The sequence below is a fragment of the Desulfovibrio sp. X2 genome (assembly GCF_000422205.1).
GTDB lineage: Bacteria > Desulfobacterota > Desulfovibrionia > Desulfovibrionales > Desulfovibrionaceae > Alkalidesulfovibrio.
On the sequence record NZ_ATHV01000018.1, the window covers coordinates 55609 to 104400 of the forward strand.

The following is a 48792-nucleotide window of genomic DNA, read 5'->3' on the forward strand; positions in this document are numbered from 1 at the left end:
TGCTCGGCCGCCTGGCCTCCACCTACGGCGTGGCCTCGGTGGAGCAGCAGTTCTCCATCGACCCGACCGTCGCCCAGCGCCTTACGGACAAGATCGTCGAGCAGGCCACCTTCCTGCCCAAGATCAACGTCATTCAGGTGGACGAGCTGAAGGGCCAGAACATCCTGGGCTACGCCAACGCGCCCGTCACCGGCCGCACCGACACCACCCAGGCCGGAAAGGAGCGCACCCCGCGCAACGTCGTGGGGCTCGGCAGCTACGGCTACGAGCTGCTCCAGACCAACGCCGACGTGGCCATGCCCTATCGCCTCATGGACGCCTGGGCGAAGTTCGCTGACTTCATGGAGCGCTACGCCCGCTACGTGCAGCAGCGCATGGGCAGCGACATGGAGCTGATCGGCTGGTACGGCACCTCGGCCTCCGCCGACACCGACCCCGCCACCTACCCGCTCCTGCAGGACGTGAACAAGGGCTGGCTGCAGTACCTGCGCGACAACCTGTCCGGGAACGTCCTGTCCGAGGGCGCGACCCCCGGCGAGATCCGCATCGGCGCGACCGGCGACTGGGCCAACCTGGACGTGGCCGTGCTCGACCTGCAGCAGGGCATCCCGCAGTACATGCGCCAGGGCCTGGTCGCCCTCATCGGAAGCGACCTGATCGCCAAGGAAAAGTCCGCCCTGTACGCCGCCATCGGCGACAAGCCCACGGAGAAGGCCCTCGTGGCCGCGGGCATGACCACCTTCGGCGGCCTGCCCTGGGAGACGCCCAGCAACTTCCCCGCTCGCGGCATCGTCGTCACCTCCTACGACAACCTCTCCATCTACCAGCAGTCCGGCTCCTGGCGCCGCCAGGTCGTGGACAACCCGAAGAAGGACCAGGTCGAGGACTACAACTGCCGCAACGAGGGCTACGTGGTCGAGACTCCGGAGAAGATGGTCGCCCTCGAGTTCGCCAACGTCCGCCTGCCCGACGGCGCGGGCGGCTGGGAGTAAGCCATGAGCTTGATGCGCAAACACCAGCAGAAGGTGGCCGCCGCTGCCGCCGCGCCCGCCGGGCAGGCCATCGCCCCGGGGGCGCGGGTGCTCGGCACCATGCCCCAGGGCCTCATGGGCGGCAGCAAGCTCGCGGCCATGGTCACGGCCTCGCTTCGCGAGGACCTGGACCAGTTGCACGGCCTGGCCTCTGTGGAACGCAAGGCCGACCTCAAGCGCGACGTGCTCCTGCCCAAGTACCGCGACTACGTCGCCCGCCTCATGGCGGACGGCAAGCCGCACGAGCTGCTCGGCTGGTACCTCGTCTGGTGCTTCGACGCCGGGCGGATCGAGGAGGCCCTGCAGGTCGCCTCGTGGTGCATGGCGCACGGCCAGGGCCTGCCCGAGAAGTTCAAGTCCTCGCTGCCGCTCTTCGTGGCCAGCCAGACGCTGGCCTGGGCCGAGGGCGAATACAACGCCGCGCGGACCTTCTCGCCCTACCTGGGCCAGATCCTCGCGGACATGGAGGGCGACGACGCCTCCGCCTGGGACGTTCCCGACCAGGTCAAGGCCGGGTTCTACCGCCTGATCGGCCTCCAGGCCGAGAAGGACGGCGACCTCCAGGCCGCGTCCGGCGCCCTGGAACGAGCCATGGACCTCGGGGCCAAGGTCAAGACGGCCCTGGAGGGCGTGCGCAAGCGCCTGTCCCGTACCGACACCACCACGCCCGCACCCGCCGCGTCGGCTCCGGAGGATTCCGGGGCCGACAAGGCGGACGAGGCGAACGGATAGAACCTCCTCGTACCGGCCGGGGCTGCCCGGGCCGAGGCACCGCGCGGGGCGCGGATGACCGAAGGCCACGGGCAGCCCCCAATCCGGGGGACGCATGAGCTTCAACGCCCTGCCAGACACGGCCTCCACGGCCACCATCACCGGAGACGGCTGGTATCCCGACCTTGCCGTCGCTGAATTTCAGAGCGTCTACCGCCTGCCAGCGGAGTTCGCGGAAGCCCTCGTCATCGACCACCTGACCCTGGCCATGATGTGGGCTGCAAGGCAGCTCGCGTCCTGGCGCGCGGAGCGCGAGGCCGAGGGCATGGCCGCGCTGGCCGACATCCCCTATGCCGGACTCTCCGGCGGTGCGGTCCTGGTCTGGAAGCGCGCCGTGTACTGCCATGCCAAGGCCCTGCTGCTCGGCCAGTTCGCCACCATGGACCGCCGCGAGGCGGCCAGGAACGAGGCCAAGGAAGCGCCCGAGACGGCGGACAGGTATCTGGCCTGGGCGCACGACGCCATCGCCGACCTGCTCGGCAACGGGCGCATCGCCGTGGAGCTGGTCTGATGCGCAAGATAGCCGCCCTTGTCGCCCACCTGGAGGCTGCCACCGGGATCAAGCGCGAGCAGATCCACGCCTACGCGGACAAGGGCAACCTTTCCCCCTCCGGCCGTCACCTCGGGTTCGGGGGGCCTGACGGCACCATCGAACAGATCGAAATCGGCGTCTGGAAGTACGACGCCGTTATCCAGATCGAGCGCTACGCCGGGGACGGCCCGGCGCTCCTGGCCATTATCCTCGGCTGGCTCGAGGACAACGACGCCGACCGGGAGGGCCTGCTCGACCCGGAAGTCGACGTCGAGCTCAACGACAACCTGACCTGCGACTTCGAGCTGGCCTGCGAGTTCGAGGAGTTCATTTCGGTCGTGGCCGACGAGGCCGGACCCGGCCCCATCGCCTTCAACGGCAAACGCTGGCGCGTCGCCGAGCCTGACATCACGGCGGCCGATTCCCTGGCGGGCATGGAGGGGCACCGTGGCTGACGCGCCGATGCTCACCGACTGGTGGGATTCCTCCCGCTCCGCCCGCCTGGACGAGCAGCTCGCAGCCCTCGGCGGCGAGATCCGCGACCGCATGAAGTACGCCCGCAGACTCGCGGGCTACGTGCGCACCCAAGCGCGCCGCAACATCCGCCGCCAGGAGACGGTGGATGGAGGCCCCTTCTCCCCGCGCAAGCAGGCGCGGGCCGACCGCGCCATGCTGGCAGGATTGGCGAAGGGCATGGAAGTCGTCTCCCGCTCCGAGGCTGGCGGCGCCCTCGTGACCTGGAAGTCGGGGTTCACCGCGAAGATCGCCTTCCGCCACCAGCGTGGCGTGGGCGAGGACTGGACCCCGGAGAAGGCGGAGAAGGTCTACGGCCGCCCCAACTACGACAAGCCGTGCACCCGCAGGCAGGCCCAGGCCCTCGTCCGAGAGGGCTACCGCCTCATGGTGCCCATGAAGGGCGGCGGCAGACGCCCCAAGCGCGTCACCGTCACCTGGCTGGAGAAGCATTTCACCCTCGGCCATGCCGGTATCGTCCTGCGACTCATGCGCACCCAGAAGGCGCAGGGAAAGCAGTCCTGGCGCGACACCGTTCCGGCCAGAACCTTCCTCGGCGTCACCTCGGCAGAGGCCGACAAGATGTGCGAGCGCCTCGCTAAAACCGTGCTGGGCAGCGTGCCCAGGTAGGAGAGACCCACATGCTCGGAAAGGTACAGATCAACAATTTGAACCTCGTCCAGGGGGCTCTGCCCGCGGTCGAGGGCTACTTCCTGTTCATCGGGCGCGGGGCCGGGGTGAACGAGGGCGCGCTCGTGACCATGAACAGCGAGACGGACCTGGACGGCGTCCTCGGCGCCGACGACTCGGACCTGAAAGCCAACATCTCGGCCGCGCGCCTCAACGCCGGGCAGAACTGGAACGGCTGCGTCATCCCCCTGGCCGAGGGAGCCGCCTGGGCCGATGCCGTGGACTTCGCCATGGAGCGCACCTCGGTGGAAGCCGTCGTCATCGTGGACCCCGTGACCGCGGTCGAGGAGATCGAGGACATGCAGGCCAAGGCCGAAAGCATCATGGCCCGCTACATGCGCCCGCTGTTCTTCATCGCCCGGAGCCGCGCACCGCTGCCCACGGAGACCTGGGAGCAGTTCCTGGACGCCGTGCGGCCCCTGACCCTGAACGTGGCCGCCGACCAGGTCAGCCCCGTGGCCACGGTGTGGGGGCCGGAGATCGGCACCTACGCCGGACGCCTGGCCAACAGCTCCGTGACCGTGGCCGATTCGCCCATGCGCGTGGCCACCGGCGCCCTGGTGGGCGAGTGGACCACGCGCCCGGTCGATTCCTCCGGCCGCGTCCTGGACATGTCCGTGCTCGACGCCCTGGACAAGGCCCGCTTCTCCGTGCCGCAGTGGTACCCGGACTACCCCGGTATGTACTGGGGCGACGGCAACGTGCTCGACGTGCCCGGCGGCGACTTCGAGGTCATCGAGAACCTGCGCACCGTGCAGAAGGTCATGCGCCGCATCTACCCCCTGGCCGTGGCCAGGGTGGCCGACCGCCGCATCAACAACACCCCGGCCAGCACGGCCGCCGCGCAGACCTACTTCATGCGGCCCCTGCGCGAGATGTCCAAGAGCCGCAAGATCCTCGGCGAGATCTTCCCCGGCGAGGTGGAGCCGCCCAAGGACGGCGACATCGTCATCTCCTGGCCCACCAAATACCAGGTGGAGATCTACATCGCGGTCAGGCCCTACAACTGCCCCAAGACCATTACCTGCAACATTCTCCTCGATCTTACGAACTACGGGTAGGTGAACCATGCAGCGCATTTCCGGAAAAAACTTCGACGTCCAGGTCGGCGACCTCGCCGTCCATGTGAACAAATGCAGCCTGACCATCGAGGATTCCACCGAGGTGGCGCAGGACAACGGCGTGCCCAACGGCTGGGTGGACGGCGACGTCAAGGCCGACGGCGAGCTGGAGCTTGACGCCCTCGGCATCGGCCTGCTTTCCGACGCGGCCAAGGCCGCGGGCAGCTTCCGCCAGCTCCCGGAGTTCGACATCCTCTTCTACGCCAAGACCGGGGCCAGCGAAGAGCTGAAGGTCGAGGCCTTCGGCTGCAAGCTGAAGGTCGAATCGCTCCTCGACATCGACAAGAAGGGCGGGGAGAAGCACGTCTCCAAGGTCAAATTCATGGTGACGTCCCCGGACTTCGTCCACATCAACGGCGTTCCCTACCTCTCCTCCGCCGACATCGCGGGCCTGCTCGACAATACGAGCAGCAGCTCGAGCAGCCTGACCGGGAGCGAGTAGCCCATGGACGCCGCCGACATCGCCGGGGAGCGCGAATACATCCACCGGGAAGAATCCCTGGCCAGGATGCGCGCCGCGCGCCCCAGCGGCCCGAGCCGCGAGACCTGCGAGGAGTGCGGCGGGAAAATCCCCCTTGCCAGGCGCGAGGCCGTGCCCGGCGTGCGCCTGTGCATCAACTGCCAGACGAAGCATGAGGAAGACGCATGAACACCCCGCGCGGCATCCGCAACAACAACCCCGGGAACATCCGCAAGAGCGCCGCCGACTGGCGCGGCGAGGTCGAGGGCGAGGATACCGCCTTCGAGACGTTCGACACGCCGGAGGACGGCCTGCGCGCCCTGGGCAAGATCCTGCTCCGGTACGAGCGCGACTACGGCCTCAACACCGTGCGCGGCATCCTGACCCGCTACGCGCCCGCCTGCGAGAACGACACGGCCGGATACATCGCCCACGTGGCCGAACGCATGGGCGTCTCCCCGGACGAGCCCGTCGACGTGGCCGCCAACCTGCCGCAGCTCATGCGGGCCATCGTGGCCCACGAATGCGGCAGCGGCTGGGACGCCCACTACTCCGACGCCACCTACGACAAGGCCTCCGACATGGCCCTGGGGCTGGCGTAATGGGCAACCTCACCACCTGGGGGCTGGCGGGGACAGGCCTCATCATCCTCGCCCTGGCCGCCGCCTGCTGGTGGCAGGGCCACACCATCAAGGGCCTGCGGGCGGACCTGACGGCGGCGGAAGTGGACGTCGCCGTGCTCAAGGCCGCGGGCAAGACCAAGGACGCGGCCATCGCCGCGCTGCATGCCGAAGTCGCGGCGCGCGACGCGGCCATCGCCAAGCGCGACGAACAGGTCGCGCGGATCTCGACGCGGCGGCGCAGCGAACAGACGTCCTTGAAGGAGGCTACCCGCAATGACCCGGAGACTCGCCCTTGGGCTCTTGAGCCTGTGCCTGCTGCTGTGCGCCGCGTGCTCCGGCAGGCAGACGGTGGTGACGGTGCCGGTGGTGGAGCGCCTGACGCCGCCGCCGGAGCTGCTCCGCGAGACGGCGCGGCCCCGCTGGACCGGTAGGACGAACGCCGACCTGGTCGAATACGCCCTGGACCTCGCCGCCGCCCTGGACGCCTGCAACGCTGACAAGGCCGCGCTCCGGTCCTGGGCGGACGGCGACGGCACGCAGGAGAAGAAGGACATGGGGACAGGCAGATGATTGAAAGCGCGCGTGAATGGGTGGGCAGCATGTGGCTGACCATCATGCTTTCCGTGCTCGGCGGCATGGCCCGCGCGGCGAAGTGCCGGGAACGGTCCATGTGGGTATGGGCCTGCTCCTGCCTCGTGGCCCTGTTCTCCGGCGTCGTGACGCACATGCTGCTGCAGGACCTCACGGGAATACCCGAGACGGTCAAGGTCGCCTGCGCGAGCGTCTCCGCCTACTCGGGCGGCAGCATCCTGGACGCCATGCAGGGCCGCATCGCTGACCTGTGCGCGGTCATTTTCGGCGGGGCGCGCAGACCGTAGCCCCGAAACCTCAAGGAGAAGGACGATGAAGAAGCGAATCACCCTGAAGATCAACGGCAAAGACGTCGCCTTCGACGTGGATACGCCGACCTACGACGCCTATCTGAACGCCCTCCAGCCGACCAACAAGACCGGCCCGGCGCGCAACTTCCTCATGCGCACGGTCTGCGCCGAAAGCCGTGATGACATCAAGGCCATCCTGGAGCTGCCCGGCGCTGGCGTGCAGATCGCGGCCAAGCTGCTCGAGGAGTTCACCCCCGACCTCGAGATCGAGCTGGGGGAATAGAGGCGCGGGCGGCAGCCATCGGGGAAAGCGCCGTGGGGCAATACGCGGCGCTCTCTCGCAGGTGGTTCCCGTCCCGCGCGGTGGACTCCGAAAGCATGGCAGAGGCGCTGTTCCTGGAAAAGGACCACTGGGAGAAGATGGCGGTCGCCGTGGCCAACGGCATCGCCAAGGCGTTCAGGGGATAGGACATGGCCAGCAGGCTCGAACGGCTCGAATTTGCCATCGGGATGCGCGACGAGGCGTCGAAAAAAGTAGGCGCCCTGCGCAAATCCCTCTCCGGCATGGCGAACACGGTGCACAACCAGATGCTCAAGATCGGCACCGGCTGGCTGGGGGCGAAGGGCCTGGGCTCGTCCATCGAGGGGATGGTGAGCCCGGCCATAGACCTGAACCGCGCCCTGGGAGAGGTGGGCAGCCTGGACGTGGGCAAGGAGGCCCTGGCCGACCTCCAGTCCGCCGCCGAGAATTTCGCCATGGAGTACGGCGGCACGGCCGCGCAGGTGGTCAGCTCCTCCTACGACATCCAGTCCGCCATTTCCGGCCTCTCCGGCAAGGAGCTGGCCACGTTCACGGCGGCCGGCGGCACCCTGGCCAAGGCCACCAAGGCCGACGTGGGCACGATCACCTCCTACATGGGCACCATGTACGGCATTTTCAAGAACCAGGCCGAGCGCATGGGCAAGGCCACCTGGGTTGAGCAGCTCGCCGGGCAGACCGCCACGGCCGTGCAGATGTTCAAGACCACGGGCACGGAGCTGAGCGCGGCCTTCACGGCCGTGGGGGCGAACGCCACGTCCGCGGGCATCGCGGCGTCGGAACAGATGGCCGTCCTGGGCACGCTGCAGAGCACCATGAGCGGCAGCGAGGCGGGCACCAAGTACAAGGCGTTCCTCGCTGGCGTGGGTAACGCGCAGAAGACCCTCGGCATGCAGTTCACGGACAGCCAGGGCAACATGCTCGGCATGGTCGAGATCCTGGGCAAGCTCAAGGCCAGGTTCGGCGACACGTTCAGCGTCGCCGAGGGCGACGTGCTCAAGAAGGCCTTCGGCTCCGACGAGGCCGTTTCGCTCATCAAGCAGCTCATGGCCGACACGGGCGGACTGGCATCGTCCATAGACGCCCTCGGACAGGTCCAGGGCATGAACAAGGCCCGGCAGATGGCCGCGCGCATGACCGACATATGGGCGCAGCTCGGGGGGGCGCTTTCCACCGTGTCCGCGTCCTTCGGGCAGAAGCTGCTGCCGCCCCTGGCCATGGTCGGCCGCAAATTCCTCGACGTGCTGAAGACCCTCAACCGCTGGATAAACATAGCGCCCAACGTGGCCAGGTGGATAGGCTACGGCGCCATCGCCGCCATGTCCCTGGCCGCCGCCATGGGCGTGCTCGCCGCGGCCACGGCCGTGAGCAAGCTGGCCCTGCTCGGCATAGGCGGCCCGCTGCGCATCGTGGGCGCGGCCATCGGCTTCCTGACGAAGGTCACGGGCATGCAGACTGCGGCGCAGTGGCTGCTCAACGGAGCCCTGTGGGCCAACCCTACGACCTGGGTCGTGGTCGGCATCATCGCCCTGATCGCGGCCGTGGGGGCGCTCATCTACTGGTGGGACGACCTGAAGGCGGCGTTCCTGGACACGTCGTGGGGACAGGCCATCATGGCCACCATCGAGGCCCTGCTCGCACCCATCAAGGCCCTGGGGGGCGCCTGGGACTGGCTGAAATCGAAGTTCGGCGCGGACGCCGCGGTCAACGCCAGCATCACGAAGACCACGAGCACCGTTGCCGCCGCGGTCGAAGCCCCCGCTCAGCAGTCGTCTTCCCCCATGCTCGAGGCACCGCGCACGGCGGCCGTACCCGCCGGAGGGCTCATGCGGTCCTACGCCAACACCGTGAACCGCAACAGCGCGAAGCAGACCACCATCGGGCAGGTGCACATAAACAGCCAGACCCCCATGACTCCGGCCGAGCTGGACGAGTGGGCCGCCCTGGGAGCCGGATAATGGCCGACTACATCGACCTGCGCATCACCGACGACGACCTGACCCTGGACGCGGGGGGCAACCCCACCATGCTCGACGGCCGCGCCTCCATCGCCCAGGACATCTCGCACATGATCCGGGAATCCGGCCTGCTGGTGGAGATCATCGCCAACCGCGACGCCCGCAAGCGAGCGACCAACATCGTCAAGATCACCATCGCCGTTGACGACGACGAGCGCATCGTGCCCGGCACGACGCGCGTCGAGGAATCTTCGCCCGGCGAATACTGGCTCACCGCGCAAACGGTGAAATACGGCAGCATAGGGCTGCAACTGGAGGCGTGATGGCCGACACGAGCGCCAACGAGCTTTTCACCGGGATGCTCCGCGAGGCGGGCATGCCGGTGACACAGGACGAAATGCAGCAGGCCTGGGACGCGATCAACACCGCCCAGGGCAGCCAGATCACCAACAACAGCGCCTGGTCCCCGTTCTGGCGACTCATTTCCGCCATCGTCACGGCTCCGGCGCAGTGGCTGGTCTCCCTGCTCGTGCAGCACGCCCTGCCCAACGTCTTCCTGCGCTACGCCTCGGGGACGTGGCTCGACATCTACGCCTGGGGCGTGGACGTGACGCGCAAGGCGGCAACTTCGGCCGAGGGCACCGTGACGTTCACCCGGGCTTCTGCTGTGGGCGAGCTGGTCATTCCGGCGGCCACGGCGGTTGAATCCCCGGACCTGGCCGGGATGACCTACAGGGTGCTGACGACGGCGGAGGCCGTTATTCCCGAAGGCCAGACGAGCCTGGACGTGGCCGTGCAGGCGGAGAAGCCGGGAACGGCCTACAACCTTGGGCCGGGCTACTACTCCATCCTCCCCAAGCCGGTGCCCGGCGTCACGACCGTGGCCAACTCCGCCGACTGGCTGACCCAGGCCGGGACGGACGAGGAGGACGACGAGGCCTTGCGCCTGCGGTGCCGGAACCAGTTCGCGGCCGTGGGGCAGTACCACCAGGACGCCGCCTACAAGGCGCTCATCGTCGAGAATTTCCCCCTGCGCATCGACTACCTCTTCTTCGAGAAGGACGGCCCGCGCGGCCCCGGCACGGCCAACTGCCATGTCATGGTGGAGAGCGGCATCCCGCCCCAGGCGCTCATCGACTCCATCAACGACTTCATCCGCGATTCCGGAAACCACGGCCATGGCGACGACATGCTCTGCATGCCCATTGCGCCCCTGCCGGTGACGCTCGGGGTCACGGTCTACCCCGTGATTTCCGCGAGCCAGGAGCGCGCGGAGGCTCTGCGGCTGGAGGTCGAGAACCGCGTGCGCTGTGCATTCCGCGAGAACACGGACTACACCGTGACCAAGGTTCTCCCGTACTCCCGCTTCTCCTTCAGCCGTCTGTCCGAGGAGCTGCACGCCGGTCTGCCCGACCTGCGCTCCGTGGTCTTCGACCGCGAGGACATCGTCGCCCTGCTCGAGCTGCCCCAACTGGACGTCCTGACCGTATCGCTCGGGGTCGAGGCATGAGCGACGCGCCGGAACTGGACGCCCCGTCTCTGCCCTTCTGGATGGCGGGGGCCGAGGCCGACAAGCTCGCCGCAGCCGCAAAGGAGTGGTTCGCCAGGCTCGGCGAGGCTGCGGCCCTGCCCGCCAAGCAGCTCGACCCGCTCTCCTGCTCCGCGTCCATCCTGGACCTGCTGGCGTGGCAGCGCGGGATAAGCGCCTACAAGGGCGAGCCCGAGCGCTCCTACCGTCTGCGCGTGGCCTATGCCTACGCCAACGCCCGCGACGCCGGGAGCGTGAACGGCTGGGCGCGGATCTTCCAGCGGCTCGAGGTCGGCGACGTGGAGCTCCAGGAGCGCATCGCCGGGCAGGATTGGGACATCATCGGCATCGTGCTCGACGACGAGCGCCTGGCCGCCTGCCAGGGCCTGGTCGAGATCATCGTCAAGGACTACGGCCGTACCTGCCGCCGCTACCACCTCGTCTCCCGAATCACCGCGACCGCTACCTGCGGGCACGGGACGTTCGACCTCGACCACTCGACGGTCTGCGCGTCCGTGCCGCCCCTGGCGGTACGCGCGCGGCTCGGGACCTTCGACAACCAGTACAGCACCGTGGAGGCTCGCGCATGAGCAGCAGCATCACCTATGCCGGGGAGGCGCTCATAGCGCGCCTGCAAGCCGAGGGCACCCCGCTCGTCATCGACAAGATCATCTTCGCCGACGTCCAGGGACTGGACCCCACGCAGGCCGTCGACCGCTCCCAGCCGCTGCCGCAGGCGGACGTCGTCTTCAGCTACGACATCCCGCCGGAGTTCAAGGCCTTCGTGAGCCCGAACATGGTGGTCTACTCCGCCCTGCTCGGCTCCGACGTGGGCGACTTCGACTTCAACTGGCAGGGGCTCTATTGCAGCGAGCACGACACCCTCGTGGCCGCGGCCTGGCTACCGACCCTCTCGAAACGGCGCACGGACCAGGCGACCGGGCAGGCGGGCAACAACCTCAGCCGAAACTTCATGCTCCAGTTCTCCGGAGCTGCCGACCTCACCGGCATCACCGTCGAGGCCGCCACCTGGCAGATCGACTTCACCGTGCGCCTCAAGGGGATCGACGAGCGCGAACGCCTCTCCAACAGGGATATTTACGGGCGCGCCGCGTTCCCCGACGACGGCTGGCTGCTGGTGAACGACGCGGGCAACTACAGCTTCCAGGCCGGGCACGGCTATGTGGAGGGCATCCGCGCGGCCCTGCCCGCCCTGCTGCCCGTGGTGCCCCCGCAGCTTCCCTGCGACGTCTGGCTGGACGTGTGCATGGAGCCCCAGGGCTCCGACGTCGTGGCCACGGCCACGCCCGTCTTCGTCGCGCCCGGCGCGGACGTGCCCGACTACACCGAGGACGCGCCCTTCAACACCCCGCACTCCTGCGTCCAGGTGGCCTCCGTGGCCGAAGACGGCACGGTGACTGACCTCCGACCGAAGACCATCGCGCTCTCTGCCGAACAGGTCGGGGCGGTGACACAGGAACAGCTTGCGGCCGCGCTGGCAGCCATGGACACGACCAAGAGCATGCGTGACATGCTCGGCGGCTCCATCGTCGAGTGGGAGGCGGAGGCGATTCCCACACTCTCCGACGGCCTGCCCCTCGGCCTCGAACTCAACGGCGATGTTGTGGACCTGAACATGTTTCCGCGCCTTCTGCGGAAATGGCCCGGCCAGGAGGCCAACTCCACGTGTCCGGCCTGGTACCGCTGCACATCGGGAGGCACTCGCGACCCGGCTGGCGGATACATCCGGCTGCAGGACAGGCGAGGCCAATTCCCGCGCGGATGGGATCACGGGCGAGGCGTGGACTCCGGCCGAGTGCTCGGTAGCGCCCAGGCGGATGATCTGAAATCGCATACCCACTCTGTCCGCGTACCGGCGGCAGGTGGCAGCGCGGCGGGCGGCAATGTCTCTGGCTCTTACGGCATCTTTGTCGATTCCAGCGCGACCGGAGGGTCGGAGACCCGCCCCCGCAACTGCGCGACGATGTACCTCATCTACGTCTAGGAGGTCTTCATGCTGATCTACATCATTGATTCCAAGACCAGAGAGTATATGCGCTCCGAGGAGTGGACGCCGCCCGCGCCGTGGGTCGCCCTGCCGTCCGCTGCGTCCACCATGGCCCCGCCCGCTCCGCAGGCCGGGTATGCCAGCGTGCTGAACGCCGCCGGAGACGCGTGGAGGCAGGTGGAAGACCACCGAGGCGCGGCGGGCTTTATCAACGGCGAGCCGTACACCATCACCGAACTGGGGGCGTTGCCGCAGGACTGGAGCGACGAAGCTCCGCTCGTTCCCCTCGACGAGATCCGCGCGGCCAAGCAGAGCGAGATCCGCGACCAGGCCGAGGCCATCCTCGCTCCCCTCAAGCGGGAGTACTGCGAGACAGAAATCGCCACCTGGGACCAGCAGGCCGCCCAGGCCGATGCCCTGGTCGCCGACCCCGATGCCGCAGCTCCCATGGTGCGGGCCATCGCCTCGAATCGAGGCATGGACCCGGTCGAGCTGGCGCAGCGCATCATCGCCAACAAGGCGGCCTGGGAAGTCGTCTCCGGAACCGTCATCGGCCAGCGCCTGGCGTATCAGGACCGGCTCGACGCCACCGAAGACATCACGGACGAGGACGAGGCCCGCGCGGCCGTCGCGGCCATCGTGGTTTCCTACACCCTGCCGGAGGGCGCGTGATGCTGCCCCCCGGCTGCAACGGCTGCGGCGGGGCGGGGGAGATCACCGCCCTGTGGGTCCGGCTCTCCGGCCACATGCCGCCGTGGGAGGGATGCTGCGACGCGCACGACCTCGCCTACACCCAGGGCGGCCCGGCCGAGTGGCGCGCCTGGGCCGACCGCCTGCTGCGGGACTGCATGATTCAGCGCGGCTATCCTGTTCGCGCCTGGGCCTACTGGCTGGCCGTGCGCCTGTTCGGAGCCTCGCATTGGGGGCGTGCGTGAGCGTCGGCATGAGTATCGAGGACCTGGTGGAGATCCACTACCAGCGTCTCGTCGAGATCCACGGCCAGCCGGACCAGCCCGGCGCCGACTGGCCGGAGGACCGACTGCGCCACGCAGCCGAAGCCCGTGCCAGGCGCTCCTTCAAGGTGTGGGGCGTGTAGCATGTGGTCGCCGGTCTCCTTCACGCCACCTCCGGCCGTGGCCACCATCGGCCAGGGCCTGGCAGGTCCGCTCGCCGACATCGGCGCGTCCATGGCCTCCGGCTCCGCCGGGCTCGGTGGGCTTGGGCTTCCAGACTCGCAGCCTGACCCGGAAAGCGGGCAGGCCGTTGCCGACATGCGGGGGAAGACCTCCGGCATGTTCGCGGATTCCGCGCGCTACATTGCGGTCACCCCCTACCAGCACGGGATAGGACAACGGAAAGGGGACCAGGCCTACCTTACGCCGCAGGCGGCCGTGTCCGCCGTGGCCACGAGCCTGGGCAGCCTCGCGCAGGACAAAAACGGCCTGCCGACCACGGACACGGCCCTCGTGCTGCTGCTCATCGCGGCGCCGGAGCCCGGCAGGCTGGCCGACTCCCTCGACGCCTTCGGCCGCGTGATGCCCATCACGGAATTGCAGCAGGCCGGGCGCAGGGCGCGCGCCCTTTCCGGCCTGGAGACGCAGAAATTCACCATACCTGAGGCCCCAGGCTATCCGGCGTGGGGCAAGGCCTCCCCGCAGAAGGGCGCCACGGGGCTGGCCACGTCGCGCGCCATGGGCGCGCAGCTCGCTATGGCAGAAGGCGGCGCGGCGGCGCAGACGCCTCCCGCGGCGCGCTTGGCGGCCTTCGCCGCCAAGCGCGCCGCGGCCATGGCCGGACACCAGGAGGATCTCGCCGCGCTCGAGCGCGGCATGTCCGGGGCCGATCCCTGCTGGTTCGGCGTCTACCTGGAGGGGCTCGCGGTGCCCATAGCCCGCCTGCTCGCCTCGGTCGCGCCGCCCCTGGACGCCGCGAGCAAATGCTGCGCCGCGGTCTGCTGGTACGGCACAGTGGCCCAGGTCGCCTATTACAAGGAGGCCTTCGGGCTGCAGAACCTTTTGGAGGGCCTGTGAGCTTCCTGCGTCTCAACGACTTCACCGTTCCCGGCTACGGCCTGCAGGTGTCCCTCGGCCTCAAGTTCAAGGACGAGGACGCGAGCGGCGACACGTCTGCCGCCGCCAAGGCAGGAAAGGGCACCAAGGGCAAGCAGCTCGAGTGCAAGATCTTCATCCGCTTCATCGACGAAAGCGACCTGCGCGACCTCACCCGCGTGGCCGAGGCGAGGAGCGGCGGCAGCAACACGGTCTACACCGTCACCAACCGCACGGCCAACGCGGCGGGAATGCGCCAGGGCTACTTTTCCGGCGACTTCAAGGCGGACGAGCAGGAGGGCAAGCGCTGCTGGCTCGTCTCCTTCACCCTGGCCGAGCACATTTCCGTGCCGGAACGGGCCGAGGCCAGGGAGACGCCGAAACCGACCACCACCCAGCAGAACGCCGGGCAGAGCGTGACCCCGTCCTCGGCAGACGCCTCGAGCACTGAGGATCTTTCGCCCTTCGAGAAATGGCTCAAGTCGCAGAATGCCGCCATCGGCGACTTCGAGGAAACGCAGCAGTGAGGCTCATCAAGCGCCTGCTCGTGTCCGGCGAGGACGTCCCCCTGGCGGCAGAGGACATCCGCCTGGACATAGACCGCCCAGGGCGCGCCGTGTTTCAGGTGCGCGCTACCCAGGCGCTTTCCGGCCCCGTCACCTTCGCCCTGGGGTGGAACTTCGACGACGCCATGACGCTCTTCTTCTCCGGGGATGTGGAGCGGTGCACGCCGGTGGACGCCTCGCAGCAACGCCTCTTCTGCCGCGAGGTCACGGCCCGGCTCGACGCATCCATTCCTCTGGCCCTGCGCCACCCGACACTGCGCGACGTGGTGGCGGCCTACGCGGACGCAACGGGCCTCTCCTTCATCGTGCCGGACAAGGCCTACGCCTCGACCAAGGTCCCGGCATTCTACGGCCTGGGCTCCGGGTTCCACGGCATGGCCACCCTGGGCGATGTCTTCGGCATCACGGACTACCTGTGGCAGGCGCAGGGGGACGGGCAAGTCTTCGTCGGCTCCTGGGGCGACTCGCGCTGGGCGAAGGCGGGCGTCACCATTCCGGCGACCTATTTCGCCAAGGCGACGGCAACGTCCAGGAGCATCGCCGCCATTCCCGGGCTGCGCCCCGGCGTGCTCCTGAACGGCGAGCGCGTCGCCTCGGTCCGCATGTCGGGCCACCAAATGGAGGTCGTGTGCAAGACGCAATAAGGGCCGCGGTTCTCCGCGCCTTCCCCGAGCTTTCCGGCGGCCTGCACCTGGACCGCTATGCGCGCGTCACGGCCGTGGCCGATCAGCCCGGCGAGGGGGCGACGTGCGAGCGATTCCGCCCGCGCTACGCGGTGGACATCCAGATCCTCACGCCAGACCTCGAGCCGGACGAGGCCTTCCCGACCTACACGGCCGTGCCCCTGCCTGTTCCTGCCGGAGCAGGGCAGGAGCGCGGCACCTACTCCTTCCCCGAGCCAGGCGCGCTGGCCGTGGTCGGCTTCGCCTACGGGCGGCCCGACCATCCCATCATCCGGCAGATCTACCCCATGGGCGTCTCGCTGCCGGAGATCGCGCCCGGGGAGTGGCTGGCGCAGCAGTCGCCGACCGTGTTCCAGCGGGCAGACGCCGAAGGAAACTGGACCAGAAGCACGGACGCGGCCATTACGGACGATTCCATCACCCGCCTGGTCAAGGCCGTGGAGGCCACGACCGAGGTCGCGCGGGAGGTGCGGCGGATCTCCGAGCACTCGACCGTCGAAGTCGAGGGCATGCGCACGCTCGAGGTCGGAACCGTCCTGGCCATGCTGGCCGGGGTGCGGGCCGACCTGGGGACACTCGGCGACCTTCATCTCACGGCCGGGGGCAATTCCAGCCACTCCACGGCGGGCGCGGCCACGGAGACTGTAGGCGGCGACCACGCGAGCACGGTCAAAGGCAACCGGGCCATAGACGTGGCCGGAAGCCGGACGGAAACGGTCCAGGGCGGCCAGACCACGCATGTTGGCGGCGCGCGCTCGGAGGAAATCGGAGCCGACCAGGTCCTCGCCGTCTCGGGCGACAGCACCGAGACAGCCGGGGGAAGCAAGACCCTCCGGGCCGAGAACATCCTCCTGAGCGCCGCAGGCACGATCACCTTCCTGTCGGACAACGGCGGAGGCCTGAGCCTCTTCGCCGAGCTGCTCGCCTGCCTCGACGAGATCCGCGCGGCGTTGCAGGTCTTGGCCACGCACACCCACCCGCTCACGGAGGTCATCGACCAGGGCGGGGCCGTCTCTTCGCACGCCGCCAGCCTCGGCGCCCATCGAAACAACATCGGCGGCATCACGGGATAATGGGGATGACGGACGAACGCGAGATCCGCTGCGGCCACTGCGGCAAGCTCCTGGCGCGCGGCGAGGTCATAACCCTGCACATTCGCTGCCCGCGCTGCCGGGCGGACAATCACGTGAGGGCCATGAGCCCCAGACAGGAAGGCCGCGAGCCTCTTGCTGGAGGATCTCATGCCCATTCTCGACACTGACCGCGCGACCCTGCACCACGGCGATTCCCTCGCCATCCTGCGCACCCTTCCCGACTGCTCGGTAGACACCGTCCTCACCGACCCGCCCTACTCGAGCGGCGGCATGACCATGGGCGCGCGCCAGGCCGACCCGGCGAAGAAGTACCAGCAGACCAGGACCAAGCGCAGCTATCCGGCCATGATCGGCGACAACCGCGACCAGCGGAGTTTCACCCTGTGGGCTTCGCTTTGGCTGGCCGAGTGCTGGCGCGTCGCCGTGCCCGGGGCGCGGCTCATGGTCTTCACCGACTGGCGGCAGCTTCCGGCCATGACCGATGCCGTGCAGGCCGCGGGCTGGATGTGGCGGGGCCTGGTCGTCTGGCACAAGCCGAGCGCCCGTCCCGTCCTGGGCGACTTCAAGCGCGACGCGGAGTTCGTCGTCACGGCCAGCAAGGGCAAGCCCGGGACTTTCAGCCGCCGGTGCCTGCCCGGCGTCTACCGGCACAACGTCAACGCGGCCCGGAAGATCCACCTGACCGAGAAGCCCGTGCCCCTGCTCGTGGATCTCCTCGAGGCGACGAAGCCGGGCGGTGTCGTGCTCGACCCGTTCGCGGGCAGCGGCAGCACGGGAGAAGCCTGCCTTTCTACCGGGCGCCGCTACATCGGCATTGAGCTCTCCCAGGAGTACACCGCCCTCGCGGCTGACCGCCTGCAGAAGGTCATGGCCGCCTAGCCTCCCTTGCACATCGTGGCACGGCAAAAGTCCGTGGCCACGCCCCCAGGGCTGGCGAAAAATCGCCAGCCCTTTCCCTGTTCCCCGCCCCAGCCGCGCTATCCGCGACCTCCTCTCGCCTCGCTCGCCCCCCCGCCTTCCCGCACGCAAAAGCGCCCGCCCCCCGGAAAAAAATCACTCCTCCGCCCCAAACCTTCGCCGTTTTTCGAGCGGAAACGCGCAATGGTCGAGGGGGTGCAAAGGGCGGCGGCAGGCACGGCAGGCAAAGGAAGACGCGAGAGAGGATGGATTGCGAGGAGTGCAAGGCCATGCAAGGGCCTGCAAGGTGACGGCACACGCACCGCCAGCAGACCAGCACCTAATATATTGGGAAATCTTAGTTTATTTTTTGGCAGTTCACTAGGTTGGACATCACGCAATAGACCTCCTTGCGGAGGCCATTCTGGGGCGATTCGCCCTATGACACGATGACAATGTAGGGCAGTATGCCCTAATTGCCATTACGCTGTTCGCTCTTATCCTGGGGCAGCATCCCCCTGTTGCGGGCAGACTGGCAGAGGTTCCAAACCAAGCTAGGGAAGTCCGTGCCGAGCGCCTCGGCCATGCGGTAAGCCTCTCCGATGGTCAGCCTCCGGCCGCGCCCGTCCACGTCACGAACACTACGCCAGAGCCGCACGCCGGAGTCTCCGCCCCCGAACACGCGCCTGCCGAACTCGGCATGCGACATGCCCATATCCTCCACACGCTCCGCGACCAGGGCCACAAACACGCGCTCGAATTGATCGTCGTTTTTCATCCCTTCTGGGTACAGGATATTTTGCCCTAGCGAAATCTGGCGAAACGCCCTTGACTTGCTAGGGCGTTTCGCCCTAGCTTCGCCACATGAAGAACGCAACATCACTCCACCTCCACCGACTGGCCAGGTTCTACGGCTCCTACAGCCAGGTCGCCCGGGCCACTGGCCTGGACACCAGGAACCTCCGCCGCAACCGACGCGGCGACATGAAACCCCCTACCCGGCGCGTGCTCATCCTCGCCGGTAAGCTGCTGTCCTTGCGCCTGCTCGTCCGTGAGCTTCTCCGCTCCGGCGCCGTCACTCCGGAGCAGGTTCGCCGAGCGTGGGACGCCGCGAACAGGGCTCCCGAGGCTACCGAAGACCGTACCTGCTAGGGCATTTTCCGTCCACTTGTGTGTCCACTGAGGAGGGAACGACATTATGACCGAGCACGACTCGCGCCCACTGCACCATCTCGACGCCTGTGACGCCTTCAAGCTGGCCGTGGAACAAAGCGGCCTCACCCTGCCGCAGATAGCCTCCCGCCTTGGCTGGTCTGAATCCATGACCAGACGGGTGTTCTCCGCGGAAAAGTTCTTCCCGAGCTACCCCGATCTTCCGAGCTTCTGCGCTGCCGTCGGCAACCTCACCATCGTTCACTGGCTGCTCGCGCGTGCCACCTTCTACGGCATAGACGAGAACCACCAGGACGTGGATTGCAACATGCTCCTGCGGCGCGTGAACGACATTTTCGCCGAAGTCGGGGACGTGGCCGACGAAGCGCGCTCCGCGGTGGCCGACGACATCCTCGAGCCCAGCGAATTGCGCCGACTCATCAAGGAGATATCGGACGTCCTCGAGCGCGGCATGGCCCTGCTCGGCGACCTGCGCACCATGGAGCGCGCCCATGCCTAGCCCGTGCTGTCCAAGGACGCCGGAGGAGGCTGGCGCCTGCTCGGTGGCCGCGCTCAAGGCCTTGGCGGCAGCGTTCCCGCACCTGCGGCCCTGCCCGCGTCTCAGGAGCAGCCGGGGCACTATGCGGTGGGTGTACAGATCCCTGTGCGCGGACTGCCCGGCGAACGATGGCAAGGGGGGACGCAACGATGCTGCGTAACGACATTTCCCCGGAAGAAGTCGTCCGCGCCCTGCTGGCCGAGCCGTCCTACGGCTTCCAGCGAAAGGGCGAGTACCTGCGCGCGGGGAAGTGCCCGGGCTGCGGCAAGAAGACCCTGTACGTGGGCACGGCCCACCCCTGGGTGCTCCGCTGCGAGCGCCTCAACAAATGCTCGTTCGAGGAGCCCGTGCGCTCCGCTCTTCCATCCCTCTTCGCCGACTTCGCCAACCGCTTCCCGCCCACCGAGGAAAACCGCAACGCCACGGCCGACGCCTATCTCGGGCTCGACCGCGGGTTCGACATTTCGCGCCTGCGCGGCTGGTACGAACAGGCGGCCTACCCGGTTCCCGGCACCACGGAGCACATCCCCTCGGTCCGCTTCTACCTCGACCCCGAGCGCACCCGCTGGTGGGAGCGGCTCATAGGCCGCACCAAGAAGGACGGGCAGAAGGCCCACTTCGGCGGCAGGCGCAAGGACGACGGGACGCTGTTCCAGGGAGACGTCTGGACGCCCCCGGGCCAGAAGCTCGAGCGCGGCGACCGCTGCTTCATCGTGGAGGGCATCTTCCACGCCATCGCCCTCTACCTCTGCGGGTTCAAGGTCGCCGCGGCCTTCTCCTGCAACCACATCCCGGAAGCTTTCATCCAGGAGCACAAGGGCGAGAACATCCGGTGGGTCGTGGCCCTGGATTCGGACAAGGCCGGGGGCGACTGGTCGCGCAAGCACCACAAGCGGCTCAAGGAGCTGGGCGAGCTGGCCACGGTCATCCGCCTGCCCGATGGCCAGGATTGGGACGACCTCTACCGCTCCGGCCGCATCAACGACGCCTTCATTTCCGAACGCCTCTACTACGGCCGCCTCTTCATGGCCGAGACGGTGGAGGAGAAGGCCTACCACTACTACGTGCGCAACCGGCGCATGTCCTTCCTCTTGGACTTCAAGAACGCCATGTTCTCCATCACCGTCCCAAGTGCTTTCGAGAAGGAAATCAGCCAGGGGGCTGCCACGTGGCAGGAACAGCAGATCATGGCCAAGAAGAAGGAGGGGCAGGAAGGGGAGACGGCGGGCGAAAAGGAGGCCCCTGCGGAGAGCACGGAAAACCCAATCGAAAGCGTTCTCAAGTCGCCCGAGGGCCGGGAACTCTTCACCCGCCACGTCGGCGTCGACCAGATCTCGAACGTCCATCCCCGCTTCCTCTACATGGAACGCGACGTCCTGGTCGACGAGCAGCGCTACGTCTTCGGCATCGCCTACGCCAACGGCCAGCCTGACGACATCATCGCGATGGAGGGCACGGCCATCACCTCGCCGGATGCATTCCACAAGGCCCTGCTCAACCGCTCGCGCGGCGGCACCTTCGACGGCGACATGCGCCAGTTGAAGATCCTGCGCGACCGCTGGCTCAACTCCCGCCTGACCACGGTGCAGGCCCTGCCCTTCGTCGGCTATGACAAGGATACCAAGGCCTACATCTTCCAGGACCACGCATGGCACAACGGCCGCCGCCTGGACCTGAACAAGCACGGCTACTTCGAGATCAACCGCACCGGCATCAAGTCCGTGCTCAACGGCATCCGCATCAACACGGACGGCAGCAAGTTCGACCCGGGCTGGCTCAAGCAGTTCGCCCGCGCCTTCCACTGGCAGGGGCTGGCCACGCTGGGCTTCTGGTTCGGCTCGCTCTTCGTCCAGCAGATCCGCGCCACGCACAAGACCTTCCCCTTCCTGGAACTCACCGGCGAGCCCGGCGCGGGCAAGTCCACCATCCTGGAGTTTCTGTGGAAGTGCGTCGGCAGGGACGACTACGAGGGCTTCGACCTGCTCAAGTCGTCACCGGCGGGCAGGCGCCGGGCCTTCTCCCAGGTGTCCAACATGCCCGTGGTCATAATCGAGAGCGACCGCGACAACGGCGAGCGGGACGCCCGGCAGAAGCAGTTCGGCTTCGACGAGGTAAAGCCGTTCTTCAACGGCCGCGGCACCGGCACCCTGGGCGTTGCCCGGCGCAGCAACGACGTTGAAGAGCACCTCTTCCAGGCCTCGCTCTTGATCTCGCAAAACGCGGAAGTGGACGGCTCCGAGGCGCTCCTGCAGCGCATCGTGCATTGCCATGCGGACAAGAAGCACCACGGTCCGGGCACGCGCGAGGTCGCCCGCTGGTTCGAGCGCCAGACATCGGCCGAGGTCGGCGGATTCCTGGCCGCGGCTCTCGGCCGCGAGCGCGAGATCCTCGAGAAGTACACCGAAGCCTTCGAGCGCATCGAGGCGCACTACGCCGCCATGGGCGCGCTCAAGAACGAGCGCATCATCAAGAACCACGCCCAGGTCGCGGCCTGCGGAGAGGCCCTGCAGGTCCTCTTCCCGGACATGGCCGGGCACCTCACGGAAGGGCTCACCGAGTACCTGCACATCCGGGCCAAGGCGCGCGAGCAGCGTCTCGCTGCCGACCACCCGCTGGTGGAGCAGTTCTGGGAGATCTTCGACTACCTCCAGTCCGGCCGCGCCCACAAGATCGGCAACAGCCTCAACCACTCCAAGGACCCCGGCACCATTGCCGTCAACCTCAACCATTTCCGCGAGGAATCCAGGGCAGGCGGCCAACCCGACCTGGACATGCAGGCGCTCAAGAAGCTCCTGCCCTTCTGCAAGCGCTTCAAATTCCTCGACGCCAACCGCACCGTGCGGTCGTGCCAGACCGAGAAGCCGATGAAATGCTGGGTGTTCCAGCAAAAATAACGAGGAGACGTGACCATGCAGAGCAAGTTCTACATCGGCGAAGGAGACGAAGCAGCCAAGCTCATCGCATCCCTTGACCAAGCCTTGGCGAGTTTCAGCAAAGCGAGGGAAGAGACGTGTTCCGTCTTTGGGTTCGACGGCGTTCTTTCTCGAGAACTACCCCTCGGTGGAGTAACCGTCGTCGGCTTCTGGACAAAGGATGACATCGAGGTAGGACAGCGCACCTCCAGGGGCGTTCTCCCTCAGTCCATGTCCGGAGATGGCCACGGCTGGCGACCGGACATGAGGACCAAGACGGGCAAGATATTGAAGGCGGCGCTCACGGAGTTGAACGACAAAACAGTCGATTACTCCGTCTACCTGACCAGGAGCCTCGGCATCGGGTTCCACGCCGCGTTCAATGGGAGGCTTTACATCTCCGTGGCCGGAGCTGTCGGAGGGAAGGTACTCGCAAAAGTCCCGCAACGCGACTACAGCGACACCACGGCGCCAACCCCGCCGCAGTGGATGCGCGAGGTCAAGGAATCCGAATTCCTGGCCGCGCAGGGGAGGTAGTGATGAAGACATCCGAGCGTATCTTCGACCTCATAGCGAAGTTGCCCCCGACCTCTATCCTAGGCCTCACCATTTCGTCCCTCGCCAGCCTGGACGCGGAGGTTTGCCGGGCCAGATGCAAGCACAAGAGTAACGCCCTGCTTTATGAGGTCCTGCTCGAGGAAGTCTGCGAGCTGATCAACGCCGCTCTCGCCGGAGCGTCCAAGGAGGAGATCAACGCGGAGGCCATACAGGTCGCTTGCGTCGCCCTGCGCATCTACGAGGAAGGTAGCGCCATCGAGGCGAGAGAGATGCTGCATAGCATCTCCGCGAAAGAAGATCAGCTCCGAGACTATCTCCGCTCGCGCGGGACGCCAGACTGAAGGAGGGGATATGACAAACTACAGCGCAGGCGACCGCATCTATTCCAGCCGCCACACAAGCGGCGAGATCCTGGTGGACATCGCGGGGAGCAAGGTGCTCCTGGGGCGCGTCATACGGAAGGACGGGACGCCGGGCCGCGAGGTCATAGTGCCCAGGGAGGCCGTTGTCGCGCAGCGGCTGCTCCTGCCCGGCTGCGACAAGGGGGGCGCGGCATGAACGGCTTTGACGTCTGGTCGGATGAACTCGTGTTCCCCGGTGGCCCCAGGGCGCGGAAGTCCGAGGTCTTGCCCGGCTTCTGCCATGCCTGCCCGGAAGAGGACGGCTGCGGGCGAGACGGCGGCGATGCCTGCCGGTTCGCGCTCGCGCACGTCCGCAAGCGCCATGCCCTGCGCGGCGTGGCCAGGGAGGCGCGGGCGTGAAGAGATACTTTGAAGTGACCTACTGCTCGTCCATCGGCAGTTGCCCGCGGCACAAGCGATGCGTGCGGGCTGACCCTCCGGAGGACGACTACCTGCTCTGGATCGACTACTGGCGGCTCTACGGCGCGCAATGCCCCATGTTCCTCGAGCCGCGCTACCTGCCTCGCGTCGTCGTCCATGATGAGACCATGGTCAGGGTCTAGGCATGTCCAGGATCAAGTCTCCGGATACAGCGCGTCGGATCATGGATCGCTACGCGGTATGTCGCTGGATTCCTGTCAGTGCCGCGGCGCTCTCCGCAGGCGTTTGCGAGAACACCATCCGTACATGGGCAGACGCGGGAATAATCGTCTCTCGCCGAACGCCTGGCGGGCATCGTCGCATTGATCGTGAATCGCTGGTCCCTATGGACCAGGACGAGGCAATAGCCCTTGAAATCGTCGGCTGTCTGGAACATTAAGATCTCCATGCGCCTTGTCTGCCGCCACGACAAAGGCGGGACGTGGTATGTGGAGCTGGCACGCGGAAAGAAGCGCAGCCTCCGGACCAAAGACCGCACGGAAGCGGAACGCCGCTTCAAGCTTCTCCAGCGCGAAATCGCCATGGGCAAGCTCGTGGTCATGGAACGCGGCACGACAAAGACCCTCAAGGAATTCCGCGATGAATACGTGGAATGGGCAGAGAATGGCGGCCAGACGCATGCCACGTCCAGGATGAACCGCATGGCCCTGGACATGCTCATTGACGCGGCTGGAGGATCTACGCGCTTGGACAGGGTATCCCGCAGGCATCTCGACACGCTGGTGGCCACCTGGCGCAAACGCGGCCTTTCCGACAGGAGCATCGACACGTACACGCGTCATCTCAAGGCCGCCCTCGGCAAGGCAGCGGACTGGGAGATCATCAAAGAAAATCCCCTCGGCCAGGTGAAGATCCCGCGCCGCAAGCCCAAGGTTCGGCCGCACATTCCGCCCGAGGAAATCGAGCGCTTCCTGGGCGGAATCGAGGATCTGACATGGCGGCGCATCGTGGCCCTCTACTGCGCCACCGGGCGTAGGCGCCAGGAGCTGCTCTATCTGGAATCGGACATGGTGGACATGAAGCGCCGCCGGTATTGCGTGGATCGCTCCAAGACGGACGAATCAGAGGGCTGGTACCCCATGACCCCTGCGGCCTTCGCCGCCTTCGAGGCCATGGCCCCGTTCCCCGAGGGCTACCTCCTCCCGCGCATGCACCCGGACACCATGAGCCACCGGATCAAGGAGCACCTTGTCGCGGCTGGGTACCCGCGCGTCTCGCTCCATGGATTGCGCGTCTCCTTCGCGGCGCGGTACCTCTCGGCCGGAGGCAGCCTCACGGTGCTGCAGCGCATGCTCGGCCATGCCGACTTCGGAACCACCCAGGACCATTACGCCACCCTTGTGCCCGGCTACCTTGAGGAAGAGGCCTCCCGCGTCTCCTTCGCCGTGGATCTGCAGGGCCTCCTCCGCGTCGTGAAATAGCACCCCGTTTGCACCCCCTTCACCCACGAACCCAACTCCCTGGCCATCCGCCGGTTGCTTCGTAATCAGCAGGCCTGGGGTTCAAGTCCCCAAGCTGGCTCCAGGAAAGATCAAGGCCGACAGGGCAGTCCCCCTGTCGGCCTTTTTTCGTCCTCCGGACAGCGGCGCGCGCGCCGGGGCCGGGATGGGCGGGCACGGCCCCGGGGTGTCGAAAAGCAGTCTCTGCGGCAGGCGAAAAACCGTCGCTCGGCGTTCATCTCCAATGGCGCAACTGCCAGCCATATTTCGCCAATTTGTATCAAATTGCCGATTTAAAGAGTCAACTTTCCGACCCCCGCGTCACCGGTCGATCCGGGGGCCACGGCCGCACGCACGAGCGTCCCCATGCCGTCTGGACCGCTGCCCCGGACGCGGAACAAGAACCGAGATTCATTTTTCATCCTCCACCCCCTTGCGGCCCGCGCCGCGATGAGTAGATTCCTCACTATGCCGACGACGCGACACCCCTTGCGATCACAGCAGGAAAGCGGCCCCGTCACGGAACAGGTCCGCGGCTCCTTTCTCGACCTCGTGCAGCAGGCGCCCGAAGAGGTGAAGCCTGCGCTCCTCGGCCTGCTCGTCTCGGTCAAGCGCGGCTTCGACGCCGCGGGCGGACCGCCGCCGCTCGAGCAGTGCGAGGCCGAGCTCTCCACCTGGGCCGACCTGCTCTGCCTGCTGGTGGCCCTGCGCCGGGCCGCGGACGAGGCGCCGCGCGGCACCGAGGCCACGCGCCTGGCCCGGCTGGAGCGCCGCTTCGCCCTGCTCAAGCGCTCGCACGAAAAGAGCCTCCTGATGATCGAGATCATGTTCGAGCTGATCGACGCGGGCCAGGAGTTCCAGGCCGTGCGCGACGTGGTGGAGCAGAGCGCCGAGGTGCTGCGCCACGAGCTCGGCGCGGACATGTACGTCTGCCGCCTGCGCCGCGAGGACGGCTCCTGGGAGAACGTGGCCGCGGACACCGCGGACGGCCGCTCCACGCCCATCTTCGTGCACGACATGGAGGAGACGCACCCCCACCATCCGGTCATGCGCGCGGTGCACGACGGCTCGCGCAAGGTCTTCTTCGTGGTCTCCAACGACCTGCGCGGCTCGGAGATCGGCGGCGAGTCGCTGGACTGCACGCCCTTCAAGGTGGGCTACCGCTCGCGGCTGTCCTTCATCCTGCGCGACGCCCAGGGCAAGGCCTTCGGCCTGCTGCTCCTCTACGACCGCCGCGACCGCTATTTCGACCGCTTCGAGTCCGCCTTCCTCACGGACTGCGGCCGCATCGTCTCCCTGACCGTGGGCCGCCGCCTGGACGTCTGCCGCGACGCCCTGGCCAAGGCCGCGGGCGGCATGGCCCACGTGGGCAACAACGTGCTGGCGATCATCAAGAACTATGTCGAGATCGTCATGGACGAGCTCGAGGACCTGCGCCGCATCTACGGCATGGAAGGCCGCGAGGGCGGGCTCATGCCCTACGAGGCGCTCGGCGTGGACAAGAAGATGGAGTACCTGCGCCAGGCCCAGCTCGGCGTGGACCGCCTGCGCCTGGCCATCATCCGGCTGGGCGAGTCCGTGGAGCATCCGGTGATCATGCCCTACATCCGCGGAGAAGAGGTCCTGGACCTCGAACCCGGCCTGCACGACTAGCCTTCCTTCCCCGAAAAGAGTGTCCGCCCGCCGCGCGCTGTACATGCGGCCGGGCAGGGGCGTATACGCATGGACGCGCGGGAGATGCGCGGGAGGCGCGCTGCCTGCTGCCGCGCGCCCGCCCCGTCGCGCCCCCCGGAGCAGCCGGATTTCGTCCGGCCCGGAGAAGACGCATGCCCCCAGGCCGCGCCATGCCCGTGGACGTCACGCCGTTCCGGGTCCGTTTCCCCGACGAGGCGGCCCTGCCCTGGCTCGCGCCCCTGCTCGACGCCTACGCCCTGATGGACGCGGCCATGCACGCCGCGGCGCGCGAGGAGCGGGGACGGACCGGCCGCGCCCCCGCCTGCGGCCCGGGCTGCGCCCATTGCTGTCGCCAGCCCGTCCCGGCCTCCGAGGCCGAGCTCAGGGGCCTTGCCTGGTACGCGGCCAAGACCCTGCGCGGCCCTGCCCGTGCCCGGGTGGCCGAGGCCCTGCGCGGCTTGCGCCTGCAAAGCCCCTGCCCCTTCCTGCTGGACGGCGCCTGCGCGGTCTATGCGCTGCGCCCGCTGGCCTGCCGGGAATTCGTGGTCCTCGGCCGACCCTGCGCCGCGCGCGAGGACCCCACGACGGCCAGGCCGGACGACATGCTCCTGCCGCCGCCCGCGGCGCAGCGCGGCGCGCTGCGCCTGCTCCTGCCGCGCGGCGTGCTTTCCGAGGAAAAGCAAGGGCTTCACGGGGAAGACGGGGAGAAGGGAGAGAACGGGAAGGCCGCGCGGGCGCGGGCGCTGCTTGCGGCCTCGCGTCCCCTGCAGCGCGCCGACTGGCGGAAGCTGATCCGGGTCCTGGCGGCTTCGGGCTAGGCCATGTCCCTGACCTGGCTGCCCAGATACTCCCGGGCGGCGTCCAGAAGCTCCCGCACCTCGCGGCGCAGGTCGGAGAGGAACGTCCTGGCGGCCGCGAGGTCGCCCGCCCGCACCGCGCGCTCCACCTTGTGCGCGGCCTCCTGCCCCCGCTGCGCGGCCAGGGTGCCGCACTCGCCCTTGAGCGAATGGGCCAGGCGCACGGCCGCCTCCCCGTCGCCTGCGGCCAGGGCCTCGGCCAGGGAGGAGAGCTTGTCCGGCATGGTCGAGAGCGCCATGCGGTAGACCTCGCACACGAAGCTCATGTCGTTGTCCACGCGGCCGAGCAGGCAGGCCGTGTCGAGCACGGCCAGGGCCGCGCCCTCCCGTCCGTCCCCGCCCGCGACCTTCGCGTCCGTCGCCGCGCCGCCCGGAACTGCGCCGCCTGAAACTGCGCCAGTGAAGACGCGCACCGCCGGGGGCTCGATGCACGGGGCCGCGACCGCGGGCGCGCGACCGGCCGTGACCTGCTCCAGAACCTGGGCGAGATCCGCACGGCTCACGGGCTTGGCCACGAAGCCGTCCATGCCCGCCTGCGCGCACAGGGAGCGGTATTCGGCGACCACGTGCGCGGTCATGGCCACCACCGGGGTGGTGCGGGCCGCCTCGCCCGCCTCCCCGGCGCGGATGCGCCGCGTGGCCTCGAGCCCGTCCATGTCCGGCATCTCCAGGTCCATGAGCACGGCGTCGAAGCTCTCCCCGGACAGGACCGCGAGCGTCTCCCGGCCGCTCCCGGCCACGCGCACGCGGTGCCCCAGGTGGCCGAGCATGGCCACGGCCACCTTGACGTTGACCCGGTTGTCCTCGCACAGGAGCAGGGAGAGCGGGCGCTCGGCCGCCACGGTCTCCTCGCGGTGGCGGTTGCGCGCGGCCAGCGCCTCGTCGCCAGAGGCGAGCGGGACGACGAAGCGGAAGGTGCTGCCCCGGCCGGGCTCGCTCTCGGCCCAGATGCGGCCGCCCATCTTGTCCACGATCTCGCGCGAGATGGCCAGGCCGAGGCCCGTGCCCCCCCTGGCGCGCAAGGGCCCGTCCGCGGCCTGGCGGAAGGGCTCGAAGATCTCGGGCAGCCGCTCGGGGAGAATGCCGGGGCCGGTGTCCGCGACGTTGAAGGCAACGGGCGTCCGGCCGTTTCCCTGCGCGCCTTCCCCGCCCGTCCCGTCCGCCTCGGCCCTGCCTGGCGCGGCCCGCTCCACGCGGATGCGCACCTCGCCCTTCTCCGTGAACTTGACCGCGTTGCCCACCAGGTTGACCAGCACCTGGCGCAGCCTGCCGCCGTCCCCATGCACGGCCGGAGGCAGGTCCGGGGCCACGTCCAGCACGAGCTCGAGGCCCTTGCGCCCGGCCTGGACCTGCATGGTCCTGACCACCGAGGCCAGGAGCTCGTGCAGCAGGAAGTCCGAGTCGTCGAGGGTGAGGCCCATGGCCTCGATGCGCGAGAGGTCGAGGATGTCGTTGATCACCAGCAGCAGGTGGTCGGCCGCGTCGCGCACGGTCTCCAGGTGGTCGCGCTGGCCCCCGTCCAGGGAAGAGCGCAGGACCTCCTCGGTGAGGCCGATGATGGCGTTCATGGGGGTGCGGATCTCGTGGCTCATGGCGGCCAGGAAGCGGCTCTTGGCGCGGCTCGCGGTCTCGGCCTCGTCCTTGGCCGACTTGAGCGCGGCCTCCATGGAGCGCAGGTCCGAGACGTCCATGAGGCACTCGATGTAGCCCCAGACCTTGCCCGAGTCGTCGCGGATCGGGGCGCAGTAGGCCTTGAAGGCCATGCCCATGATGGCCTCCTCCTCGGGCGAGGACTGCCGGGAGAGGACCCCGGCCGACGGGTTCTCCAGGTCGAGCAGGCACTCCGGGCACCGCCGCGGCCTGTTCTTCAGGACCTCGTGGCAGGGGCGGCCCAGGACCTCTCCGCGGGGCCGGTCCAGGAAGCCCAGCATCTTGTCCCCGATGTCCGTCACCCGCTGCTCGCGGTCCATGACCAGGACGCGGCCCGGAATGGCCTCGAAGATGGCGCGCAGGCGGCCGTTGGCCAGGGAGAGCTCTGCGGTGCGCTCCTCCACCTTGTGCTCCAGGGTGGCGAAGGATTCCTTGAGCTGCCCGGCCATGTCCGTGAAGGTCCGGGCCAGATGGCCGATCTCGTCCTCGCGCGCCACGTCCACGGGATAGTCCCACTGCCCGCGCGAATAGGCCTCGGCCGCCCGGGCGAGCATCTCCACGGGCCGGGCGATGCGCGCCGAGACGAGCGCCCCGGCCAGCCCCGCCAGGACCACGGCCACGATGCACAGGAGCAGGGTGTTGCGCAGGTTGCGGTCGATGCCGCCGAGCACGTCCGAGGCCGGGACCACGGCCACAACCAGCCAGTCCAGGCCGTGGCCGTCGGAGAAGGACTTGGCCTGCAGGAAGTTGCGTCGGCCGTTCAGCTCCATGTCGTCGAAGATCTCGCCGCGCACCTCGCCGAGGCTTCCGGCCGCGACCGCGAGGCTGCGCGCGGCCGCCTCCACCAGGGGCAGGCCGCAGTTCTCCGCGCGCACGCGCACGGCCTTGCCGTTCTGCTCGTGGAACAGCCCCTCGGGCGGTAGCCGGGAGGCGGCCACCAGGTCGCCGTCGCGCTCCATGACGAAGAGTTCGCCGTGGCTGCTGACCTTGATCCCGGCCAGGAAGTCGTGGATGCCCGAGAGCACGTAGTCCGCGCCGAAGACCCCGAGCAGCCTGCCTTCGGCATCGTAGACGGGCAGCGCGGCGGTGAGCGCCATGTCCTTGATCGTGAAGTGGCGGTAGATGGGGCTCCAGGCCGGGGCGTGGGCCGCCTCGCCCGCCCTGTACCAGGGCCGGGTGCGGGGATCGAAGTTCCTGTAGGTCTGGCGCAGGGCCAGGGCGTGGCCCTTCGCGTCGATGGAGAAGTACCGCGAGTCGCCGCCCGTCTCCGGCCCGGCCTGCACGATCTGCACCTCGCCGTCGGGCAGGCGGCGCGCGCCGTAGAATTCACCCTCTGCGGTGCCGAAGAAGGAGTAGAGGATGCCGGGATGGGTCCTGACCTGGTCGGCGAAGAAGCGCTGCCGGGTCAGGGGGTCGGCGAGGTCGAGCAGGCCGGAGCGCATGGCGGCCAGGTTTTCCGCGTCCACCGCCTGGGGCACGGCGAGGAAGGCGCGCAGCCGCTCGTCCACGCGCGTCAGGATCTCGGAGCGCTGCTGTCGCGCCACGTCCTCCACGGCGGGCTTGACGTCGGACAGCGTCACCCAGGCCACGAGCGCGGCCGTGGCCACGATCAGGGCCACGATGGGCGCGGTGAAGACCACGCGCAGCGGTGCTCTGCTCAGCAGTCCACGCAGGTTCCTGCGCCGGACGCGCGGCGTGTCCATCGTCATTGTCCCCCAAGGATCGGCGCGCCGTGCGGCGGCCGTCGGACCGCGCCCGATTCCGGCGCGGCGTGGCCGTCCCCCCCGGTCTCGGCCATAAAATATATGATCGCCTACTTGCGCTGACCTGTCAACCTCCGGTCCTCTCCAGCGGGGGTCGTTCGAAGGCGTAGTTGCCCTTGAAGAACTCCTCCACGTACCAGTCGATCTGCGCGTCGTCCGCGAGCACCATGTCCAAGAGGCGCACAGAGCCGAGCAGGCGACCGAGCTGGTCGAGCTTGGCGCACAGCTGCGCCGCGTCGTACTTCTTCATCTCCGCCTTGATCCAGTCGCCGCGCTGCGCCACCTTGAAGCCCAGGCGCAGCAGGAGCGCGCCGATGAGCGCCGCGCGCCGCGTGCGCCGCCCCACGTCCGCGGCCCCGCCCTTGAAGGAGAAGGTCACGTAGTTGTCGTTGATGGCCGGGCCGCAGTAGGCGTCCACGGTGGCGAAGTGGTAGCCGAGCCGTCCGTTGAAATTCATGTATTCCGCCGAGATCACGGCGTAGTTGGCCTCGCCCATGCGGCCCTCCTGCACGGGATCGCGGAAGACCGACTCGGCCACGATGGAGGCGAAGCCCGCCAGGTTCACCCCGGGCGTGCCGTGCCAGCGCACGTCGGGATGGCGCATGCCCTTGAGCATGGCCGCGAAAGGCACGCTCAGCACCTCGTCCACCTGGGCCAGGCGCTTGTCCTTGCGCGGGGCCAGCCCCCCGCCCAGGTCCACGACCAGCACGCGCATGGGGAGCCCGGTGAAGAGCGGCACCGCGCCCCGGCCCTGCGGCTCGTCGCCCTCGGCCAGCTCCTCGGCGATGTCGAACATCTCGCGCATGGCCATCTCGTGGGCGAAGCGGATGATGTCGTGCAGGGTGCGGCAGGAGTCGGGCGAGAAGTCCTCCCGCTCCGGGTCCACGAGGTTCAGCGGGGCGATGTGGGAGAGCGCCTCCTGCACGGCCTTGTAGACCGGGCTGCCCTTCATCAGGTTCACGGGCCTGCGCTCGGAAAGCAGGGCCTCCACCCGGCCCGCGTAGACCACGCGGCCGCTCGCGTCCAGGGTGACCTCCTCGCCGTGGCGCACAAGGGCCGTGGCCTGTCCGGTGCCCACCAGGGTGGGGATGCCGAACTCTCGCGCCACCGAGGCCATGTGGCCGGTCACGCTGCCCACGTCCGTGACGATGCCCGCCACCCTGCCCATGAAGGCCACGTAGGCGGGCGAGGTCTGCCGGGCCACGAGGATGGCGCCGGGCGGCACGTCGTGCAGGTGGTGGTCGGCGCGCACCACGTAGGCCGGTCCGGCCGCCGTGCCCGGGCTCGCGGACTGCCCGCCCGAGAGCAGCGGCACCCGGCCGGGCAGGTAGGCGCAGGCCTCGGCCTCGACCGCGCGCTGCGCCCGGGCCAGGGGGCGGGCCTGCAGCACGTACATGCGGCCGTCGCCGTCCATGGCCCACTCCACGTCGAGCGGCGCGCCGTAGTGCTCCTCCAGGCGCAGGGCATAGTCCGCCAGAGTGGCCACCTGCGCGCGCGAAAGCGCCGGGAGCCCGGCCTGCGCGTCGGGTACGGCCTGCCCGACGATGCCCTGGTCATTAGAGCCGCCCGCAGACGCGAGGCGCAGGGCCGTGTCCTTGTGCGCTATCTCCTCGACCGCGACGGCGCGCGAGGCCCGGCGCACGCGCCAGAAATCCGAGGGCTGCGAACCGTCCACCACGCCGAGCCCGAGCCCGAAGGCCGCGGAGACGAGCACGTCGTCCGCCCTGCTCTCCGTGTCGCCCCGGCCGCCGCCCTGCGCGGCGTTGGGGTCCGCCGTGTAGAGCACGCCGCTTGCGCGCGCGTCGATCATGGTCAGGACCAGCACGCTCATCATCACGTCCTGGTCGGAGTAGCCCTTGCTGCGGCGGTAGAAGACCGCGCGCGGGGTCCAGGCGCTGGCCACGACCTCGCGCCAGGCGCGGGAGAGCCCGCCCGGCGCCACGCCGAGCACCGTGGCGTGCTGCCCGGCGAAGGAGGCCTCGGAATCCTCGCAGGCGGCCGAGGAGCGCACGGCGAGGCGCACGTCCGGGCCGAAGGTGCGGGCCATGTCCGCCCCGGCGGCGTCCAGGGCCGCGGACAGCTCCGCGGGCAGGGGCGCCGCCGTGATGCGCCGCCCGGCCTCGGCGCAGGCGGCCTCCAGGGCCTCGGTGTCCGCGATGTCCACGCCCGCGAGCAGCCGGTGGACGCCCTCCCCGAGTCCGCCAGCGCGCAGGAAGGCGGCAGCGGCCGAGGCGGTCACGGCGAAGCCGCGCGGCGTGGGAAGCCCCACGCGGTTGCCCACCTCGCCCAGGTTCGCGGCCTTGCCGCCCACCTCGCCGAGCTGTTCCAGGGAGAGCTGCACGAGGGGCAGCACGAGATCGGGGGAGCTGAAGGAACGGTGGCGCGTGAGCGCCTGCAGGGCGGACACGCCGATGGACTCGGCGCGGTCGAAGAGCCCGGGCCAGCGGCCGCCTCCCAGGGCGTTCAGGTCCTCGACGATGTCGTAGACCGCGCCCATGAGCGTCTCGGCCAGGGCCAGGGCGTCGTCCAGGACGAAGGAGCGCCCCTCGTAGACCAGGCGCTCGAGGTCGGTCATCAGCTCCAGGGCCTGGTTGTTGCCCGCGAGCAGGCTCTTGAAGAGCCCGTACTTGCGCTCCAGGGGGCCCGGCTCGCCGTCGTGCGGTCCGGCTGCCGCCTTGCGGCGGAAGAAGTCGAGGAAGCGGGGCATGGCCGTCCTTCGCCGCGCGTCTGCGCGGGCTTCAGACCTCCTGCATAAGCGGCCGCCGCGGCCAAGGCAATGATTGATCCCGGCCCACGAGGCGGAGGCGCGGGCCCCGCGTCAGCGCTTCAGCACGTAGGTGCCGTCCGCCGTGAGCGCGCAGCTCGCCCGCACGAACTCGTAGAGCCCGTGCAGGGTGGTGATCTCCACCTCGGGGTCCGTGGTCAGGACCTTGAGCAGGGCGGCCCACTCCGCCGGGGAATACTCCTCCGCGCCGTGGGAGTAGATGCAGCCCGCGGCGTGCTCCTTCTTCAGCTTGTCCAGGAAGGCGTGCACGCGCGCCGCGAAGTCCGGGGCCGAGGTGCTCGGGCCGAAGAGGCTCTTGGGCTTGTCCGCCCAGATGCGGAAGACGTCGTAGGGCTTGCCGCCCGCCAGCACCAGGTTGCCCTGCTCGCCCGTGCGGCCGCACTCGTAGCCGAGCTCCCTGGCCACGGTGCGCGTGGTCCTGTTGTTGGACAGGAAGGGGTAGATGACGTCGCGACAGGTGTAGCCCGGGATGTTGGCCTCGATGTCGCGCTTGGACTCGCCGAGCTCGTAGCGCACGACCTCCCTGGGGTCCACGAACAGCGGGGCGAAGCCCGCCTTGAAGAAGATGTCCGTGTGCTCGGCCGGGGCCAGGAAGGAGGAGCGGATGGCGGCGTAGTACGGGTTCACGAGCTGGGCCGCGAAGCCCGGGGTGCGGTTGACGGCGTCCACCACGGCGCGCAGGTCCGGCGTGGGGCCGTCCTGGGAGAGGTCCAGGTCGAGCACGGGCGCGGCCGGATTGTCCACGAAGAAGCGCAGATGGCCCTGGGCCACGCTGGCCCAGGCGGCCTTGGCGCCGTTTCTCCAGTAGCGCACGGTGACGGCGTCGTCCGCGACCAGGGGGACGTGGTCGCGGGTGTGCGAGGCGATCTCGTGGCCCTTGGCCACGCGCTCGGCCAGGATCTTCCAGTCCTCGGGCGAGACCCTGGCCGTGTTCAGGGCCAGGGTGGCCTTGAGCCCGTAAACGTCACAGGCCTTGGTCAGGCCGAGCCAGACGTCCATGTGCGGATAGTCGTCCACGACCAGGGCCACGGCGGCCTTGGGCTTCGCGGGCTGGGCGGCCAGGGCGCCCGGCGCGGCCGGTCCGGCGCAAAGGAGCAGGAACAGCGCCGCGGCGAGGAAGAGCCCGGCGCGCGCGCGCCCGGACGTCAGGACATGGATCATTTCTTCTTTCCCCCCTTGAGCATGGTGAACAGGTCCGGCTCGTTCCCTCCGAGCCGCCAGACGTAGAGCTTTCTGAAGCCCGCCGTGCGCGCCGCGTCCCAGAGCGTGGCGAAGGTCGCGCCGTCCGCGTACCAGACCTCGTGGCGCCTGCCTTGGGCGTCGTCGTAGGAGCAGGTGCGGTAGCCGCTCTCGGGATCGCGGCCGGGCGAGCAGCCCACGGAGCGCGCGAGCCTCTCGGCGTCGGACTCGGTGAGCGATTTGACCGCCTTGCCCTCGCGCCAGTCGAAGCCGCCCGTGGCCAGGGCCAGGGCGCAGCGGTCGAGCCCGCCGATGGCCCGGAGCGAGGCGGCCAGGGAGGCCAGGAAGGTGGGCGTGGCCTTGGGGCCGGGGCCGCTGTGCGAGCCGAAGAGGTTGTAGCCCATGACCGTGTAGTCGATGCCTTGCGGCAGCGCGTGGCCGAGGTAGCGGCGCTTGGGCTCGAGGACCACGGACAGGGAGAGGCCTCTCGCCGCCAGGGCGTCGCGCAGTTCGGGCAGGAAGGCGAGGTAGCGCGGCCAGTCGGCCTCGAGCACGTTCTCGTAGTCGAGCTCCACGCCGGAGAAGCCCCTGCCCTCGGCCAGGGCCAGGATCTGGCGCACGTGCTCGGCGCGCGCCGCGGGGTCCCCCAGGAAGCGGTTCACGAGGGCCGGGTCCTTGCGCTTCTCCGCGCCCTTGGCCACGCGGTCGTTGACCACGCAGAGGTAGAGCGGCACGCCCAGCGAGCGCGGCGGCGCGGCCGGGTCGGACAGGGCGCGGACCCATTCCGGGGCCAGGAAGAGGTTGCCCTCGCCGTCGAAGTAGGCGGCGAAGACGCTTATGCGGTCGAAGAGGCCGGGGTTGGCGGAAATCTCGTCGAGCCCCCGCCTCTGGTCCCAGTCCACGCTCCAGGCGCCGAGCGAATCGATGGGCGCGGCCTCGTAGCGCACGTTCGAGGGGCCGCAGCCCGCGGGCAGCAGGCAGAGGCAAGCGAGCAGCAGCAGGCCGCCGACCTTGGGCGCGCCGCGGCGCGTCACGTCTAGAAACGGTAAGAGACGGCTCCCCATATCTCGTTCAGCCTGTAGCCCGGCGTCTCCAGCCGGGAGTAGCGGAAATTGACGTCGAAGACGTCGTTCACGGTGTAGTCCATTCCGGCGTCGGCCCGCCAGACCATGTCCCAGCCCTTGCTGCGCGAGTGCGAGGGGCCGTAGCCCGCGCCCGCATTCAGCCGCAGCGAGTCGTTCACGTTCCCGGAGAGCGAGCCGTAGAGCAGGTTGGTCCACACGTCCTGCGGGGCCCAGTACTGCTGCGGGTTCCGGTCGCTGTTGGCGAGCTGGTAGACGTAGCCCACGGAGAACAGCGGCACCTCGGTGATGCGCCGCATGATCCGGCCGTCCAGGGAGATGGTGTCGTTGCCGTCCGTGCGCTGCGAATAGACGAGGTTGGTCGAGACGTCCCAGAAGTCGAGGAGGCGGCTGTCCGTGCGCAGGCTCACGCTGTCCTCGCGGATCTCGTCGAGCATGGCCTCGATCTCGTCCATGCGCGCCCGGGCCACCTGGACTTCGTAGGTGCCGTTCAGCTTGAGGAAGTCCGTGGAGTACGGGCCGTGCAGCGTGGCCTGGAAGGTGGGGAAGGAGGACAGCCCGTGGTCCGGCATGGTCACCCCGCCCAGGGCCTCGAACCAGTAGCCGGGACGGAAGAACCAGCGCGCGCCCACGTTGACGTCCTGGCCCTGCAGGCTGGAGGCGCTCGCCGTCCCGTCCTGGGTGTGGCGCCAGGAAAGGGCGCCGGTGTTGCCGAAGAGCCTCAGGTCGTCGCGCGGGCTGACCTCGCCGCCCACGCTCACGCGCTGGAAGGCGCGCTTGTCGCTGTCCCACCAGTATTCGTAGCCCGCCTCGGCCAGGGGCTCGGCCCGAAGTTCGGCCCGCCTGCGCATGCGCTGCACCCAGGGCGAATCGGGATTCTCCAGGGCCGCCTCGTTCAGCAGCCGGATGGCCGTGGGCACGTCGTCCTCGTAGTAGGCGTTCGCCCCCTGGTTGTAGTCGAGCTCGCCCGGGTCCACGGGCAGGGCCCTGGCCTCCCTGAAATAGTCGTCCGCGCGCGAGAGCTGGCCGTGCCACATGTAGGCCTTGGCCAGCTCCAGCACCACCTGGTGCTGGGGATTCACGCGGTCCAGGTGCTGCTCCATGGCCGTGGCGCCCAGGGAGGGAAGCACGCTCTTGGCCGGGAAGGTCAGGGGATCGGCCATGGGCGTCCAGAAGCCCTCCGGCGTGGCCCCGAAGGCCACGGGGAAGGCCTTGCCCACCACCTCGCGGAAGGCCTCGCACTCCTTGCCGTCCACGCGCAGCAGCCGGTTCGGGGCGTAGCCGTCCGGGTAGAACCAGGCCGTGACCGGAAGCCCCTTGGCCTGGCGGCGGAGCAGCGCCATGCGCTCCTCCATGCGCTTCTTCATCTGCGCCGTGGTCTCCAGGGAGCCGTCGCGCAGCATGGCGCGCTGCCCCCAGAAGCGGGCGGGCTGGCCGTCGGCCAGGAGCAGGGAGGGCGGGGCGGAGTCGGACAGGGCGAAGGTCCAGCGGCCGGTGGCGGCCAGCTCCTCCAGCCCCTGGCGGTTGATGCCGTAGGGGGCGACCGTGCCCAGGGAGGCCGAGTCCACGGCCAGCATGGCCTTGGCGTGGGCCTCGCGCAGCAGCCCGTCCATCTTCAGAAGGGTCTCGCGGTCCGCTCCGCCCACCAGGAGGATGACCCCGGGACGGCGCGCGGGCAGCGGCTTCTTCAGGACGAGGCGGCCGTCCGGCCCGGAGGTGAAGTCCGAGGCGTCGAGGAACACGGCATGGCGCTCGGAGAGCAGCTTCAGGTGTGCCGCGAACTGCGCCAGGCTGACCACGCCCGAGGAGTCGCCCGCCGTGACGCGAGGATAGAGCAGGGTGAGCACGCCGCAGTCCGGGCCCAGGGCGCGCATGGGCTCCATGATCGCGTAGGCCTGCCGGAACTCCGACTCGCCCGCAACGGCCGAGCCGTACTTGAGGCGCGCGGGCGGATCGTCGGGCTCGGCCTCGTGCAGCCGCCTGGCATACTCGTAGGCCGTCTTCCCGTCCTCGCTCATCTGGCCGAGCGTGACCATGGCGCGCAGGGCGTCCACGTTGCCCGGGGTGACCGCGAGGATGCCGGTATAGTGCTTTCTGGCCTCGGGGAACTTGTTCTGGTCCAGCAGGGACTGGCCGTAGAGGAGCTGCATGGGGATGGAGACGGGCCGGATGGCCGTGTAGCGGGCCGAGTAGCGCTCCTCCGCCGGGAGGTCGTTCAGGGTCTCGGCCGACTCGGCGGCGTAGCGCAGGAGTTCCAGGCTGTCCGGCGCGATCTCGAGGCCGCGCTCGGCATGGCGCAGCACGTCGGCCGGACGTCCCAGGGCCTGCTCCGAGCCGAGCAGGGAATCCGCCAGGTTGGGCGCGCCCGTGCGCTCGAAGGGCTCGCGCAGCAGGTCCACGACCTCCGCGTAGCGGCGCTGCGCGAACAGGGCGCGGCCAAGGCCCGCGAGATAGCCGGTGCTGCCAGGCTGCTCGGCCAGGAGCTCGCGCCAGAGCTTCTCCGAGCCCGCCGGATCGCCCAGCGCGAGCCGCACCTCGGCCGTGGCCGTGCGCACCGCGCGGTCGCCCGCGGCCAGCCGCGCCTCGAACCAGGCGGCCGTCTGCCGGGCCTCGGCGTAGCGGTCCATGCCGAGCAGCAGGTTGACCACCTGCAGGCGCAGGTCCGCGTCGTCGGGCGCAAGGGCCAGGGCCTTGCCGAAGTGGTCCAGGGCCTCCTCGCCGTGGCCGAGGAAGAGGGCCGTGTCGCCCAGGGCGAACTCGCGGTCGAAGGTCGAGACGCCTGAGAGCGCCTGGGCCATGAGCCTGTCCGCCTCCTCGCCCCTGCCCTGGCGGCGCAGGACGAGCGCGAGATACAGCGTGGCCGTGGGGTCGGAGGGGTTCAGCCGGGCGGCGGATTCGAGGAAGCGCTTCGCGTCGTCCATGCGCCCCGCGCGGAACAGGGTCTTGCCCGCGCGCGTCTGCCAGCCCGCCGCCACGGCGGGCGAAAGCCCCGGCAGCCAGGCGGGCGGCATGAGGCAGGAATAGAGATCCGTGAGCTGCTGCCCGAGCACCGCGTCCGCGATCTTCTCATAGAGCCCCGTGGCCTCGGCGGGCTCGATGGTCGTCTGCGTCACCTCGCCCTGCGGCCCGAAGACCGGGCAGGGAAGCGCGCGCAGGCCCCCGGCCGGGGCGGCCGAGAGCGCGTCGAGCCGGGGCCCGAGCCCCTCGGTGTCGCCGTTGCGGATGCGGCTGAGGATCAGGGCGATCTCGCCGTAGGGGGCATGGGCCGCGAGGTCGGAGAGGGGCAGGATCTTCACGGAGAGGTCGTAGCGCTCCATGCGCAGGGCGGACCAGGCCAGCCCGAAGGGCGTCATGTCCGGAATCCAGCGGCGCATGAAGGCCAGGGCCGCGTCCGCGCGGTCCTGCTCGAAGAGCAGCATGACCACCTTCTGGGAGAAGTCCCTGGTGTCCATGATCTCGGGCAGCCCGCCCGCCATGGCCGCCTGCCACTCTCTTGCGGCCGCGTCCCACTGCCGGGCGTTCCAGTAGTCCCAGCCCAGGTCGCGCTGCACCATGGGGTTCTTGGCGCTGTCGCCGAGCTTGTCGATGATGGCCGCCTTGGCGCCGGGCGCAAGGTCCGTGGCCTTGGCGATGAGCTCCAGGGCGAAGTCCAGGAAGGTGGACCTGAAGGGCAGCGGGTCGCGCACCTTCTCGAGCCATGAGGCGGCCTCCCGGTAGTGCCCGGCGCGGGACTCGACCAGGGACCTGCCGTAGTCGACGCCGTCCATGGTCTCGGCGTCCTGCATCTTCTCCTCGAAATTCTCCGCCGCGTCCGTGTCGCCGATCTGGACCATGGCCGCGAGGTAGCGGCCCTGGACGAGCGGGTCGTCCGGCCCGAACTCGAGGCTGCGCCGCGCGAACTCCTTGGCCGTATCGTTCTTCCCGGCCTTGAGCGCCGCCTCGGCGATGAGCTGCACGCGCGCTCCGATCTGCGGGTCGTCGCGCCACTGCGTGAGCAGGACCTCGAGCGCGGCCGCCGGGTCGCCGCGGGTGAGAAGCAGGCGGCCCTCGGCCACGCGAAGGGCCGAGGCGTCGTAGCCGAGCTCCCCGGCCTTGTGCAGCAGGGCCAGGGCCTCGTCGAAGCTCCCGGCCTCGCCCAGGCGGCGGGCCAGCAGGACCGCCGTGTCCCCGGCCAGCTCGCTCTCGCCGCCCTTGGGGAAGTCGACCGCGAGCAGGGCCTTGCCCGCCCCGGCCGTATCGCCCAGGGCGAAGGTGCGCAGGCTGCCCTCGAGCACGGCCATGGGGCCGACGGCGGGGGGGCAGGCGTCCAGGGCGAGCTTCAGGTGGCGCAGGTTGACCGGCTCGGCCACCAGGGCGCGCAGCATGCGCGCCCTGTCGCCGGGCGCGAGCGGGGCCAGGAAGCCCTTGAGGCTCTGGCCGTAGCGGGCCGGAATCTCCGGCGGCGCGGCCACCAGGATGCGGAAGAGGACGAGCCGCGACTCGGTGTCGGCAGGGTCGATGGACAGGCCGGTGAGGATGGCGCGCAGGGCCGGGTCGTACTGCTGCAGCCGCAGGAGCAGCCGCCCCTTGACCAGCCACAGGGGGGCGTAGGCCGGGTCCATGCGCAGGGCCTCGTTTGCGATGGACAGGGCCTGCTCGGGCCGGTCCTCGGCCTCGGAGCGCAGGGCCGAGCGCAGGAGCGGCATGACCGAGCCCTTGCCCGCGGCCTTGCCCGCGGTCCCTTCGTCGGCGAAGACCCGCACGGCGCGGGGAGCGAGGGCCAGGACCAGGCCGAGGAGGAGCAGGCAGGGCAGGAGACGGCGCATCATCTTCTCGCGGATACGTAGACGCTGCAGGCGGCGTCGGGGTTGTCGGGGGCCAGGAAGAGCATGCGGGTCTTGTCGTAGCGGTTCTCGATGCCCGCGAGCTCTGCGCCGCCCTTGTCCTCGGGGCGGCCGATCATGATCCAGTCGGGGGAGAGGACGGCCTTCTCGGCCGCGAAGTGCGGCAGGGACTCGGACGGAACCTCGAGCACCGCGGTGTATCCCCTGGAGCGCACGGCCTTGATGAGCGCCTCTACGGCCGCGGGGTCAGCGTCCTTGGCGTAGGGCAGGACGAAGCCGCGCAGGAGGTGGGCCACGGCCGGGGCGAAGGGCGTGTCGAAGCCGCCCAGGAAGGCGGCCAGCCGCTCGGGCGTGGCGTCCCGGGCGAGGCGCGCGTAGGTGGCCATGCCCCTGGCCGCGGCCGCGAGCATGGCGTCGTACTCCGGCCCCTTGCCGGGCAGGAGGTGGTCCGCGGGCAGGATGACGGCGGAAAGGGACTCGGGCGCGTCCAGGTCCAGGCGCCCCACGTCGTGCACGTCCTTCCACAGCGGCGGCTCGGGCCGCACGACGAGCTTCGTGAAGCTCCCCTTGGCGCCCGCCTCGCGGGCCAGGAGGCCGAGGGCGAAGACGCCCCGGTCCGTGGAGGCGGAGAGCGGGATGGGATAGGCGGACACGGGCTTGCCCCCGACCGCGAGCACCAGGCGGTTGCCCGTGACCCGTCCGGCGAGGCCGACGGACTGCCCGGGATCGAGCAGCAGGGGGATCTGCAGGAGGTAGTTCAGCTTGCCGCCGCTCTTCTCCTGGATCTGCACCTGGTTGGGGCTCACCAGCAGCCTGAGGTAGGAATCCACGTTCTTGTAGCGCAGGTAGACGAGCTCGGCGCACTCGGCAGAGGGCGTGACCGTGGCCGCGAAGGCCGCGTTCTCCATGGTCTCGGTGCCGCGCAGGCGCACGAAGGCCTGGCCGGTGGAGGCGCTCGTGAGCTCCACCGCGCCGTCCCCGGCCTGCATGCCGCCGATGACCGTGTTCCAGAGCCTGGGCTCGTCCAGGCGCGGGAAGCTGTCCGGAGAGGTCTTGGGCAGGCGGCTGTCGATCTCCTCCAGCAGGCGCCCGGCCGACCAGGAGGGATCCACCTGCAGCCGTGTCAGGTCGTGCGCGTCGGCGTCGCGGGAGTTGAAGCACTCTCCCTCCCGCGTGAAGGCCGCGGCGAAGGAGCGGGCGATCTCCTGCTGCACGACGTCGCGCAGCTCGGGCGCCATGGACTGGTCCAGGGTGTTGGCCGGGGTGAAGATGTAGACCTCCGGGGCCTTGCCCGTGGCGTCGCTGACGGCCTTGATCGCGGCCTCGTCGTCGGCCCGCATGCGGGCCCGGAATTCGTCCAGGCTCTCCGCCGTGCCGTCGGGATTCGTCTTCAGGGCCGCCAGGTAGTAGGCCTGGGTGCCGTCCGGCCGGGGGAGCAGGGTCAGGGCGTCCTGGCCCATGGTGCCCACGTCCCAGTAGGGGCTCTTGCTCACGTCCTTCAGCTCGCCCGGGTGCAGGAAGAAACGGTTCCATCCGGAGAGGCGGTCCGTGGGCACGAAGACCGTGGCCACGGCGCCGAGCCCGGCCAGGATGGGCTGGGCGAAGAGCACGCTGTCCTTCCGGCCGCCCTCGAACATCAGGTAGAGCGCCTTCTCCGGCAGCGGCCTGCCGTGGTCGAGAAAGGCCACCACGTCCGCCGTGGTCACGGTCACGTAGCCTGCCGCGGACAGGGCCTCGAGCTGCGCCTTGAGCCGCTCCTTGGTGACGATGTCGCGCCTGTCCAGGCTGTGGCCGATGCCGCCGTAGGAGATGGCCACGAAGCCGTCGCGGCCGTTCCACAGATCGCGCTGCCGCTCGGGCCGCACTCCCTTGGAGAAGACCACCGTGCCCACGAACACGGCCAGGGCGAGGAGCGCCGCGATCTGCAGCGCGATGCGCAGGGGCTTGTTCCCGAACATGAAGGCCTAGCCCTTCTCCTGCCCGCAGGCCTTCCCGGCGCAGGGCTCCTGCCCGGCCGTCGGCCCCGTTCTCCCGTCCCCGTCCACACGGTCGAACTTGGAGGGCCGCGTGCCCCAGTCGGACTTCCAGAAGGTCACCGTGGCCGGGATCATCTGCCACAGGAGCACCACGAGGTAGAAGAGGCAGAAGGGAACGCCGTAGATCCAGAGGCTCGAGCGCTTGATGAGCAGGTAGGAGCAGCACATGAGCATGCCCATGAGCAGGATGCCCAGGCAGTACATGTACGGGAAGACGTGGTAGACCAGGGGCACGAAGACGAAGGCCCGGACCACGACCACGGGCGCGATGACCGGCAGCACGAGCCCGGCGTAGAAGGACAGGGCCATGAACGGCTCCTTGCGCCACATGAAGCCCGCGGCCCGCAGCCCCTCGCGCAGCCAGGAGCGCTTCCAGCGCATCTGCTGCTTGTAGAACTTGGCGTAGGACGAGGGCACGATGGTGCTGCACACGGCCGTGTGCTGGTACACGGCGTGGCTCTTCTTGAGCAGGAAGTTGGTCAGGCTGCGGTCGTCGCCGAAGGTCGCCGGGCGGCCGAAGAAGGTCTGGCCGATCCAGGCGTCCAGATGCTCCATGACCACGGTCTTGCGGTAGCAGGAGAGCGGCCCGGAGAGGCAGGTGACCACGTCGAAGATGCTCTCCGCGGCCTTGAACACGCGAAAGCCGATGAAGTAGCGGACCGCCTGCATCTTGGTTAGGAAGTTGGTCCACTTGTTCTCCACCTCGCAGCGCCCCGTGGCCGCGGCGATGCGCGGGTTCTTCAGGGGCTGCACCACGTTCAGCACCGCGTCGGGCCGCAGGAAGCTGTCGCTGTCCACGAAGACGAGCAGCTCGCCCTTGGCGATGCGCGCGCCCGCGGCCAGGGCGTGGCGCTTGCCCTGGTTCTCGCCCAGGGCCAGCACCTGGAAGCGGTCCCCGACCTCCGGGGCGATGCGCTCCTTGAGCCTCTGCAGCACGCCGAGCGAGTCGTCGCTGCTGCCGTCGTCCACGGCCACCACCTCGAGCTTGTCCTCGGGATAGCGCTGGTCCAGGCAGCTGCGGATGGTCTTGTCGATCCACTCCTCCTCGTTGAAGCAGGGGATGATGACGCTGACCGTGGGCGTGTAGTCCGGGTCCACGGGGAAGCTCCGGTAGAGCGCCGCGAAGAGGAAGCGGGAGAGCAGGAAGACCACGCTGCACAGGCCGTAGAGGAAGACCGGCACGTCGAACCAGAAGTAGAAGACGCTCTCCTGCTTGATGAAGGCGATGGCCAGGAGCACGACGAAGATGAGCAGCAGGGAGAGGGATTCCATGTAGCGCCAGCGACGCTTGCGCATGTAGGAGGCGATGTCGCCCTCGAACTGGAACGCCACGAGCCCGGCGGCCTGGTCCAGGCGCACCACGCGGGCCGGGATGGTCACGCGGGACTCGTAGCCCTCGGGCATGGTCCCGGCGTTGAGGAAGAACTTGAGCACCACGGCGTCGCCCGGCGCCAGGTCGTGCCGCACGTCCACGAGCATGCCCGTGTTCGAGAGGTCCACCACCCGGCCCTCGGCGAGCTCGCGTCCGCCCCGGCCGGGCTCGCGGACGGAGACGTCGAAGTCGGCGAAATACCGCTGGTTGTCCCCCCTCCGGCTGGCGCCCTTGCTCGGCACGTTGGGCAGGAAGCGGCGGTCGGGCCTGGGATTCGGAAAGATTTCAGCGGACCGGTCTTTGGACATACACCTCAAAGGCTCCCTTGCGGCCGAACCGCCCGTGGGAAGGCCTCGGCGGATCCCCCGCGGGCTGGTCGGCGCCGCGGAGCCCCTCGCATTCTGTCATCAAAAGCATAATCGCAGCAGCACACCGGCCCGGGGGCCGAAATCTTCCATATGCGCCTCGCTCGCGTGCATCGTGGCGGGAAAGAATCGCTCCCTTGCCGGACAACGATCGCGAGAATCACGCGCTGCAAGACCGGGGACATCCCGTCCGGTCTGATGAAAGGCCGCACACGAGGCGGCGCGAACTGCTTGGGCCTGCTGGATTTGAAGGGAGATCAGGAACGAGAAGACAAATCGCAGGGGCCCCCCCCGAAAAGACACTCTCGGCTCATACAAGACCTCGGAGGGCTCGTAAAGCGGGAATTGCAAGGATACGGACAAACCCTACCTTTCCGAGGGACATTTCGTCTCCCGTCCGCTTGCGCGAACCGCCCGTGCCATTTAAGAGGGGGCATGGCCCTGCGCATGGATCTCTCCCGGGAGAACCTCCTCGACGTCCTCGAACAGCCGGAATTCGAGGCGCTGCGGGCCATTTTCGTCTCCCGCAGGTATGGTCGCCGCCGCATCATCTTCCGTCCGGGCGAGGCCGAGAACATGGTCTTCATCGTGGCCTCGGGCAAGGTGCGCATCTTCTTCGCCCACGAGGACAAGGAGCTCACCCTCTCCATCCTGAAGCCCGGCGACATCTACACCACCCACACCCGCGCCTTCGTCCAGGCCTTCAAGGACTCCACCATCCTCACGGCCGACGCCGAGGCCTTCCGCCGCGCCCTGCCCGACCACCCCGCCCTGGCCTACTCCATGATCCGCGTGCTCGGCGACCTCTTGCGCAAGGCCTACTCCATGATCATCCGCCTGGCCTTCCTCTCCGCCCGCCGCCGCCTCGAGGAATACCTGGCCCACGAGGCCGAGCAGCGCGGCATGAAGTCGCCCGACGGCGTGCGCGTGCACCTCGACCTGACCGTGGAGCAGCTCGCCTCCATCCTCGGCTCCACCCGCCAGACCATCTCCTCCCTGCTCGGCGAAATGGCCTCCGAAGGCCTGCTGCACAAAGAGGAACGCGGCGTCTACAACATCCCGGACCCCGCCCTGCTCGGCCACCGCTGAGCCTTTTTCCGAAAAAACCTCCCCAAATCCTCCGTTTTGTCGTCCGGCCGACAGACGCGCTTCCCTTCCCGCGATACCCCGACAAGCATGGAATGGAATATGGCCGCGCCGCGTGGCGGGAAGCGGCGAGGTCCCTGTGGCCCCGCGTGATGGAGGTGTGTCGTGACCGAGATCGAAATGAACATCGAAAGCCTGACTATCTGCGACGACGCGCGGCAGATGCTGCGCAAGGCCAAGGCCGAGGGCATCGAGACGGTCTGGGACCGTCTGGCCGGGCAGAAGCACTGCACCTTCTGCGAGCAGGGGCTCTCCTGCCAGAAGTGCGTCATGGGCCCCTGCCGGATCGTCGCCAAGGGCGGCAAGGTCAAGCTCGGCGTCTGCGGAGCCGACGCCGACCTGACCGTGGCCCGCAACTTCGGCCGCTTCATCGCCGCCGGATCGGCCTCGCACTCCGACCACGGCCGCGACGTGATCGAGACCCTCGCCGCCGTGGCCGAGGGCACCACGCGCGACTTCGAGGTGCGCGACGAGCAGAAGCTCGCCCGCCTCGCCGGCGAGCTCGGCATCGCCACCGAGGGCAAGGAGCCCAAGGCCCTGGCCGGAGAGCTCTGCGCGCTTCTCTACCAGGACTTCTGCTCGCGCTCCAAGGAGCTCTCCTTCGTCAGGCGCCTGCCCGAAAAACGCCGCGCCCTGTGGAACAAGCTCGGCATCACCCCGCGCGGCATCGACCGCGAAGTGGTGGAGATGATGCACCGCACCCACATGGGCGTGGACAGCGATCCCGTGAGCATCTGCCTGCACGCCGCGCGCACCGCGCTCTCCGACGGCTGGGGCGGCTCCATGATCGCCACCGAGCTCTCGGACATCCTCTTCGGCACCCCCACGCCGCGCGCCTCCCAGGTCAACCTCGGCGTTCTGAAAAAGGACCAGATCAACATCCTGCTGCACGGCCACAGCCCCATCGTCTCCGAGACCATCCTGGCGGCCGCGCGCTCGCCCGAGATGATCGCCAAGGCCAAGGCCGCCGGGGCCGCGGGCATCAACGTGGCGGGGCTTTGCTGCACCGGCAACGAGGTGCTCATGCGCCAGGGCGTGCCCATGGCCGGAAACCACCTCATGACCGAGCTCGCCCTGGTCACCGGCGCCGTGGAACTCATGGTCGTGGACTACCAGTGCATCATGCCGAGCCTGCCGCACATCGCCTCGTGCTACCACACCCGCTTCGTCACCACCTCGGACAAGGCCCACTTCCCCGGCGCCACCCACGTGGACTTCCACTTCGACAACGCCGGCGCCAAGGCCCGCGAGGTCGTGGAGCTGGCCATCGAGGCCTTCGCGGGCCGCGACCCGGGACGCGTGGACATCCCCGGCACGCCCGTGGAGATCATGACCGGCTTCTCCAACGAGGCCGTGCTCGCCGCCCTGGGTGGCACCCTGGACCCGCTCATCGACGCGCTCAAGTCCGGCGCCGTCCGCGGCGTGGCCGCCATCGTCGGCTGCAACAACCCCAAGCAGCAGCACGACTACAGCCACGTGACCCTGGCCAGGGAACTCATCAAGAAGAACATCCTCGTCGTGGCCACCGGCTGCGCCACCGTGGCCCTGGGCAAGGCCGGGCTCCTCGTGCCCGCCGGCGCGGACCAGGCGGGCGAAGGCCTGCGCGGCGTGTGCAACGCCCTCGGCATCCCGCCCGTCCTGCACGTCGGCAGCTGCGTGGACAACTCGCGCATCATCCACCTCTGCGCCCTGCTCGCCAACGCCCTCGGACTGGACATCTCCGACCTGCCCGTGGCCGCCAGCGCGCCCGAGTGGTACTCGGAAAAAGCCGCCGCCATCGGCCTCTACGCCGTGGCCTCCGGCGTCTACACCCACCTCGGACTGCCCCCGAACATCCTGGGCAGCGAGATGGTCACCAAGCTGGCCCTGGAAGGCCTCGAGGACGTCGTGGGTGCCAGCTTCGCCGTGGAGATCGACCCCGTGGCCGCGGCCGGGCTCATGGACGCGCGCATCTCGGCCAAGCGCACCGCCCTCGGCCTGTCCGCCTGACGCACCAGCCCCGGCCCGGGACGCGCCCGCGTCCCGGGCCGATTCCGATACAGGAGGACGCCATGAAACTCGCATTCGCCGGAAAAGGCGGCGTGGGCAAGACCACCCTCGCGGCCTGGATGGGCGACTACCTCGCCCGGCAGGGCCGCGACGTCTGGCTGGTGGACGCGGACACCGCGCTCTCCCTCGGCCGTGCCTGCGGCCTGGAACGCGCCGACCTCCCCACCCCGCTCATCGAACGCGAAGACCTCGTGCGGGAACGCATCGGCGAAGGCATGATGCACCTGAACCCCGACGTCTCCGACCTGCCCGAGAACCTCGCCGTGGACCTGCCGCCCGTCACCCCCGCACCCGGTGACGCCGCCAGGCCCGGACGCCGCCGCCTGCTGCTCATGGGCTCCGTGGCCGGGGCCGGAGGCGGCTGCGCCTGCTCCGCCAACGCCCTGCTCAAGGCGCTCCTCGCCCACCTCGTGCTCGACCGCGACACCTGGCTGCTCGTGGACCTCGAGGCGGGCGTCGAACACCTCGGACGCGGCACCGTCAGCGGCGTGGACGGACTCGTCGTGGTCAGCGACCCGAGCCGCCGCGGACTCGAAACCGGCGCCGAGGTCGGCCGCATGGCCGCGGACCTCGGCCTCGCTCGCCAGGTCCTCGTGGTCAACCGCCTGCGCGGCGGCGCCCGGCGCGTCCCCAACCTGCCCGGCCTGCCCACGAACGTCCTGGCCTCCCCGCCCCTCGAAGGGCTCGAAGACCGCCAGCTCGACTCCCCCTCCGTCCTCGGCCTGCCCGAACAGGCCGCCGTCGACACCCTCTGCGCCGGAATCCTGGAGGCGGTCGGCAAGGCGTAGGATGCCTCCGGCGGGCAGGGAGGGGGCTGCGCACCCCC

General features: G+C 69.1%; 48 protein-coding genes (1 of these 48 only partly in view). 40 read left to right on the forward strand and 8 right to left on the reverse strand.

The features are described from left to right. The 27 genes from DSX2_RS06495 to DSX2_RS06620 form a co-directional block, all read left to right on the forward strand. Positions 1-992, forward strand: partial view of a phage major capsid protein, P2 family gene (locus tag DSX2_RS06495; RefSeq protein WP_020880369.1) — the 3' portion only. Its footprint begins 34 nt before the window's first position; the window shows 992 of its 1026 coding nt (coding positions 35-1026); the start codon falls outside the window, past its left edge; it ends in the stop codon at positions 990-992. A gap of 3 nt (positions 993-995) precedes the next feature. Beyond that, the gene (gene gpM / locus DSX2_RS06500) at positions 996-1763 is read left to right on the forward strand and encodes a phage terminase small subunit (RefSeq protein ID WP_020880370.1); all 768 of its coding nucleotides are present in this window, start codon (positions 996-998) and stop codon (positions 1761-1763) included. A 94-nt stretch (positions 1764-1857) separates the two neighbouring features. Further along, the gene (locus DSX2_RS06505; protein WP_020880371.1) at positions 1858-2313 is read left to right on the forward strand and encodes a head completion/stabilization protein; all 456 of its coding nucleotides are present in this window, start codon (positions 1858-1860) and stop codon (positions 2311-2313) included. Then, a complete protein-coding gene (locus tag DSX2_RS06510) occupies positions 2313-2789 on the forward strand; it encodes a phage tail protein (RefSeq protein ID WP_020880372.1) in 477 nt (158 codons plus the stop codon). Before DSX2_RS06505 ends, DSX2_RS06510 begins: the two co-directional genes overlap by 1 nt. Further along, positions 2782-3477 (forward strand): phage virion morphogenesis protein, encoded by a 696-nt coding sequence (locus tag DSX2_RS06515; protein WP_020880373.1) that lies wholly within the window; start codon positions 2782-2784, stop codon positions 3475-3477. Before DSX2_RS06510 ends, DSX2_RS06515 begins: the two co-directional genes overlap by 8 nt. Before the next feature lie 11 nt (positions 3478-3488). Further along, positions 3489-4598 (forward strand): DUF2586 domain-containing protein, encoded by a 1110-nt coding sequence (locus DSX2_RS06520; RefSeq protein WP_020880374.1) that lies wholly within the window; start codon positions 3489-3491, stop codon positions 4596-4598. A gap of 7 nt (positions 4599-4605) precedes the next feature. Next, positions 4606-5100, forward strand: coding sequence for a phage protein (locus DSX2_RS06525; RefSeq protein WP_020880375.1), 495 nt, complete (start codon positions 4606-4608; stop codon positions 5098-5100). A gap of 3 nt (positions 5101-5103) precedes the next feature. After that, positions 5104-5307: a TraR/DksA C4-type zinc finger protein gene (locus DSX2_RS06530; protein WP_020880376.1), complete on the forward strand. Its 204-nt coding sequence runs from the start codon at positions 5104-5106 to the stop codon at positions 5305-5307. After that, positions 5304-5720, forward strand: coding sequence for a hypothetical protein (locus tag DSX2_RS06535; protein ID WP_020880377.1), 417 nt, complete (start codon positions 5304-5306; stop codon positions 5718-5720). The genes DSX2_RS06530 and DSX2_RS06535 overlap by 4 nt, the downstream gene beginning before the upstream one ends. Beyond that, positions 5720-6172, forward strand: a complete 453-nt coding sequence (locus DSX2_RS18005) for a hypothetical protein (RefSeq protein WP_201764405.1) — start codon at positions 5720-5722, stop codon at positions 6170-6172. Before DSX2_RS06535 ends, DSX2_RS18005 begins: the two co-directional genes overlap by 1 nt. Next, entirely contained in the window at positions 6060-6311 is a 252-nt protein-coding gene (locus DSX2_RS18795; protein WP_236615091.1) for a hypothetical protein, read from the forward strand. The genes DSX2_RS18005 and DSX2_RS18795 overlap by 113 nt, the downstream gene beginning before the upstream one ends. Then, the gene (locus DSX2_RS06545; RefSeq protein WP_020880379.1) at positions 6308-6619 is read left to right on the forward strand and encodes a phage holin family protein; all 312 of its coding nucleotides are present in this window, start codon (positions 6308-6310) and stop codon (positions 6617-6619) included. Before DSX2_RS18795 ends, DSX2_RS06545 begins: the two co-directional genes overlap by 4 nt. 25 nt (positions 6620-6644) lie before the next feature. Further along, complete coding sequence (locus DSX2_RS06550) at positions 6645-6905, forward strand: putative phage tail assembly chaperone (protein ID WP_020880380.1); 261 nt, start codon at positions 6645-6647, stop codon at positions 6903-6905. A 188-nt stretch (positions 6906-7093) separates the two neighbouring features. Beyond that, positions 7094-8899, forward strand: coding sequence for a phage tail tape measure protein (locus DSX2_RS06560; protein ID WP_020880382.1), 1806 nt, complete (start codon positions 7094-7096; stop codon positions 8897-8899). After that, entirely contained in the window at positions 8899-9222 is a 324-nt protein-coding gene (locus DSX2_RS06565) for a DUF2590 family protein (RefSeq protein WP_020880383.1), read from the forward strand. Before DSX2_RS06560 ends, DSX2_RS06565 begins: the two co-directional genes overlap by 1 nt. Continuing rightward, a complete protein-coding gene (locus DSX2_RS06570) occupies positions 9222-10409 on the forward strand; it encodes a baseplate J/gp47 family protein (protein WP_020880384.1) in 1188 nt (395 codons plus the stop codon). Before DSX2_RS06565 ends, DSX2_RS06570 begins: the two co-directional genes overlap by 1 nt. After that, the gene (locus DSX2_RS06575; protein ID WP_020880385.1) at positions 10406-11017 is read left to right on the forward strand and encodes a phage tail protein; all 612 of its coding nucleotides are present in this window, start codon (positions 10406-10408) and stop codon (positions 11015-11017) included. The genes DSX2_RS06570 and DSX2_RS06575 overlap by 4 nt, the downstream gene beginning before the upstream one ends. After that, positions 11014-12432 (forward strand): phage tail protein, encoded by a 1419-nt coding sequence (locus DSX2_RS17510; protein ID WP_020880386.1) that lies wholly within the window; start codon positions 11014-11016, stop codon positions 12430-12432. The genes DSX2_RS06575 and DSX2_RS17510 overlap by 4 nt, the downstream gene beginning before the upstream one ends. Before the next feature lie 9 nt (positions 12433-12441). Then, entirely contained in the window at positions 12442-13107 is a 666-nt protein-coding gene (locus DSX2_RS17515; protein ID WP_020880387.1) for a hypothetical protein, read from the forward strand. Continuing rightward, positions 13104-13370, forward strand: coding sequence for a hypothetical protein (locus DSX2_RS06595; protein WP_152512864.1), 267 nt, complete (start codon positions 13104-13106; stop codon positions 13368-13370). The genes DSX2_RS17515 and DSX2_RS06595 overlap by 4 nt, the downstream gene beginning before the upstream one ends. 8 nt (positions 13371-13378) lie before the next feature. Further along, positions 13379-13531, forward strand: a complete 153-nt coding sequence (locus tag DSX2_RS18570) for a hypothetical protein (protein WP_172640012.1) — start codon at positions 13379-13381, stop codon at positions 13529-13531. 1 nt (position 13532) lies between these two features. Continuing rightward, complete coding sequence (locus DSX2_RS06600; protein WP_020880390.1) at positions 13533-14465, forward strand: hypothetical protein; 933 nt, start codon at positions 13533-13535, stop codon at positions 14463-14465. Then, the gene (locus tag DSX2_RS06605) at positions 14462-15010 is read left to right on the forward strand and encodes a hypothetical protein (protein WP_020880391.1); all 549 of its coding nucleotides are present in this window, start codon (positions 14462-14464) and stop codon (positions 15008-15010) included. The genes DSX2_RS06600 and DSX2_RS06605 overlap by 4 nt, the downstream gene beginning before the upstream one ends. Continuing rightward, complete coding sequence (locus tag DSX2_RS06610; protein WP_020880392.1) at positions 15007-15693, forward strand: hypothetical protein; 687 nt, start codon at positions 15007-15009, stop codon at positions 15691-15693. The genes DSX2_RS06605 and DSX2_RS06610 overlap by 4 nt, the downstream gene beginning before the upstream one ends. After that, positions 15678-16805: a hypothetical protein gene (locus tag DSX2_RS06615; RefSeq protein ID WP_020880393.1), complete on the forward strand. Its 1128-nt coding sequence runs from the start codon at positions 15678-15680 to the stop codon at positions 16803-16805. Before DSX2_RS06610 ends, DSX2_RS06615 begins: the two co-directional genes overlap by 16 nt. 5 nt (positions 16806-16810) lie before the next feature. Next, on the forward strand, positions 16811-16993 hold the full coding sequence (locus DSX2_RS18010; protein ID WP_084486508.1) for a Com family DNA-binding transcriptional regulator: 183 nt from the start codon (positions 16811-16813) through the stop codon (positions 16991-16993). Further along, on the forward strand, positions 16974-17705 hold the full coding sequence (locus tag DSX2_RS06620; RefSeq protein WP_020880394.1) for a site-specific DNA-methyltransferase: 732 nt from the start codon (positions 16974-16976) through the stop codon (positions 17703-17705). The genes DSX2_RS18010 and DSX2_RS06620 overlap by 20 nt, the downstream gene beginning before the upstream one ends. A 490-nt stretch (positions 17706-18195) precedes the next feature. On the opposite strand, the gene DSX2_RS06625 is transcribed toward DSX2_RS06620, so the two are convergent. Next, positions 18196-18501, reverse strand: coding sequence for a hypothetical protein (locus tag DSX2_RS06625; protein WP_020880395.1), 306 nt, complete (start codon positions 18499-18501; stop codon positions 18196-18198). 420 nt (positions 18502-18921) lie between these two features. Here DSX2_RS06625 and DSX2_RS06635 point away from each other — a divergent pair, with 420 nt between their 5' ends. The 10 genes from DSX2_RS06635 (at position 18922) to DSX2_RS06680 (ending at position 27677) form a co-directional block, all read left to right on the forward strand. Then, on the forward strand, positions 18922-19395 hold the full coding sequence (locus DSX2_RS06635) for a phage regulatory CII family protein (protein ID WP_020880396.1): 474 nt from the start codon (positions 18922-18924) through the stop codon (positions 19393-19395). Positions 19396-19583: 188 nt separating this feature from the next. Beyond that, the gene (locus DSX2_RS06640; RefSeq protein ID WP_020880397.1) at positions 19584-22328 is read left to right on the forward strand and encodes a toprim domain-containing protein; all 2745 of its coding nucleotides are present in this window, start codon (positions 19584-19586) and stop codon (positions 22326-22328) included. A gap of 15 nt (positions 22329-22343) precedes the next feature. Beyond that, complete coding sequence (locus DSX2_RS06645) at positions 22344-22883, forward strand: DUF5420 family protein (protein ID WP_020880398.1); 540 nt, start codon at positions 22344-22346, stop codon at positions 22881-22883. A 2-nt stretch (positions 22884-22885) separates the two neighbouring features. Then, complete coding sequence (locus DSX2_RS06650; RefSeq protein ID WP_020880399.1) at positions 22886-23245, forward strand: hypothetical protein; 360 nt, start codon at positions 22886-22888, stop codon at positions 23243-23245. 10 nt (positions 23246-23255) lie between these two features. Then, the gene (locus DSX2_RS06655) at positions 23256-23462 is read left to right on the forward strand and encodes a hypothetical protein (protein WP_020880400.1); all 207 of its coding nucleotides are present in this window, start codon (positions 23256-23258) and stop codon (positions 23460-23462) included. Further along, positions 23459-23665, forward strand: coding sequence for a hypothetical protein (locus DSX2_RS06660; protein WP_020880401.1), 207 nt, complete (start codon positions 23459-23461; stop codon positions 23663-23665). The genes DSX2_RS06655 and DSX2_RS06660 overlap by 4 nt, the downstream gene beginning before the upstream one ends. Then, positions 23662-23868 (forward strand): hypothetical protein, encoded by a 207-nt coding sequence (locus DSX2_RS06665; RefSeq protein ID WP_020880402.1) that lies wholly within the window; start codon positions 23662-23664, stop codon positions 23866-23868. Before DSX2_RS06660 ends, DSX2_RS06665 begins: the two co-directional genes overlap by 4 nt. A 306-nt stretch (positions 23869-24174) precedes the next feature. Then, positions 24175-25167 (forward strand): tyrosine-type recombinase/integrase, encoded by a 993-nt coding sequence (locus tag DSX2_RS06670; protein WP_035041089.1) that lies wholly within the window; start codon positions 24175-24177, stop codon positions 25165-25167. A 507-nt stretch (positions 25168-25674) separates the two neighbouring features. Continuing rightward, positions 25675-26838, forward strand: coding sequence for a hypothetical protein (locus DSX2_RS06675; RefSeq protein ID WP_152512865.1), 1164 nt, complete (start codon positions 25675-25677; stop codon positions 26836-26838). 173 nt (positions 26839-27011) lie between these two features. Beyond that, positions 27012-27677, forward strand: coding sequence for a YkgJ family cysteine cluster protein (locus DSX2_RS06680; RefSeq protein ID WP_020880405.1), 666 nt, complete (start codon positions 27012-27014; stop codon positions 27675-27677). On the opposite strand, the gene DSX2_RS06685 is transcribed toward DSX2_RS06680, so the two are convergent. The 7 genes from DSX2_RS06685 to DSX2_RS06715 form a co-directional block, all read right to left on the reverse strand. Continuing rightward, complete coding sequence (locus DSX2_RS06685; RefSeq protein WP_020880406.1) at positions 27674-31069, reverse strand: ATP-binding protein; 3396 nt, start codon at positions 31067-31069, stop codon at positions 27674-27676. The two genes, DSX2_RS06680 and DSX2_RS06685, sit on opposite strands and share 4 nt — an antisense overlap. Positions 31070-31196: 127 nt before the next feature. Next, positions 31197-33836 carry a PEP/pyruvate-binding domain-containing protein gene (locus DSX2_RS06690; protein ID WP_020880407.1) on the reverse strand — a complete coding sequence of 880 codons (2640 nt, stop codon included), beginning with the start codon at positions 33834-33836 and terminating at the stop codon, positions 31197-31199. 111 nt (positions 33837-33947) lie between these two features. Beyond that, positions 33948-35075: a polysaccharide deacetylase family protein gene (locus DSX2_RS06695; RefSeq protein ID WP_020880408.1), complete on the reverse strand. Its 1128-nt coding sequence runs from the start codon at positions 35073-35075 to the stop codon at positions 33948-33950. Next, the gene (locus DSX2_RS06700) at positions 35072-36127 is read right to left on the reverse strand and encodes a hypothetical protein (RefSeq protein ID WP_052014712.1); all 1056 of its coding nucleotides are present in this window, start codon (positions 36125-36127) and stop codon (positions 35072-35074) included. Before DSX2_RS06700 ends, DSX2_RS06695 begins: the two co-directional genes overlap by 4 nt. Positions 36128-36129: 2 nt before the next feature. Further along, on the reverse strand, positions 36130-40983 hold the full coding sequence (locus DSX2_RS06705) for a tetratricopeptide repeat protein (RefSeq protein ID WP_020880410.1): 4854 nt from the start codon (positions 40981-40983) through the stop codon (positions 36130-36132). Beyond that, positions 40980-42956: a hypothetical protein gene (locus DSX2_RS06710; protein WP_020880411.1), complete on the reverse strand. Its 1977-nt coding sequence runs from the start codon at positions 42954-42956 to the stop codon at positions 40980-40982. Before DSX2_RS06710 ends, DSX2_RS06705 begins: the two co-directional genes overlap by 4 nt. 6 nt (positions 42957-42962) lie before the next feature. Beyond that, a complete protein-coding gene (locus DSX2_RS06715) occupies positions 42963-44714 on the reverse strand; it encodes a glycosyltransferase (RefSeq protein ID WP_020880412.1) in 1752 nt (583 codons plus the stop codon). A gap of 492 nt (positions 44715-45206) precedes the next feature. Here DSX2_RS06715 and DSX2_RS06720 point away from each other — a divergent pair, with 492 nt between their 5' ends. From DSX2_RS06720 to DSX2_RS06730, 3 genes are all read left to right on the forward strand, one after another. Further along, positions 45207-45860: a Crp/Fnr family transcriptional regulator gene (locus tag DSX2_RS06720; protein WP_020880413.1), complete on the forward strand. Its 654-nt coding sequence runs from the start codon at positions 45207-45209 to the stop codon at positions 45858-45860. Positions 45861-46022: 162 nt separating this feature from the next. After that, positions 46023-47906, forward strand: coding sequence for an anaerobic carbon-monoxide dehydrogenase catalytic subunit (gene cooS / locus DSX2_RS06725; protein ID WP_020880414.1), 1884 nt, complete (start codon positions 46023-46025; stop codon positions 47904-47906). Positions 47907-47968: 62 nt separating this feature from the next. Next, a complete protein-coding gene (locus tag DSX2_RS06730) occupies positions 47969-48754 on the forward strand; it encodes an AAA family ATPase (RefSeq protein WP_020880415.1) in 786 nt (261 codons plus the stop codon). Positions 48755-48792: the final 38 nt, after the last annotated feature.

Coding starts and splice junctions, on each gene's coding strand:
- gpM (WP_020880370.1), top strand. CDS start 996: ATGAGCTTGATGCGCAAACACCAGCAGAAGGTGGCCGCCGCTGCCGCC.
- DSX2_RS06505 (WP_020880371.1), top strand. CDS start 1,858: ATGAGCTTCAACGCCCTGCCAGACACGGCCTCCACGGCCACCATCACC.
- DSX2_RS06510 (WP_020880372.1), top strand. CDS start 2,313: ATGCGCAAGATAGCCGCCCTTGTCGCCCACCTGGAGGCTGCCACCGGG.
- DSX2_RS06520 (WP_020880374.1), top strand. CDS start 3,489: ATGCTCGGAAAGGTACAGATCAACAATTTGAACCTCGTCCAGGGGGCT.
- DSX2_RS06525 (WP_020880375.1), top strand. CDS start 4,606: ATGCAGCGCATTTCCGGAAAAAACTTCGACGTCCAGGTCGGCGACCTC.
- DSX2_RS06530 (WP_020880376.1), top strand. CDS start 5,104: ATGGACGCCGCCGACATCGCCGGGGAGCGCGAATACATCCACCGGGAA.
- DSX2_RS06535 (WP_020880377.1), top strand. CDS start 5,304: ATGAACACCCCGCGCGGCATCCGCAACAACAACCCCGGGAACATCCGC.
- DSX2_RS18005 (WP_201764405.1), top strand. CDS start 5,720: ATGGGCAACCTCACCACCTGGGGGCTGGCGGGGACAGGCCTCATCATC.
- DSX2_RS06545 (WP_020880379.1), top strand. CDS start 6,308: ATGATTGAAAGCGCGCGTGAATGGGTGGGCAGCATGTGGCTGACCATC.
- DSX2_RS06550 (WP_020880380.1), top strand. CDS start 6,645: ATGAAGAAGCGAATCACCCTGAAGATCAACGGCAAAGACGTCGCCTTC.
- DSX2_RS06560 (WP_020880382.1), top strand. CDS start 7,094: ATGGCCAGCAGGCTCGAACGGCTCGAATTTGCCATCGGGATGCGCGAC.
- DSX2_RS06565 (WP_020880383.1), top strand. CDS start 8,899: ATGGCCGACTACATCGACCTGCGCATCACCGACGACGACCTGACCCTG.
- DSX2_RS06570 (WP_020880384.1), top strand. CDS start 9,222: ATGGCCGACACGAGCGCCAACGAGCTTTTCACCGGGATGCTCCGCGAG.
- DSX2_RS06575 (WP_020880385.1), top strand. CDS start 10,406: ATGAGCGACGCGCCGGAACTGGACGCCCCGTCTCTGCCCTTCTGGATG.
- DSX2_RS17510 (WP_020880386.1), top strand. CDS start 11,014: ATGAGCAGCAGCATCACCTATGCCGGGGAGGCGCTCATAGCGCGCCTG.
- DSX2_RS17515 (WP_020880387.1), top strand. CDS start 12,442: ATGCTGATCTACATCATTGATTCCAAGACCAGAGAGTATATGCGCTCC.
- DSX2_RS18570 (WP_172640012.1), top strand. CDS start 13,379: ATGAGTATCGAGGACCTGGTGGAGATCCACTACCAGCGTCTCGTCGAG.
- DSX2_RS06600 (WP_020880390.1), top strand. CDS start 13,533: ATGTGGTCGCCGGTCTCCTTCACGCCACCTCCGGCCGTGGCCACCATC.
- DSX2_RS18010 (WP_084486508.1), top strand. CDS start 16,811: ATGACGGACGAACGCGAGATCCGCTGCGGCCACTGCGGCAAGCTCCTG.
- DSX2_RS06620 (WP_020880394.1), top strand. CDS start 16,974: ATGCCCATTCTCGACACTGACCGCGCGACCCTGCACCACGGCGATTCC.
- DSX2_RS06625 (WP_020880395.1), bottom strand. CDS start 18,501: ATGAAAAACGACGATCAATTCGAGCGCGTGTTTGTGGCCCTGGTCGCG.
- DSX2_RS06635 (WP_020880396.1), top strand. CDS start 18,922: ATGACCGAGCACGACTCGCGCCCACTGCACCATCTCGACGCCTGTGAC.
- DSX2_RS06640 (WP_020880397.1), top strand. CDS start 19,584: ATGCTGCGTAACGACATTTCCCCGGAAGAAGTCGTCCGCGCCCTGCTG.
- DSX2_RS06645 (WP_020880398.1), top strand. CDS start 22,344: ATGCAGAGCAAGTTCTACATCGGCGAAGGAGACGAAGCAGCCAAGCTC.
- DSX2_RS06650 (WP_020880399.1), top strand. CDS start 22,886: ATGAAGACATCCGAGCGTATCTTCGACCTCATAGCGAAGTTGCCCCCG.
- DSX2_RS06655 (WP_020880400.1), top strand. CDS start 23,256: ATGACAAACTACAGCGCAGGCGACCGCATCTATTCCAGCCGCCACACA.
- DSX2_RS06660 (WP_020880401.1), top strand. CDS start 23,459: ATGAACGGCTTTGACGTCTGGTCGGATGAACTCGTGTTCCCCGGTGGC.
- DSX2_RS06680 (WP_020880405.1), top strand. CDS start 27,012: ATGCCCCCAGGCCGCGCCATGCCCGTGGACGTCACGCCGTTCCGGGTC.
- DSX2_RS06685 (WP_020880406.1), bottom strand. CDS start 31,069: ATGGACACGCCGCGCGTCCGGCGCAGGAACCTGCGTGGACTGCTGAGC.
- DSX2_RS06690 (WP_020880407.1), bottom strand. CDS start 33,836: ATGCCCCGCTTCCTCGACTTCTTCCGCCGCAAGGCGGCAGCCGGACCG.
- DSX2_RS06695 (WP_020880408.1), bottom strand. CDS start 35,075: ATGATCCATGTCCTGACGTCCGGGCGCGCGCGCGCCGGGCTCTTCCTC.
- DSX2_RS06705 (WP_020880410.1), bottom strand. CDS start 40,983: ATGATGCGCCGTCTCCTGCCCTGCCTGCTCCTCCTCGGCCTGGTCCTG.
- DSX2_RS06710 (WP_020880411.1), bottom strand. CDS start 42,956: ATGTTCGGGAACAAGCCCCTGCGCATCGCGCTGCAGATCGCGGCGCTC.
- DSX2_RS06715 (WP_020880412.1), bottom strand. CDS start 44,714: ATGTCCAAAGACCGGTCCGCTGAAATCTTTCCGAATCCCAGGCCCGAC.
- DSX2_RS06720 (WP_020880413.1), top strand. CDS start 45,207: ATGGCCCTGCGCATGGATCTCTCCCGGGAGAACCTCCTCGACGTCCTC.
- DSX2_RS06730 (WP_020880415.1), top strand. CDS start 47,969: ATGAAACTCGCATTCGCCGGAAAAGGCGGCGTGGGCAAGACCACCCTC.